Genomic DNA, 54,416 nt, shown 5'->3' on the forward strand with positions numbered 1-54,416 from the left:
CAGCGCCAAGCCCGCCGGACGCGGCCTCAGCCCCAGCGCCTCCGACAGCGGCCAGCCGTCGATGCGCTTTGCATCCGGCTTCGCGTAGGTCGAGACCTTGCTAGTCTTGAGCCCGAGGCCGACGACCGCCTCGGCGAGCCGCACCGCGGCGGCCACGCCGTCGATGACGGGCACGCCAAGCTCGGATGTGATCGCTTCCTCCAGGCCGGCCATGCCGGCGCAGCCGAGACAGATCACTTCGGCATGATCCTGCTCGACCGCCTTGCGCGCTTCCTCGACGATGGAGCGCATGGCGCCGGCGGGATCCTGATCGACCTCCAGCGTGGTCATGCCGTTGGCGCGCACCGAGGCGCAGCGGTCGGCAAGGCCGGAGAGCCGCAGCCGGTCCTCGATCGGCGGCACCGAGCGCTGCAAGGTGGTGACGACCGAATAGCTGCGGCCGATCATCATCGCCATATGGGCGGAGGCCTCGCAGATCTCGATGACCGGCTGCTCGATCAGTTCCTGCAGCCCGTCGCGGCCATGCTCGCCGAAGCCGGCCATGACCACGGCATCGAAGGGTTCGTCATAGGCCAGCACGCGGTCCATGACGGCGACGGCCGAAATGTAGCTCTCGAAATTGCAGTCCACCGCTTCGGGTCCGAAGAAGGGCGTCAGCGTGACGATGTCGGTACCGGGGGATGCGGCGGTCTTGGCGGCCGCGTCGATGACATCGGACATCGACTGGCTGGTGTTGACGTTGACGACCAGGATCTTCATCTCAGGCACTCCTTTTCAATTCTTGCGTCCGGCTTGTTTCTCCGGCCTGCGCTTTTCCGGCGATCAGTTCGCCCATCGGGCGGCCGAAGAGGTCGATGCGCTGGCCGCGCAGGAAGGTTTCCTGCACCACGCCGCTCAGCGTCCTGCCGGCATAGGGGGTGATCGGATGGCGGTGGTGGAGGCTGGCCGCGTCGACGACGAATTCGGCATCGGGTGAAAACAGTGTGAAATCGGCGTCGCAACCGATCGCGATGCGGCCCTTGTGCGCAAGGCCGGCGAGCGCGGCGGGACGCTCGGCCATCCAGCGAACGACGTCGGCCAGCGAATGGCCGCGCTTGCGCGCCTCGCTCCAGGTCACCGGCAGGCCGAGCTGCAGCGAGGAGATGCCGCCCCAGGCGGCGCCGAAATCGCCGGAGGCCAGCTCCTTCATCTCAGGCCTGCAGGGCGAATGGTCCGAGACGATCATGCCGATCGTGCCCTCCCCGACGCCGTCCCAGAGCCGTTCACGGTTGACGGCTTCGCGCACCGGCGGGCCGACCTTGGCGGCGGTCTCGCCCTCGCCGATCTCCTCCGCGCAAAGCGCAAGATAGTGCGGGCAGGTCTCGACGCTGAGCCGCACGCCGTCGGCGATTGCCGAAGCGATCATCGGCAGCGCGTCGGCGCTGGAGAGATGAAGGATATGCGCGCGGGCGCCGCTGGCGCGGGCCGCCTCGATCACCTCGGCGATCGCCAGGTTCTCGATGCCTTTGGGGCGCGAGGCGAGGTAGTCGGCATAATGGCGGGTGTGGACCTCCGGCATCGCGGCCATCGCGTCGGCGCTCTCGGCGTGGACGATGAAGAGCGAGCCGAGGCCGGCGACGACATCCATCACCTTGCGCATATGCCCGGGCGCGATGCCCGGAAAATCGTCCGTGCCGGTATCGCAGAGGAAGGACTTGAAGCCGAGCACGCCGGCGGCATGCAGCTTCGGCAGGTCGTCGAGGTTCGACGGGATGGCGCCGCCCCAGAAGCCCACATCGACATGGCACTGGCCGTCGGCGGCTTCGCGCTTGGCGGCAAATGCCTCGAGCGTCACGGTGGTCGGCACGCTGTCCAGCGGCATGTCGACCAGCGTGGTGATGCCGCCGGCCGCGGCCGCGCGGGTCGCGGTCAGAAAGCCTTCCCATCCGGTGTTGCCGGGTTCGCAAATATGGACGTGGCTGTCGACCAGGCCGGGCAGCAGCACCGTGTCGGCATCGAGCGTGACGGTTTCACGGGCGTTGGCGGGAGCGTCGAGCGCGGCGACACGGACGATCTTGCCGCCGACGACGCCAACCGACACGGCGCGCTCGCCTTCCGGCAGGATGGCGCGCGGAGCGCGGATGAGGAGATCGAGGGATGTCATGGCAATTCCTCCCCGTGCGGCCTGCCGCGACGGAACTGGAGCTGGGATCCTGTCCGGAGGCTGGCTGCAGCCTCCGGACAGATTGCGCGTCAGATACGGGCGAAGCCGAGCAGAGCCTTCACGTCGGCCCGCTTGTGGACCAGCGTCACGCCGATCAGGTAGACGACCGCGCCGGTCAGCCAGGCCTGGAGAGCCGGGAAGCCGATATAGTCGCTGTTGACCGCCGGGATGAGGCCCGCGGTGTAGACGCCGACCACCGTGCCGGCGGCCAGAGCTATGACGCCCGGCCAGTTGGCGATGCCGAGCTCGCTCCAGTTGGCGACGCGGTACATCGGCCGCTTGATGCCGAACAGCCAGGGCAGCAGGAAAAGGTCGATCGCCATGATCGTGCTGGCGACCGGCACCGTGGTCGAGCCGATGCTGGTGACAAGGTTGAACGTATCCTGCAGGTTGGGCAGGTAGAAGGTGAGCACGGCCGCGATGAGGCCGAGGCCGACGACGGTATACTGGCGCTTCCAGCCGCGAATGCCGGAGAGAACGTTCTGCGCGCCGTTGACGGCGATATAGAGGTTGCCGTCCTGCACCGCCCACTGGTTGATGACGATGACGGCGATGCCGAGCAACGCGCTGCCGAACATGGTGAAGTTGACGAAGTAGCTGATGCTCGGGCCGAAATCGGGCTGGTTGGAGAGCGCCGCGATCATGTAGCCCATGACCGGGAAGAGCAGCGCGCCGACCAGATAGGAAATGACGATGGTCGGGATGTTCCACCAGGAGGCGCGGCCGGCCTTGGCGTAGCGGAAGAAGTCCGGCTCGTTACCCCAGGTGGACAGGCCGACCATCGAGCCGATGACCATGATCATGGCGGTCTTGCTGTCGACATGCGGCACTGCCGCCAGCACATCATGCGAGACGGTGGTGAAGGCGAGGATGGTGGCGAAGATGCCCCAGACCAGGATGACCGGCACTGCGACGAACTGGGCGAAGCGCTGCACGCCCTCGAAGCCGAAATAGGTGTTGACGATCATCACGATCGCCAGCAGCGCGGTGATGGCGCCGACCGCCGGCACCGTCATCAGCCCGCCGGCGATGTCGATGATGAACTTCACCGTGAACAGGTAGAAGGCCATGCCGTTGACCACCAGGAGCAGCGAGACGAGGCCGCTGCCGATGGTGCCGAAGATGCTGCGCGCCATCACCGAATGGGTCTGGCCGGTGGCGGCGCCAGCATTGGCCGAGCCGATGCAATAAAGGCTCATGACGGCCGCGGCGATCAGCATCGCCACAGTCAGTTCGGAAAGCGTCAGCCCCTGGAAGCGCGCGCCATAGCCGACCAGCACGGTGCCGAACACCGCCTGCATCGACAGGAACTGCGCCAGCATGCGGAAGTTGGAACGCCGCTTTGCCTGCGGCACGACGGATTCGGTATAGTCGGCAATGTCCGCCTCGGTGACGGACAGGATGGTCTCGACGCTGTCGGCAATCGCCGGCTGCGCCTCGCCCGGCAACGGCTGCCTGGACGAAGTCGGTGTTTGCAAGGTCATCTCAGTATCCCCTTTGCGAGGTGTTCCCCTGGTCGACATGCCGGCCCGTCTTCGCCTTACGGCAGCATCAACGGAACCGATGCAATGTCGCCATGCTTGACCATGAAACCCAGACTTCCTCCCTTCAACGCCCAAAGATCGAACGTTAAGCATTAATCAGATCAATGCACTTCCTCCGTCCGCCTGCGTCTGCTCGACAATTTCCGCAATGAAAAGGTCACGCGCGATGTGGGCCGGGCTTTGCGGATCGGTGACGATGAAGATGTCGTTGCGAGGCACGTCGGCGCCGGCGATCAGCGGCCACAGCCGCCCGGCCTCGACATCGGTTTGCGCATAGCCTTCCGGCAGGAAGCAGAGGCCGACGCCGAGGATCGCCAGCCGCTTGGCCTCCTCGAGATGATCGGACATGCCGGCGATGTTGCGGCCGAAGCCATGCTCGAGCCGGAACTGGGTGAGCTCGTCGCCCTCGTCGGCGCCGGTCAGCACGAAGGCTTCCCTCGCCAGATCGCCGGGATCGGCAACGCTCCCGCCAAAGAGCCTGTGCGGCCTCCCGCAATAGGGCCGGTGGATCTCGGTGAAGAGGTGGAGGTAGGCGAGCTCGGCGCGCTTCACCCGCGAAGGCGAGATGCCGACGTCGATCCGGTGCTGGATGAGCGAGTTGACCACTTCGGTCCAGGCCGCGACTTCAACGATCAGCTCGACGGCCGGGTATTTGGCATGGAAGGCGGCGATCGCCTCATCGAGCGCCGGCGCGACGAGGTTGGAGACCAGCATCACCCGCAAATGTCCACGTATCTCGGACTTGACGTCCGAGAGCTTCGCCGGGATTTCACGGATCGCGCCGGCGAATTCCCGGCAGCGCTCGGCAAGGATGCGGCCCTCCTCCGTCAGCTCGAAGCCGGTCGGGCCGCGATGGCAGAGCGTGACGCCAAGCCTTTCCTCGAGGCGCCGCAACGCGAGGCTCAGCGCCGGCTGCTTGCGGTTCAGCTCCTGCGCCGCCTTGGTCACCGAGCGGGCGTCGGCGATCTCATGGAAGAATTTCAGCAGGTTCCAGTCGAGATTCCTGGCGAATTGCGGTCCGCGAACCGCCTGATCCGACTGTTTGCGCCCCAAAGCATGCTCCCGAAGCCACTTCGCCTGCCGCCCGTTGCGGCAAGGTACGGCAAGTTAAGCCGATATTTTCGGAGCCGGCAAAGCCCTTTGCCTCAGGCGGTAGCGTCGGCCTGCTGCGCCACCTTGCCCGCAAGCACCGCTTGCTCGACCAGCGCGGCCACCTCATCGGCAACGGTCGAGACCGGGGTACGGTCGCGGGTGGCGCGGGCGATCACCATCAGGCCTTCCAGCGAAGATTCGACCAGCAGCGCCAGCGCCTGCGCGCGCCGCTCCGGCACCCCTGCCCTGACGAATGCCTGACGCAGCAGTCCGATCCACTGCTCGAAGGCCGAGCGGCAGATTTCAACAAGGTCCGGCACATCGTTCGGCGCGTCGAGCACGACCGGCGCCACCGGGCAGCCGAGCGAGAACTCGTTCTCCTCCAGCATGCGGGCCACCGACTGGTAGATGTGGTGGACGGCAACGGCGGGATCGCTTTCCTCCGACAGCGCGGCGCCCAGCCGCTCGGTCACGTCGGCGACGCTGGCGCGCGTCACCTCGATGACAAGCTGGTCCTTGCCGCCCGGAAAATGGAAATAGAGCGAGCCGCGCGGCGCGCCGCTGGCGCTCAAGATGTCGTTCAGCGACGTGCCGTGATAGCCGCGCTGCCGGATTAGCAGCGCCGTCGCCTCGATCATGCGGGTGCGTGTGTCCGTCGCCACGTCGACCTCTCGAATGTCAACCTTTGTCAGCAGTACGCATTATAGGGCTTGCCCATAATATGACAATCGGTCTACATAATATGTAAATCGGTCTACATATTTTGGAGGCAACGATGCAGAGCTATCGGCTTGAGGAATTCGGCGACATTGGGAAGCTGGTGGCCCGCGAGGTGCCAATGCCCGAGCCGGGAGCAAACCAGATCCTGGTGCGGGTGCGCGCCACCTCGCTCAATCGCCGCGACACGATGATCCTCAACGGCACTTATCCGCTGGCACCCCGCACGGGCACCGTGCCGCTGAGCGACGGCGCCGGCGAAGTGGTGGCGGTTGGCGACGACGTGACCCGCTTTGCCGTCGGCGACCGCGTGACCGGCAGCTATTTCGCGCGCTGGATCGACGGCCGCATGCATCCAGGCATCATCGACCAGCTCGGCTGCACGCTGGACGGCATGCTGTCGGAATACGCGCTGCTCGACGAGCAATGGGCGGTACGGCTGCCCGACCATCTTTCCTGGCAGGAGGCCGCGACCTTCACCTGCGCCGGGCTGACCGCCTGGAGCGCGCTGACTGGCGCCGAGATTCCAAAGCCCGGACAATGGGTTCTGGTGATCGGCTCAGGCGGTGTCGCGCTGTTTGCCCTGCAGTTCGCCAAGCTCATGGGCTGCCGCGTGGCCGCCGTCACCTCGCGCGCCGAAAAGGCCGACAGGTTGCGGGCGCTCGGCGCCGACCTCGTCGTCGCTTCGGCCGAAACGCCGGAATGGGGCATGAACCTCCGCGAAGCGACAGGCGGGATCGATCTGGTCGTCGAGACCGGCGGTCCGGCGACCTTCCCGCAATCGCTGATCGCCAGCGCGCTTTACGGGCGCATCGTGCTGCTCACTGTTCAGGACAAGAACGGCAAGTCGATCGAGATCCAGGGCGCCGTCTACCAGTGCAGCCTGGTCACCATCGGCCGCCTGTTCGTCGGCAGCCGCGGCGGGCTTGAGGCAATGCTTGCCGCCGTTGCCACGCACAGGCTGAAACCGGTCATCGACAAGGTCTTCCCCTTCGCCAAGACGCGCGAGGCGTACCGCTATTTCGAGCAGGGCGACGTCTTCGGCAAGGTCGTCATCGACGGCGCGTGACCACCGTACTTTCCGCAAACAGAGAGGAGATAAGCCATGACAATCCGTGAAGCCTCGGCCCAATGGCAAGGCACGCTCAAGGAAGGTTCCGGCCGGCTGCGACTGGGCAGCGGCGTGTTCGAAGGCGCCTATTCCTTCCCGTCCCGCTTCGAGAACGGCCCGGGCACCAATCCGGAAGAACTGATCGCGGCCGCGCATGCCGGCTGCTTCTCGATGGCGCTCACCGCCATATTCGGTGCCGAAGGCCATATGGCCGAGAGCATCCATACGATCGCCAAGGTGCATCTCGGCGCCACCACGGCGGGACCGACGCTCACCCGCATCGAGCTCGAAACGCAGGCCCGCGTCGTCGGCATCTCGGCAGAGGATTTCGAGCGGCTGGCGCAAAAGGCCAAGGCGACCTGCCTCGTCTCGCGGGCGCTGGCCGGTGTCGCAACCATCACGCTCAAGGCGAGCCTCGCAGCTCAGTGAAACGACAGGAGAAAACCCAATGAGCCAGGAATTGATCATCGACATCGCGATGGCCAATCGCTCCGCCGGGACAGCGGAAATCATGCGGCGCTACAACGACGTCTTCCAGCGTCACGACCCTTCCGCACTGGACGAACTGGTGGCGCAGGACTGCGTGATCGAGAACACCACGCCGGCGCCGGACGGCGCCCGCCGTACCGGCAAGGCGGCTTGCGTCGAATTGTGGTCGGCGATCGCCACCGCACCCGGCACGCGCTTCGACCTCGAAGAGACATATGTGGCCGGCGACCGGGCGACGATCCGCTGGCGCTTCTGGAAGTCCGACGGCAGCTCGCTGCGTGGCGTCAACCTGATGCGCGTGGCGGACGGCAAAATCGTCGAGGCGATGGGCTATGTGAAAGGATAGGCCTGGCGCGAAAAACCGCGCTCAGGCCCAGCCCGGAATCCGCCCCCGCCAGGATTGGATTCCGGGCAAAGTCCAGGCCTACGAGACCACCCTGTTGAGTTTCACGAAGATCTTCGGGCTGCGCTGGATGGTCTGGAAGATCACGCAGTACCGGTCCGTGAGCTCGAGCAGCTGTGTCAGCCGGCTCTGCTCGACATCCGACTCGATGTCGAAGCGCAGGCGGATTTCCTTGAAGCCGACCGGCACGCCTTCGGTGACCCCAAGCGTGCCGCGAAGATCGACATCGCCCTCGGCGGAGATTTCCGCCGACTTGATGGGAATCTCGAGCACGGCCGCGGCCGCCCGCATCGAGACGCCGGCGCAGGCAATCAGCGCCTCCAGCAGCATGTCGCCGGAACAGAGCTCCTGGCCGCTGCCGCCGGCCTTCGGATGGATGCCGGCAAGCGCAAGCCCGCGTCCGGTCTCGACCTTGCAGGTCACCCTGGTATCGTCGGCGCTGCCCTTAGCCTTCAAGGTAAGAAGCGCGGCCCGCGCGTCCTTGCGATAAAGATCCTTGATCGGCTCCTGCGTGGCGCGAAACGTCGCGATATCCATTGCTGTTCTCCCGTCCTGAATTGCGGTTGCTTGAAATCGTCGGCCATGGTCCGGGCCTATTCCGGGACGGCGATGCCGGAGCCGCCAAGCTCGGCCGGAAAATCCTTCAGCTTCGGCAGCCCATCCTTCATCGGCAGGACCGTCTCGGCGTAGTTGACGTGGACCCCCGGCGTGAATTCCACCGTCGGTATGGTGGCCGCATAGACGTCGACCAGCCCGAGCGGCGGATGATCGGTCATCAGATGCCCGCCGCACTTGGTGCAGAACTGGCGGTCGCTCATCTCGGACTTCTTGAAGCCGGATAGAAACTCCGCGCCCTTGGTGACCTTGACGTTCCCGGGCTTCCACAGCGTGAAGGCGTTCACGGGAGACGCCGACCACGAACGGCAGGAACTGCAATGGCAGTAGCCCATCGCCTCCGCGTTTCCGTGGACTTCGATTTCCACGGCGCCGCAAAAACACCCGCCCTTATGTACCGTCATGACTGTTGATCCTTATATCCAGGTTTGGTTCGACCGTGCTCGGCGCCCGTCTTAGACGGCACCGCACAGTGCCGGCGGGTTTAAAGCTTCCGGCAATGAACGGAATGACGGGGCGTCCGCCTTACTTGACAGCGCGTCCGGAACTGGAAAGGGATATCGCGCCGGATTGCCGCGCAGCTAGAGCGTTTCACCGATACGGCGAACCGCTCTATCTTCTTGTTTTGACGCAATTCCGGACGGGAGGTTACGGCGAAGGCGCCGAACTCAACCGCTCACACTTTTCCTGGAATTGCTCTAGCGGGATAGGGGTGGAATGGCCGGGGATGCTCTGTCTGACCTTTTGAAAACGGTGCGCCTCACCGGCGCGACCTTTTTCGACATCGAGGCCCAGGACCCGTGGGCCATCCGCTCGCCGGCGCCTTCATCGATATTACCGAGGATACTGCCGGGCGCGGATCACCTTATTTCCTACCACGTGCTGACGGCGGGCCGCTGCTTTGCCCGCATTGTCGGCCAGGAAGCGATCCCGATGGAGGCCGGCGAGGTCGTGGTCTTCACCCATAGCGATCCGCATATCATGTCGAGCACGCCCGACCTCAGGGCCGAACCGCCGACGGCGGATGTGCTGGAGATCGCGGCCGCAAGCCAACAGCCATTCCCCATTAACTACGTCAAGGACGGATCGCTGTCGGCCCGGCTGGTCTGCGGCTATCTCGCCTGCCATGCCCTGCCCTTCAATCCGCTGCTCGAAACGCTGCCGCCGGTCATCAAGGCCGGCGACGTCAAAGGCAATGGCGGCTGGCTCGGCCAGTTCATCAGGCTTGCGGTCTCGGAAGTGGCCGAGAAGCGGGCCGGCAGCGAGACGGTGCTGACCAAGCTCAGCGAATTGATGTTCGTCGACGTGCTGCGCCGCTATGTGGAATCGCTGCCGCCGCAGCAGACCGGCTGGCTCGCTGGCCTGCGCGATCCGCATCTGAGCAAGGCGCTGGCGCTGGTCCACGACCGGCCGGCGCATAATTGGACAGTGGAGGCGCTGGCTAAGGAGTCGGCATTGTCGCGCACGGTGCTTGCGGAGCGCTTCACCAGAATCGTCGGAATGCCGCCGATGCACTATCTCGCCAAATGGCGCATGCAGATCGCTTCGGAGCTGCTCAGCGCCGGCAACAGCAACGTCGCCAGCATCGCGGCGGACATCGGCTATGAATCCGAGGCGGCGTTCAGCCGCGCCTTCAAGAAGATGATCGGCGTACCGCCTTCGGCCTGGCGGCTCGGGGTTCGGGCTGCGGCCGGCTCCGGAAGCGACGAGGCTTCCGAAACCGGATCGGAGAGCTAGCGATCCGCCAACGCCAACTTCGCACCAAGCATGACGAAGGCGGCGGCGAAGCTGCGGCGCATCCAGGTCAGCACTTTCGGCCGCGACACGATATGGCTGCGCACCGATGCCGCGAACACGCCGTAGATGGCGAAGACGACGAAGGTCATCAGCATGAAGACACCGGAGAGCTCCAGCATCCTGGCAAAGGCGTGCGGCTCGGTGGTGCTGACGAATTGCGGCAGGAAGGCGAAGAAGAAGATCGACAGCTTCGGGTTCAGCACGTTGACCAGAATGCCGGTGGTGATGGTCCTGGCGGTAGAGCGCGGTGCGGCGTTCTCGTCGATGCTGAGACCGCCTTTTTCCTTCAACGTGTTCCAGGCCATGTAGAGCAGATAGGCGACGCCGAGATATTTCAGCGTCTCGAAGGCGACGGCGCTGGTGTGCAGCACCGCGGCGAGGCCGGTGATGGCGGCCGCCATGTGCGGGATGATGCCCAGCGTGCAGGCGAAAGCCGCGACGATCGAGGCGCGCGCGCCACGCGAAAGGCCGGCGCTCAGCGTGTAGAGGACGCCGGTGCCGGGCGAAGCGACGATAATCAGCGACGTCAGTAGAAATTCGATGCTCATGGATTTCCTCCGCAGCCCTGCCCGGCGGGAAGGTACCGGGAGGCTGGGGCGGCGGCAAGCCGGCGCTTTCCTCGCCCCATAAAATGGGGCGAGGTGGCTCGGCGAAGCCGAGACGGAGAGGGGAACGGCGCCGCCTCTGGAAAGCAATCAGAGGAAACCCGCTAGCGTCGCGGCCCCCTCTCCGATCGCTGCGCGGCCACCTCTCCCCCGCCTTGCGGAGGCGAGGAAAACTAGCGCACCGCCAGCCCGTGCGCCGCCCTTGCCATCAGGCACTCGGGGTCGCCCGGCATGCAGGCGTGGCAGACATGCGGGCGCGCGTCGTAGATGCCGCAAGCAGTCGCTTTGCCGACTTCGCCGCGAAGCGCGGCGCAGCGGCCGTTTTCGAAGCGGATGCCGGACAGGTCGGCGGCGACCAGCGCTTCGGGGATACGCTCGAGCTCGGCGTCGTCCTCGGTCGAAAAGCGCGGCCAATCCGCCGCATAAGCACAACAAGCGCCGCAGCTCTGGCAATCGAAGACGGCAGGGTCAACATCCGGAGACGAACCGGCTTGAGCGGCCGGGTCAAGCAGCGCAGGGCCGGAGGTGGTGCGACCGAGGTCTTGCGGCAAGGCTACTACTTCTTCTTGGTCTTGCGCGTCGGTGCTTCGGCCGGCGTCTTGAACAGATCGGTCGCAACCTCGACAGGCGCCTTCTGCGGAGGCTTGGCTGGTTTGGCGGCAGCGGGCGACCCTGCGGGCTGGTCCTTGGGGGCGAATTTTATGGCCATGTATCAGTCCTCGTCGGAAAAGCGCGATGATGGCGCATTCGGGTTACGCAAGCGGCCGATCAGCGCCGAGACCGCCGTGATGTTCATTTCTTCCGGCGACCACATCCCGGCTGCGTCTATGTGATGCGTTCCGAGCTCACGATGGGTGCTGCCGCTATATGCCGCGTCCTGATGGGTTGTCCGCTGAAGCGTCTTGGGGTCCTCCCGGACGTATTCGATCAGATAGTTCGGACATTCGGAGCGACTGAGCACGGCGATCCGCACCTGCGCATTGCCAAAGGCGCGCTTGCATCGCTCAAGCCTTTCAAGCACGCGCCTGACATATTCGACCGGCTTGTCCAGGCCACCGACAAGATCGGCGATGGTGGCATTGCTGGCTATCTGGATTGAAGGCACGCGTTTGGTGGCCATCGTCATTCTCCCGCTCGCGCCGGTCTTCAGCCATGAGCGAGCACAAAGCAATATGGCAATTCATCGAACTGCCGATCCTACCAACATAATTGACGGCACGATTTTTTTGCGCCTTGCCGGGAACTCTTTCGCCGGCTGCCGGTTTTATCCCTGTCGTCGGCAGTTCATGAGCAATCGAGAACGGTTGACGGCAAAGACGCCTCCCGCGCCATAAAAAGCGCGAGAGGCGTTTTCTATTGTTCAGCGTTCCTGATCAGTCGGACGGATAAGTATCTCGTTGACGTTGACCCTTGGCGGCTGGCTGACGGCATAGAAGATGGCGTTCGCGATATCCTCGGCGGTCAATGCTTCCATCGTGGCAAGACGGTGTTCGAGCCCGGCCTTGGATTGCGCGTTGGTGATGTGATCGCCGAGTTCGGTACGCACAAGGCCCGGCTCGATGACGGTGACGCGCACCTTGTCGGCATAGACCTCGCGGCGTAGCGATTCCGAAAAAGCCACCACGCCGAACTTGGTCGCCGCGTAACCTGTCGCGCCGGGGTTGGCGACGCGGCCGGCCACCGAGGAGACGTTGACGATATGACCCTTCGAAGTCTTCAAGTGCGGCAGCGCCGCCTTGGTCGTCGCCATCAGCCCGATCAGGTTGAGCTCGATCATCTGCCGCCAGTCGTCGAGATCGGCTTCGGCCGCGGGGGCGAGCAGCATGACGCCGGCATTGTTGACAAGGATGTCGAGACGTCCCCATTCGGATACGACCTTGTCGACCATCGCGGTGATGTCGCTGGCCTTGGCGATGTCGGCCTCGATGGCGAGTGCCTTACCGCCCGCCTTTCCGATGCGCGCAACCAGCGCTTCAAGGCGATCGGCACGACGGGCGGCGACCCCGACTTTCGCGCCGGCCGCGGCAAGGGCCACGGCGGTGGCCTCGCCGATGCCGGATGAAGCGCCGGTGACAAGCGCGACCTTGCCCGTGAGTGGTGAATTTGCAGTTGTCATGAGGAATCTCCAGGAACCCGCCCCGCTCCTTCACATAGGCCGCGCCGCCAGGGCTTGAAGTCCCCCATCAGAGCAGTTGACGCAATTTGCGGACGGCCCGGGTTCAATCCTGCTCGTGCGGCCCGGGTTCCGGCCAGGGCTCCCTGGCGGCTTCCGCATACCAGTGCCGCATCGCGGGCGTCGCCAGCACCGCGTCGACATAGGCGCGGGTGACCGGCGCCAGCTCACCGCCATAGGTATCGAAGCGCGTCACCACAGGCGCATACATGGCATCGGCCGCGGTGAAATGGCCGAACAGGAACGGGCCGCCCTGGCCATATTGTTCGCGGCACTGACGCCAGATTGCTTCGATCCGGGCCCGCTGCGCCTCGCCCTCGGCATCGAGCGGCTTGTGGGATTTCGGCCGGCGCAGGTTCATCGGCCAACCGTAGCGCAGCTCGCGGAAGCCGGAGTGCATCTCGGTCGCCACCGAACGCGCCAGTTGACGGGCGCCGAGGTCTTGCGGCCAGAGCTTCTTCTCAGGGTAGAGGTCGGCAAGATATTCAAGGATGGCCAGCGTTTCCCAGACGATCCTGCCCTTATGGGTCAACACCGGGACCAGGCCGGTCGGCGACACCTTGGCAAGGTTGGCCGCCGTCTCCGGCGTGCGCAGCCGCACGAAGCCTTCCTCGAAAGGGATCTCCAGGTGCTTCATCGCCACCCATGGCCGGAGCGACCAGGAAGAAAAGCACTTGTTGCCGATACAAAGGGTGAATTCCGCCAAGACCGTCTCCTGATGATGTCAATCCGCTTCGGCCGTCGTGATCGCCGCCGGCCTGACGCCGGCGCGGGCCTGGATCGCGGCGACCGCCGCCTTTATGTCGGGGTTGACCTCGATCGCCTTGCGGCCTGCCTCGATCGCGAGGTCGACCTGGTCGACCGGCAGCCGCAGCCTGGTCGGGATATCGTTCAGCTTCGCCTGCATCGCCGGATCGACATCGGCGAAGGAAAGGTGCTGGACGACCAGGCGGACGTTGCGGCAGTTCCAGCCGGCAGCCGAGCCGCGATAGGCGGAAACGGTTGAGGCCGGCAGGCCGCAGCGAAAGCGCACCAACTCGCCCTTCCATTGCGAGACGGCGAGCGTCAGCGCGTCGAACTCGTCGCGCACCGAGGCAGCGAGCGTGGTGCTGGTGACGACGTTGAACAGCTCGCTGGCCTTCGGCCCGTGCAGCGACTTCGTCCAGGCCTTGTTCGAGCCGCTGCCGGCGTCGACGACGATGAAGATCAGCGTGTTCAGGCGCACCGCCGCAGAGGGCGACAGCGGTCCATAGGGCGTGCCGGCGGCCGAGCGTTCGAGCGTGAAACCGGTGACGCCGATATTGTCGGTCAGCCCGCCGTCCAGCAGCTTCACATAGGTCTGCGGACCGGCGTTCTGGTAGGAATCGAGCGCGCCGGCATAGGCCCTGAGGCGCAGCGACGCATTGTGGTCGGCCAAGGCCTGGCTCAGCCAGTCAGGCCTGCGGTAGCCGCACTCCGGGCTGGTCGCCGCGACCACGATCGGCGCGAAGACGACCGGCACGGCGGCGGACGCGGCCACGCCATCGGCAAGCCGCACCTTGTCGAGATCGCTGCATAGGGCGGCGAAGGTGTCGTAGGTGAAGAGGAACGGCGTACGATTGTAGATGTCGGAGGCGTTGATCCAGACGATCGGCCCGTTCGGCCTGTGCAACGCTTTGAATGTAGCGCCGTCGAAGAGATGGTCGTTCAGCCATCTGGCGAAGCCGCTGCGGTCGTTGACCCCGCCATAGTAGGCGCGGACGAAGTTGACCGGCGAGAACGATGTCCTGAGGTCGGCCTCGGCATTCTGGGTCAGGAAGCGCTCGCGGAAGTCCCGGTAGCCATCGCTGCCCTTGTAGCCGAAATAGGCGGCGGCGACGGCGCCTCCCGAGGCGCCCGAAATCATCCTGATGTCGTCGACCAGCGTGCGGCGCTTCGGTTGTTCGTCGATGACGATATCGTCGAGCGCCCGCAACACGCCATAGGAGAAAGCGGCGGCCCGCGTGCCGCCGCCCGAGAACGCCAGCCCGACGACGGTCGAACCGTCATCGGCGGCATCGGGGATGTAGGTGGGCGACGGGTGGCCGGCTTGCGGGGTCAGATGGTTGATCGGCCCGACATCGTCGGCGACGCAGCCGGCCACGGCCATCAGAACTGCGACAAAGACCACACGAAGACGCAAACCCGCTTCCCCCAAGGCTACCCTCTCGCGCAGCCGCGGCGAACCCTAACCGGATTGCCTTGTCCGATGCAACCGCACCGCGAAGGAGATCACCTTGGCCTGGAACCCAAACCGCTCCAGCACGTTGTCAGACCCGGATGCGGTTCCCGTATCCAGCTTCCTATCCAGGCCCAGGAGATGCGCGCATGGTGAACAGGGATCAGGTCGCCGGTATTGCCAAACAAATGAAGGGTTCGGTCAAACAGGCGGCCGGCAAGGCCACCGGCAACCGGCGGACCCAGGTCGAAGGCACCGCCGACAAGCTCGCCGGCAAGGTGCAGAAGGCCTATGGCGACGTGAAGGACAAGGTCAAGAAGGCGTTCTGACCTCGACGACCGGACTGCGGAGGCCGCCGCAAGGCGGCCTTTTCATGTCTGGAATTGCTTGGCCAAGGCGTTGGTGAAGACGATCTCGCCGTGATCGCCGACCGCTTCGCCCAGCACCACATCCATGTTGTCGGCCGTCACCCGCGCCAGCGCGAAGCCGCCCATATAGGCCGCCTTCGGCTTGACGATATCGAGCCCGTCGCGCTGGTAGATCATCGGCACTTCGTGCTGGTGGCCATGGAAAACGGCGATCACATTGTAGCCCTTGATCGCGGCCAGGAGCGCCTGGCGGTCGGCTTCACTCCACCAATGCGGGCGGCCGGCGCCATCGTCGTCATAGGTGCGCTTCGCCGGATCCCAGCGCTCGGTCGAGAAAGTGTCCCAGCCATAATGCTGGAACAGGATCACTGGCCGGCCGTCGCCGGCATAGGTGGCGAGATCCTGCTTCAGCCAGGGCAGGCTGCTCGGCGCGCCATGGCCGGTGTCGCCGGCGAAGCGGTGCGTCTGGATAAGATGCAGGCCGCCCCAATCCCAGGAATAGCAGTCGGTGTCGACGTCGTATTCGGTCGCCGGCACCGGCGGCTTGAAGAACACGCCGGGGCGGTGGTTGACCTCGACATAGTCGCGCAATTCGCGGCGATACCAGTCGACATGCGGCGGCGAGCCGTTCTGGTCGAGATCGTGATTGCCGAGCCCGACATAGACCGGGATGTGGACGCGGTCGGGCCCGACGCCTTGCTGATAGCGCTGCGAGAACTGCAGAAGCTGCGTGCCTTCGCTGGGCTCGGTGACCTGGCCACCGCCGTCGTCGGTGATGTCACCGCCGGTGACCAGGCCGAGCGGCGCGCCGATGCGGATACCGGCCGAATGCAGGCCGGTGGCAACGCCGTTGATCTCGGCCGGCCACTGCTTGTCGGCAATCGCGTTCAAGGCCGCGACATTGCGCAGAAGTGCTGCATCGGTCTTGCCTTCTTGCAAGCAGCTGGGACTGAGCCCGCTCGCCATGCGGCAGGCATGGATATCGGCGATGAAGAGGAAGGTGGCGTCGATCGGCTGGATGCGCTTCCCGGTCTGGCCGAAGGCCATGCGCGGAAAGGCGCCGGCGGCAGCGAGGCCACCCATCCGGGCGATGAAGGTGCGGCGCGAAACGGTTGCTGGCAAAGAGCGATTCATCGTCACCCGATTAAACATCCTCGAACCGCCTCGTCCAGTTCAATGCCGCGAAGGCGTTTCACGCGCGGTGCAATCGTGAATAGCGCTTGGTCGACAGCAAGGCGGAGGTCTGTCATTGCTTTGGCACATGCATCCAGGGGAGGAAGGCATGAAAACCCTCACAACCGGCATGACGTTCGCCATGCTCGCCGGAGCCGCGCAGGCCGCGGATTGCGTGGACGCCGAAACCGCCAAGGCCGGCTTCGTGCTGGAAAAGGCCGGCATAAGCAGCGAGTTCCGGCCGGGGCCCGGCGGCATGGTCGCGGTCGCCAACAAATACGAGTCGGACTCGCCGCAGACGCAGTATTTCTATGCCGGGCTGATCGAGGTGTTCCGCGACAGCGACACCGGACGGCTATCGATGATCCCGCTCGGCGATCTGAAGAAGCTGTTCCCGCTGAAAGCAGGCGCCAAGAGCAAGACCGAATTCGTTCGGCTATCTTCGAAAAAGGCGCCAAAGGGCACCGAGACACTGGCTTTGGTCGTCAAGGGCAAGGACAGCTACAAGCTCGGCGACTGCAAATACAACGTGCTCGTGGTCAGCGAAACGATCACTGGCGATACGGGCAATGTCATCGACACCTTCACCGCGCTCTATTCGCCGGACCTGCAGGCGGTGCTGGCGCGGCGGTACGACGAAGGGACGAGCGCGCAAAGCGAAGTTGGGTTCGAGACGATCAAGCCGCTGAAGGAGTGAGGCGTAATTGTCGCCCGCCGGCACTATCCGATCTTCGCCCGTGACAACACGCGGCGACGCCGCTTTGCGGTCAACCTGCCCTGCGATGGCGACGGTTCGAAACTTTCCAACTCCCTCAGGCACGCCCGCAAAACCCCGGCGTCCTGCGCAGTCTTGGCCATCGACATGGCGCCGGAATAGGCCGCCACGACCAGCGCTGCAAAACGCTCCGGATCGGCCCCGCCGTCCGGTTGGTCGGCCCGCATCTTGTCGGCGATCGCCTGCCGCCAATTGGCAAAGATCCTGGCCAGTGCCGAGCGAAATTCATCGTCGGCCAGCGACAATTCATGCGCGAGGTTGTTGAGCGGGCAGCCGCGCACATAGCCTTGGCGCTCAAGCTCCGCCGCCACCGCCTCGAACACGACCCGCACGCCTTCGCGAGCCGAGGGCGCCGCCAGCACGGGGTCGATCCAGGTTTCCCGAACCGCGGCCGCGACCCGCTCCTCGATCACGGCCAGCGCCAACGCCTTCTTGGTTGGGAAATGGTGGTGCAGCGCGCCGCCGGTGACGCCGGCCGCCGCCATCAGATCACCCAGGCTCGAAGCGTGATAGCCGCGCGCCTGGAAGGAGTCTTCCGCCACATCGAGCACGCGCCGGCGCATGCCTTCCGGGTCATTGGTGCGCTTCTTGCGCATCGCCATCTCCCCTTCTCCCCTTGCCCGAACGAAGTGAAGGCGGATGAAGGGTGCTCGAGGGAACGCCAGCGTCTCACTCCGCTGGAATACCCTCATCCGTCTCGACGCTGCGCGCCGAGCCACCTTCTCCCACAAGAAGGTGAAAAGCACGATAGCAGATTGACAAAACAGGACAACCGGTCTGTTTATAAAACAGGACAATCACCCTGTTTCGAGATTCCAACCATGAACCGACCCTCTCGCCTTGCCTCGCCTGTCGTGGAGCTGCGGCAATACACGCTGAAGCCCGGACAACGCGAAACGCTGATTGCCCTCTTCGACCGCGAGTTCGTCGAAACGCAGGAGGCGACCGGCATGACGGTCATCGGCCAGTTCCGCGACCTCGACCGCCCCGACATGTTCGTTTGGCTGCGCGGCTTCGAGGACATGGAGGCGCGGAGAAATGCACTGACCGCCTTCTATGGCGGGCCGGTCTGGGCCGAACATCGCGACGCCGCTAATGCGACGATGATCGATTCCGACAATGTGTTGCTTCTGAAACCGGCATGGCCGGGCGCGGGTTTCGACTTGCCGAGACGGCAAAGGCCAGCCTGCGCCGAAGCCGGAAAACAAAATTCTGAAAGTGCTTTAGGCGGCATTGTTGAGATTTCGATTCATCATTTGCAGCCAGGCAAGGAAGCAGGCTTCACCGAGCGCTTTCGAACAGAAGCGGCTCCGCAGCTTGCAGCGAACGGAGCTAGCCTGCTGGGAGCATTCGTGACGGAGAGCGCCGAAAACACCTTCCCGCGCCTGCCGGTGCGGACAGGCGAGAACGTCTTCCTGTCCGCCATCGGCTTCGACAACGAGGATGGCCATGCCTTCAGCCGAGCACCGCTTGCAACCTCGCCTCACCTGCAGGCTTTCCAGCGATCTGCGGAACTGGCGCGACCGACAGAAGTGCTGCAGCTCTCGCCGACCGCGCGTTCGCTGCTCGGCACATCAGCGATTGCTTAATCGACAGGGCCTATGGTGCCGCCATCCAACTGGATGTCGCTCATGCCGCAATGGTTCACCGCAACGATCTTCGGCCTTCTGGCACTGGCAGCGGTCTGGGGCATATACAGGTCGCTGTCCTCGGGCGTGGCCTATGACGACATCTATCGTTTCGAGATCGGCAGCAACCCGCTGGGCTTTGCCTTCGCCATCGCCAGCCGGGTCCTGATCGTCGCCTTCGCGATAGCGATGATCCTGCATGCGTTGGGCTTCATCGGCGACCCGATGTCGATGCTGCGCTCTACGTTCGGCTGAGTTCAGCCTTCACCGAAAGTCCGGCCGATGGCCTCGGCGACAAAGGCCGGGTCTTCCCAATGCGGGTTGTGGCCGCAATCCCGCGCCCATACCAGACGCGATCCAGCCAGCGCCCCTGCCATCGTCTGCTGGTGCGCCTCGCCGAAAAGCGGATCGCGCCCGCCGGCGATGATCAGCGTCGGGACCTGCACGGACCGCGCCGCGGCGGTCAGATCCGTGCGGCGGACTTCTTCGAGAATAGCGCGCCAGCGTGCCGCCGGAATTGCGGACGCATCCTTCGCGAGGCCGGCGAGAAAGGCCCGCGGCACGCTTGGCTGACAGGCATGCCACCAGTCATAGAACGGATCGGACGGCGAGATCGGATCACAAAGCGCCGCCACGCCGTCGATCAACTGGTGATCCAATCCGAAATCGGACTTCAGCGTGCTGGCCACGATCACCAGCCCGCGGATCAGTTCCGGATATTGTGCGGCCAGCGCGATCGACGCCATGCCGCCCAGCGAATGCCCGATGACGACCGGCCGGTTTAGGCGCAGGCGTCGGATCAGCCGGGCAATGTCGTCGGCGAAGTCGGCGACGCCGCAGCCCTCGCCCGCCTGCGAGCCGCCATGGCCGCGCAGGTCAGGCATGATCAGCCGGCGCCCGGAAAGATGCGGCGCCAGCAAGGAGAAGCTGCGGCTGGTGTCGGTGAAGCCATGCACGAGAACAAGCGGCGGCTCCGAGCCGGCGATCTCGACATAGGCAAGGTCGAGACCGCCGACATCGACGGTCTGCTTGCGCCCCGCCCAAGCGGCCTGCTCGGCCTCCTGCTCTCTGGGCTCCGATAGCGCCGGCCTCACAGTCCGAGCTTTTCCTTGACCGCGGCAAGGCCGGGCTTGCCGTCGAAGGTGGTGACGCCGGCGAGCCAGGCATCGAGCCGATCCTTGTGCAGGGTGATCGACTTCAGCGCCCCATCCTCCGGCTTCATGCCGTCATTGATGAGGTAGCCCATGCCGACATTTTCCATGTCGATGTCGAAGGCGAGGTTCTTCAGGAACTGCGCGACGTTCGGGCATTCCTGCAGATAGCCCTTGCGCACCTGCGTCGTCACGGTGGCGGCGCCGAAATTCGGACCGAAGAACTTGTCGCCGCCGGTCAGGTACTTGAAGTCGTACATCGTGTTCATCGGATGCGGCGCCCAGCCCTGGAAGACGATGAACTGCTTCTCCTTGATCTCGTAGCCGACCTCCGAAAGCATGCCGGCCTCGCTCGACTCGACCACCTGCCAGCCGTCCAGGCCGTATTGCGGATCGGCAATGGCGTCCATCATCAGCTGGTTGGATCCAGGCTCGATGCCGTACATCTTCTTGCCGAACTTGTCGGCGAACTTATGCAGGTCCGACAGGTCCTTGACGCCCGCGTCCCAGACATAGGTCGGCACGGCGAAAGTGTATTTGGCGCCTACCAGATTGACGCGCACATTCTCGATGGAGCCGTCCTTCTTGTAGGGCTCGTAGTAGGTGACCATGGCCGGGTCCCAGTAACCGAGGAACAGGTCGAGGTCTTTGTTCTTCAAGCCTTCATAGATGACGTTGATGCCCAGCACCTCGCTCTGCGGCTCGTAGCCGAGCGCCTGGAGCAGCACCTTGGCCACGCCGGTGGTGAAAGCGAGATCGTTCCAGCCGGGCTCGGCCATGCGAACCGCTTTACAGCTCTCGGCCTCGGCGGCCCAGGCCGCCTGGGAAGCCAGCATCAGGGCCGCGACACAGACGCCATTCGCAAGCATGCGCAACATTCCGGTTCTCCTCATCGTCAAATTGACCTTTAGGTCGACTTATTGTCCCATTGGTCAATTGTTGATCTGGGCGGACGAAAATGTCAACATGGATTCGCCATGCATGGATCAATCCAGTGAAACTCACGCGCCTCAGCGACATACGCCGCAAGGAGTTGCGGCAGGCGGCCTTCGCCGTTCTGGAGCGCGAAGGCATCGCCGGCGCGACGCTGGAAAAGGTCGCGGCCCAGGCCGGCGCCTCGAAGGGCATCGTGCTGCATTATTTCCGCAACAAGCAGGAGCTGTTCGAGCACGCCATGCGCGAGGCCAACGCCGTGCTCTGCCACGCCGTGGTCGCGCGGCTGCAGCGGGCGCGGACGCCGATGGAACGCCTGGACGCGGTGATCGAGGGCAATTTCGAGGAGCACCTGTTCCTGCCGCCGCTCTGCCATGCCTGGCTGTCGCTCTGCGCCGAGGTGCCGCGCGACGAGAAGCTCGCGCGCATCCAGAGGGTGATCCACGCGCGCATGCGCTCGAACCTTTTGTCCGGCCTGCGCGGCCTTGCTTCGCCGGAACTGGCTGAGGAGATCGTGCTCGGCGTCACCGCGCTGATCGACGGTCTGTGGCTCAGGCTCGGCCTGCAGCCGGGCAGCGTCACGCGCGACCAGGCGGTGCGCCAGGTCAAGGACTTCGTCGCGGGCCGGCTGGCCCTGCGCCAGCCGTCGCCCGTCGGGCTGGCCTCCGCCGGATAAAGTTCATACCGAGCGATAGGCCCCCGGCTTGACCGCCTGAGCCGTGCGGCGCTGCATTGCCGCTCCAATTGCAGGAGCATGGCGATGCGACTTCAAGGCAAGCGGGCGCTGGTCACCGGCGGTTCGGACGGCATCGGCCTGGCGATTGCCGAAGCCTTTGCCCGCGAAGGCGCCGACCTTTTGATCGTCGGACGCGACGCCGCCAAGCTGCAAGCCGCGCGCGAAACGATAGCGGGGCATGCGAAAGGCAGCGCCTCGCTCGAAACGCTCTCGGCCGATCTCGCCACCAGCGCCGGCGTCGATGCGGTTGCCTCCCATGTCGGGCAATCCGGCCGGCCGCTCGACATCCTCGTCAACAACGCGGGCGTCGCCTATCTGGTGCCGTTCGAGACGGTGAGCGCGGAGCAGTTCCAGAATTCCTTCGCGCTCAACGTGACAGCGGCGTTCTTCCTCACCCAGCGGCTGCTGCCGCATCTGAGCGCCGGCGCTTCGGTCATCAACATCTCGTCCTACTTCGCCAACAAGATGATCCCCAAGCGGCCGTCGAGCCTCTATTCGCTGTCGAAAGGCGCGCTGAACTCGCTGACCAAGTCGCTCGCCTTCGAGCTTGGCCCGCGCGGCATCCGCGTCAACGCCATCGCGCCCGGCACCATCGACACCGCCATGCGGCGCAAATCGATCGTCAACCTGCCGGCCGAAGCGCAAGCCGAGCTCAAGGCCTATGTCGAGCACAGCTACCCGCTCGGCCGCATCGGCCGCCCCTCGGATGTTGCGGGCATGGCGGTCCATCTCGCCAGCGACGAGGCCGCCTGGACCAGCGGCGGCATATTCGCGGTGGATGGCGGCTATACCGCCGGGTGAGCGCTCGAGGGGTCGTCCCAGTCCTTGAACCCGAGTTTTCCGACCTCATCGAGTATCTGCTCGCGGATCCAGCAATGCGGTGGCTCATCGTCGCGGCGCGCGTGCCAGTACATCCTCACGGCCGGCGATGGGATCGAGATCGGCGCTCTATAGATACCGAGCGGCAAGGATTTTGCCGCCGCAACCGCGAACTGTGTCGGGACGGCGGCCAGATACGGTCCGCCCGCCACGGCCAGAGCGACGGCCTGGAAATGCGGCAAGGCGAGCGTGACGCGGCGCGTCCGGCCCATTCTGCCCAGCGCATCGTCGGTGAATCCCGACATCGAGCCGTCGATGGAGCGCAATGCGTGCGGCAGCGCGCAGAAGAGTTCGAGCGGCACCTCTTCGCCTTCGACGATGCCCGCCTGGCCGAGCGCGCCATTGTCCTTCGCCGCGATGATGGCGAAAGGTGAGCCGAACAGCGCCACGCTCGAGACCCACTCCGCGACCTCCAGCGGGCGCTCCAGCGCCAGGTCAATGCGATCTTCCTGCAGCAGTTTCGAGACGTCGCCGATGGCGCTGTCGAGGAAGCGGAACGATATACCGGGCGCCACCGCCGCAATGCGGGCAGCAAAGGGCGGCATCAGGAGCATGGAGAAGAAATCGGCGCCCATGAGGGTGAAGGTCCGTTCCAGCCTTGCCGGATCGAAATCGGTCGCCGGCTGAAAAGCACGCTCGATCTCGCGCAGCGCCGCGCGCACCGGCTCGGCCAGGCTTTCGGCCCGGGGGGTCGGCACCATGTCGTTGCCGCGCCGCACGAAGAGCTGGTCGTTCAACGCATGGCGCAGGCGGTTGAGCGCCGCACTCACCGCCGGCTGGCTGAGGCCGATCTGCTCGCCGGCGCGCGTCACGCTCTTCTCGCGCAGAAGCGCGTCGAGCACTCGCACCAGATTGAGGTCGAGCGCGTTCAAATTCATCGCATCAATCCGCCCTATACGATCATTCGATTTCCATCACCGGCTCGTCCTTGCTTAGGTCACCGTCGAAACCGTTTCGTCGGCGCTCAACAAAGGAGAGCAGTGATGACAATGATCAATACGACCGTCGCAGGCAAGGAGCTCCTCTGGTTCAACAACACGCTCGTCGCCATCCAGGTTTCGTCGGCCGACGGCGAGGATGGCATCTGTGTCATCGAACATCGCCAGCCCTACGGCGATTCTGCGCCGCTGCACGTGCACCGCAATGAGGACGAGGTGTTTCATATCCTCGAAGGACGGATACGTTTCGTCGTCGACGGGCGTGAGCGGATTGCCGGCGCCGGCGAAACGGTGCTCGCGCCGAAAGGCCTGCCGCACGCTTACAGGGTCGAGTCTGCCGAAGGCGCGCGCACGCTCACAGTGACGCGCGGTTCGGATTTCGAGACGATGGTGCGCAAGGCCAGCCGCCCGGCGGAGCGAGCCGAGTTGCCGCCGGCGGCGGTGCCGACACCGGAGATGATCGAGATGCTGACGAGGCTGTGCGCCGAGAACGGCATCGACATTGTCGGGCCGCCTATGATTGGCTGATCTCCCCTTGTGGGGGAGATGGCCTTGCCTTCAACCGATTTGCATCTTTCCCGCCCGCAATCTCCGCTTGATGCCGTTTGTGCAACGCGATACGCCCTTGCCCAAATCGACAGACCGGAGATTTCCCGTGAGCGCTGAAAAGACCAGAACCGAAACCGATACGTTCGGCCCCATCGAGGTGGCGGCCGACCGCTATTGGGGCGCGCAGGCGCAGCGTTCGCTGGGCAATTTCAAGATCGGCTGGGAAAAGCAGCCGGCTTCGATCGTGCGCGCGCTGGGGGTCGTCAAGCGGGCGGCGGCCGAGGTCAACATGGAGATGAAGCGGCTCGATCCCGCCGTCGGCAAGGCGATCGTCGACGCCGCGCAGGAAGTCATCGACGGCAAGCTCAACGATCATTTCCCGCTGGTCGTCTGGCAGACGGGCTCCGGCACGCAGTCCAACATGAACGCCAATGAGGTGATCTCCAACCGGGCGATCGAGATGCTCGGCGGCGTGATGGGCTCGAAGAAGCCGGTGCACCCCAACGACCACGTCAATATGAGCCAGTCGTCCAACGACACTTATCCGACGGCCATGCATGTCGCCTGCGCCGAGCGGGTCGTGCACCATCTGATCCCTGCCCTGCATCATCTGCACAAGGCGCTCGACGCCAAGGCGCGTGCCTTCAACCACATCATCAAGATCGGCCGCACCCACACGCAGGACGCCACGCCGCTGACCCTTGGCCAGGAATTTTCCGGCTATGCCGCGCAGGTCGCCTCGTCGATCAAGCGCATCGAGCTCACGCTGCCGGGCCTGCAGGAACTGGCGCAAGGCGGCACCGCCGTCGGCACCGGCCTCAACGCGCCGGTCGGCTTCGCGGAAAAGGTGGCGGACCGCATCGCCTCGATCACCGGCATCGCCTTCGTCACCGCGCCGAACAAGTTCGAGGCGCTCGCCGCGCACGATTCCATGGTCTTTTCGCACGGCGCGATCAACGCGGCGGCTGGGGCCCTCTTCAAGATCGCCAACGACATCCGCCTGCTCGGCTCCGGCCCGCGCTCTGGTCTCGGCGAGCTGTCGCTGCCGGAGAACGAGCCGGGCTCATCGATCATGCCGGGCAAGGTCAACCCGACCCAGTGCGAGGCGCTGACGCAGGTTTGCGTGCAGGTGTTCGGCAACAATGCAGCGCTCACCTTCGCCGGCAGCCAGGGCCATTTCGAGCTCAACGTCTACAACCCGCTGATGGCCTACAACTTCCTGCAGTCGGTACAGCTGCTGGCCGATGCCTCCGTCTCCTTCACCGACAATTGCGTGGTCGGCATCGAGGCGCGTGAGGATAATATCAAGGCGGCGCTCGAGCGCTCGCTGATGCTGGTGACGGCGCTTGCGCCCACCATCGGCTACGACAACGCCGCCAAGATCGCCAAGACCGCGCACAAGAACGGCACCACCTTGCGCGAGGAGGCTCTTGCCACCGGGCTGGTCAGCGAAGCCGATTACGATCAGCTGGTGCGGCCGGCGGACATGACGCATCCGGGGTAGGTCTCGACGCCGGAAGGCCTGCGAGGTCGTCATTCCAGGGCGAAGCTCCGTCGCGGAGACCCTAGAATGCATGCCGTTACTTCGGGCATGAGCACAGCAGGGCAGAATCTGCACCGCGGCAGCTGCTTTGAAGTCACGGAATGGATCCTCGGGTCTGCGCCGCGTCGCTTCGCTCCTTGCTTCGCCCGTGGATGACGAAGCCCCAGGGATTTTGCGGCAGCACAATTTGCTCCTCGTGCCCAGTTCGCCGACATGAATTTCGCGCCGCTCCCAGAACAGTAGGACATAGGTTCTGTGAACAATGTGTCGCCTCATAGGTGGCTTTTGGTGAACAGTCCTCATCGTCTATCTGACGGACCATTCAACCCGTTCGGAGAACCGCCATGTCCATCAACTCTTCCGTCGCCGGCAACGGCGCGGCGTCCAACAGCTCCACCACGATCCTGCTCGGCCGCATCCTGCTTTCCGTCATCTTCCTGCTTTCCGGCTTCGGCAAGCTCACCGCCATTTCCGGCACTGCCGGCTATTTTGGCGCTCTCGGCCTCCCGGCGCCGACCGTCACCGCTATCGTCGTCGGCCTGATCGAGCTGCTTGGCGGCCTTGCCATCCTCGTAGGCTTCCAGACCCGCATCGCCGCCTGGGTGCTCGCGATCTTCACGATCGCCACCGGGCTGGTCGCGCACACCGGCTGGGCCGACCAGATGCAGATGATCCAGTTCCTCAAGAACCTGGCCATCACCGGCGGCTTCATCCTGCTCGCCTCTTCCGGCGCCGGCGCCTATTCGATCGACGCCAAGCGCGCCTGATCTTTGCCCCCCAAGATCCCAACTTATGGGGCGGGTATTTTTCCGCGCCGCTTTTTCGTTTTCCAATGCAGGCGTAAACTGCATCGGCTGACGGCAAGGGAGGTGGCCATGTTTCGCAACGCGTTGCTTCTGGTCTCGCGGCTCCTTCTTGCCGCGCTCTTCGTGCCGTCGGGCTTCCAGGCGCTCACCAACATCGGCGGCACGATCAACTATTTCACCGGTCTCGGCGTGCCGCTGCCGACTTTGGCGGCCTGGGGCACCGGCCTGTTCGAGCTGATTGCCGGGCTTCTGATCCTTGTCGGTTTCCAGACGCGGGTCGTGGCGCTTCTGCTTGCGGCTTTCTGTGTGGTTGCAGGTTTCATCGGCCATTACGGCCAGGGCGGCGAGGATGCGAGCCTCGCCTTCCTGCACCAGCAGATGCTGATGAAGGATATCGCCATTGCCGGCGGTTTCCTTGCGCTCGCCATGGCCGGCGCCGGCGCATGGTCAGCCGACGGGCGCGGCTTCGGCATCGGTGCCGAAGTGACTTAAGCCCGACCCTATTTCACCGAAACGCTCGGGCCCCCTTCGACCGCCAGCACGAGGCGGCGGTTGGTGATGCGCGCGAGCTGTGCCAGGCGGCCAGCCGGGCGCTCTCCGTAAAGATCGGCGAGCGAGGCCGGCAGCACCAGCGCCAGCGCGCCGTTGCCGCGGCTTTCCCATTTGAGCCCAGGCATCACGCCGGGCATTGCCGCGGTCAGCAGGTAGACCACGCGCATCATCGCCGCCAGCGTGCGGGCCCGCTCGAGCAGCCTGGGCGGTGCCAGCGCCTTGATCTCGGGCGCGATGCCGTCGTTGAAGATGCCGTCATGGCGATAGGCGTTGGCCAAGGCCAGATAGGCGCGGCCAGGATGGTCGACGCCGATGAAGGAGGCATGCGCGATGATGTTGAGCGACTGCCTGCCGCGATATTCGGGATGCGCGCGCCAACCGATATCGGCGAGCAGGCAGGCGGCATGGCGGTAGCGCGCCTCGTCTTCCGTCTCGTCGATGCCAAAGGCCTTGAACGCCTTGCCGGTCCATTCGACCAGGTCATGCGCGTGGTGCACCGAGCGCGAACGCAAGAGCGCCAGTTCCTCGGCCGCCGAGATCAGCGGATCGGATTTCTGCTCGTCGGCGTCGAGCAGCGAATAGAGGAAGCCTTCGCGCACGCCCTGCGCCGAGACGACGATCTTCGAGGGCTGCATTGCCGTCATGATCTCCTGCAGCACGACGGCGCCGTAGGGCAGCAGCGAGCGGCGGTTCTTGGAGACGCCCTCGATGCCCCTCACCTTCTCGACCTCGCCCTTGGCCACCTGCTTCAGGAAAGCCTGCGCGCTGTCGGCTGAAATCTCATAGTGATGCATGACGCCGAGCGGGTAGTTGGTCATCTCCATATGCAGCCTGGCGAGGTTTCGCCAGGTGCCGCCGACAGCATAGAAGACCCTGCCCTGTCCGCTTTTGAGCAGCTTTGCCCGCGCCAGCTCCTGGCGCGCGATCTTCTGCGCCTGGACAAGCGAGTTCCTGGCCATGTCCTGCAGGCGCAAGCCGCCGAGCGGCAGCGTGATGCCATCGCCGATCGCTTCGCGATTGATGTCGATCAGCTCCAGGCTGCCGCCGCCTAGGTCGCCTGCGATGCCGTTGGCCGGATGGAAGCCGGATATGACGCCGAGCGCCGAATAATAGGCTTCCTGACGACCGGTGAGCACGCGGATCTCGGTCTTCAGAACGTCCTCGGCGCGATGGATGAAATCAGGACCGTTGCCTGCCTCGCGCGCGGCGGCGGTGGCCAGCACATACATGTGCTCGGCGCCCGCCTGGTCGGACAGCGCGCGGAACCGGCGGAATTCCTCCATCGAGCGCGTCACCGCCTCGGGGTCGAGCCTGCCCGTCGAAACGATGCCGCGGCCGAGGCCAGCCAGCATCTTTTCGTTGAACAGCAGCGTGGGCGAGCGCGCCAGCCCCTCATAGACGACAAGGCGGATCGAGTTCGATCCGATGTCGATGATCGACAGCGGCCGCCGGTCCTGAAGCCGGCCCTGGGAAACTGCGATCACGCGGCGCCGTTCTTCTTGCGGCGCTTGAACTGGGCGATGCGCTTGGGCGCATGCGACTTCAGCGCGTCACCCCGTCCGGAGAGGCTCGGATTGGTCATGAAATATTCCTGCGCGTTGAACGGCTCTTCGCCCTCCTCCAGCACAACGCGCCGGGAGGTCCCGTCAGCCAATACGTCGAAACTTTGCTGGTTGTCCATGATGTTGCCCAGCATGATCTGGCCAAGCACCTGTTCATGCACAGTTGGATTGGTGATGGGCACCAGGGTCTCGACGCGGCGGTCGAGATTGCGCGGCATCATGTCGGCCGACGAGATGTAGACGATCGCCTCGTCCGACGGCAGGCCGTGGCCGTTGCCGAAGCAGAAGATGCGGCTGTGCTCGAGGAAACGGCCGACGATCGATTTCACCCTTATGTTCTCGGAGAGGCCCGGCACCTGCGGCCTGAGGCAGCAGATGCCGCGCACGACGAGGTCGATCTCGACGCCGGCGCGGCTGGCGTCATAAAGCGCGTCGATGATGGTCGGATCGACCAGCGCGTTCATCTTCATCCAGATGCGGGCCGGCCGGCCCTCGCGGGCATGGACGATCTCCTCCGAGATATGCTTCAGGATGCGATTGCGCAGCGTGAAGGGCGACACCGCAAGGCGCATTTCCTCGGCCGGCTCGGCATAGCCGGTGATGAAGTTGAAGACCTGCGCGACATCGCGCGCGATGGTCGGATCGGTGGTGAAGAAGGACAGGTCGGTGTAGATGCGCGCGGTGACCGGATGGTAATTGCCGGTGCCGAGATGCACGTAATTGCGCAGCTTGCCGTCCTCGCGGCGCACCACCAGCGACATCTTGGCGTGGGTCTTGAGCTCCAGGAAGCCGAACACGACCTGGACGCCGGCGCGTTCGAGGTCGCGCGCCCAGCGGATGTTGGCCTCCTCGTCGAACCGCGCCTTGAGCTCGACAAGCGCCGTCACCGACTTGCCGGCCTCGGCGGCATCGATCAGCGCGCGCACGATCGGGCTGTCGTTGGAGGTGCGGTAGAGCGTCTGCTTGATCGCCACCACTTCGGAATCGGCCGCGGCCTGGCGCAGGAACTGCACCACCACGTCGAAGGATTCGTAAGGGTGGTGGACGACGATGTCCTTCTCGCGGATGGCGGCCAGGCAATCGCCGCCATGCTCGCGGATGCGCTCGGGGAAGCGCGGATTGTAGGGCGTGAATTTCAGGTCGTCGCGCGGAATGGCGACGATCTCGGAGATCTGGTTGAGCGCCAGCGGGCCGGTGAGCACGCTGATGCGGCTCGACGAGACGCCGAGCTCGCCGGCGACGAAATCGCGCAATTCGGCAGGCATCAGCGTGTCGAATTCGATGCGGATCACCGAACCGCGGCGCCGCCGCTTCAGCGCCGTCTCGAACAGGCGCACCAGGTCTTCGGACTCTTCCTCGACCTCGATATCGCTGTCGCGGATGATGCGGAACGTGCCCGAGCCCTTGACCTCGTAGCCGGGGAAGAGCTTGCCGATATAGATGCCGACTGCTTCCTCCAGCGGGATGAAGCGGACATGGTGCTTGCGGTCGGGCAAGCGGATGAAACGCTTGAGCGCCACCGGCAGGCGCAAGAGCGCGCTCATCGCCTCGCCATTCTTGCGATGGCGCAGCTGCAGCGCGATCGAGAAGCCGAGATTGGGGATGAACGGGAACGGATGCGCCGGGTCGATCGACAGCGGCGTCAGCACCGGGAAGACCTGCTCCTGGAAATGGTCTTCAAGCCAGGCCTTCTCGTCCTTGGTGAGCGCATCGCGGGTGATGCTTTCGATGCCCTCCTTGTTGAGCAGGGTCATCAGCGTCGACAGGCTCTTCTGCTGGTCCTCCTGCAGGCGTTCGACCTCGCGCAGCAGCTGCTCGAGCTGCTGCTCGGGGGTGCGGCCGTCCGGGCTTTTCAGGGCGATGCCCTCGCGCACCTGGCCGGCGAGGCCGGCGACGCGGACCATGAAGAATTCATCGAGATTGGCGGCCGAGATCGACAGGAAGCGGACGCGTTCGAGCAGCGGATGATGCTCGTTCAGCGATTCCTCCAGCACGCGGCGGTTGAATTGCAGCCAGGAGAACTCGCGATTGACGAAACGGTCGGGATTGCCGCCGTCCGGGCTGGCCGCCTCGACGGTGATGAACTCGCTCAGTACAGGCTTCAGTTCGTTCATGGTTTCCCGCTCTGCCCGCAACTTTCTGGGAGCGCCGCATATTGCCGTTCAGCGACGCTCTAACATTTGTTTGTGACGCATGATCGTCACGGAATCGCTCCGCGCCCAGCCGCATGCGCTTAACCGGCTCAACTTATCCTCTGCCAGGCTTTTGCGACAGTTTGATTTCATCGATCTTGCAAACTGGCCTGTTATGCTCCAGATGCAGGCTAGTCACACCACTGGCCAAACCCAATTGGAGACGACGATGGCAGGCGGCAGCATCCCCCATTTCCAGAACGACGCGGGCCATCCGGTCATCGAGATCGGCGTCAAGGAATTCATGTGCACCGGCGCCAACCCGCCTTTCGACCACCCGCATGTGTTCCTCGATATGGGCGACGACAATGAAAAGGTCTGTCCCTACTGCTCGACGCTCTACCGCTATTCGCCGTCGCTGAAGGCGACGGAAACGCAGCCGGCCGGCTGCCTCTATGTCGATCAGGCCGCCTGACCCTTTTTTCCCAACCATGGCTGAAACACGGTCCCGGCAAATCGTTATCGCCGGGGCTGGCATCGCCGGACTGACGGCGGCGATCGCTTTCTCGACGCGTGGCTTCCCGGTAACGCTGTTGGAGCAGGCCAAGCAGCTCGAAGCGGCCGGCGCCGGGCTCCAGCTTTCCCCCAATGCGACCCGTATCCTGCGCCGGCTCGGCGTGCTCGATCGCCTGCTGGCCGACGCGATCCGGCCGGAAGCGGTGGTGCTGAAGGACGCAAGAAGCCTGCGTGAGCTGGCGCGCGTGCCGCTTGGGGAGGCTGGTGAAAGCCGTTGGGGCGCGCCCTATCTGGTGGCGCACCGCGCCGACCTGCAGGCGGCCCTGATGGCCGCGGCGGCAAACCGGCCAGATGTGGAGCTCGTTACCGGGGCGCGGGTGACCGGCATCGCCGCCGACCCGCAAAGCGTAACCGCGACTGTCGAGATCGAGGGCGAAACGACGCATGTCACGGGCGGCCTGGTGGTCGGAGCGGACGGCGTGTGGTCCTCGGTCCGCGCCGAGCTTGCCCGGACGGCCGGCTTTGCGGCAAGCCGCTTTTCGGGCGAACTCGCCTGGCGCGCGACGATCCCGGCGGAAAGCGCCGCCGGCCAGGTCTTTATGCAAATCGGCGCTGCCGACTGCGTCACCACCTTCCTGCATCCCGGCTTCCATATGGTCGCCTATCCGGTGAGCAAGGGCAGCGCCTTCAACCTTGCCGCCTTCACCAAGGGCGAGCGCATCGCCGAAGACTGGTCCGGCCATGCCGACCCCGCCATCCTCTCAGGGGCCGTGCGCGGCACGGCGGCAACATTGTCGAGGCTGGTGGCGCTCGCCGGCCCCTGGACGGCTTTCCCCATCCACACGGTCGAGCAGCGCCGCTGGACGATGCCGGAAGGCATCGCGCTGATCGGCGACGCCGCGCATGCCATGACACCCTTCGCCGCGCAGGGCGCGGCCATGGGGATCGAGGACGCCGCGATGCTTGCCGATCTGGTCGCCGATTTTCCTGGCGATCCCAGGCAGAGCCTGACCATCTGGGAGAATCTCAGGCGGCCGCGCGTCGAACGAGTGCTGAAACGCGGTGCGCTGAACCGTTTGGCCTGGCACGCCTGGGGACCGGTGGCGATCGCCCGCAACCTGGTGCTCGCAGCTCGGCCGGCGGAGAAGCTCGCGGCGGATCTGGACTGGCTCTACGGGTGGGAGGAGCAGAAGGTCGTGCGGCGGTAGCGCGTCTGGTGGCCGGATAGGCCGGCGGGACAGCACCCCCCTCTTTCCTGCAGGCCAGAGAGGGGTGTGACGGAACTCGGCGCTCGCCTAGACGAGCGCTAATCATACAACCCCATCGACCACCACAGCGAAACCGGCAGCGGGTTCCACCATCCCGTGCGAAGGCCGGCAACGCGCAGCCCAGCTGCCGTCCAGGTGTTGCAGCCGACCAGCGCGTTGAAATGGCCGTTGGCTTCGTAGAAACGGTCATAGGTTGAATAGCCCGCATCCTCGATGACCACAGGCCCGGCGGGCCCCTGCTGGAAGCTCTCCGCGATATAGTCGAGCAGCGCTGCAAAATGCGCCTCGTCGATGTCGAAATCGGCGACATCGGGATGTGGCTCCTTGATCGCTCCCGCGATATCGACATGCATCACAGAGGCATCGAGCGTCAGCGCTTTCACCACCGGCGCGGCCTTCAGTTGCGACCAGGTCGGCGTCTCCAGATAGAAGGCGCGGCCACCCCAGCCGAAAACGATATAGCGCGCCTCCGGCGCTTCGATCGGCAGATCGGCATCCGCGAGGAAGGCAAATCGCCGGCGCACGCCGTCGTCGAGGGGCACGGCGATGTCGGTGTGGATCGGGTTCCTCAGCACCAATATGTGCCGCGTCCCCTCGCCTTCGGCCATGGTCGCAGGCCAGAGAGGGCGCGGCACCAGCGTGCCGAGCGCGACGGCGAGCAGCACCGCTCCTACGAGCATTGCCAGATATCGCAGGAATTTTCGCATCAGGCGCGATAAGTCGGCCGCATTTGCCGCAGCTTTCGAGATTGGCTGAAGCCGTTCGTGACTTCGTCATCCTCGGCTTCAGCCGAGGATCCACGCCCCCACCCCTGCCGCAAGCGCAACGGTGTGGAATTCTGAACCGCGGCAACGCCTCGATGTCACGGCATGGATTCCAGGGTCTGCGCCGCGGCGCTTCGCTCCTTGCTCCGCCCTAGAACGACGAAGCGGAGGCGCGCCGCCTCAGTGCAGGATCTGGCTGAGGAACAGCTTCGTGCGCTCATGGCGCGGATGGTCGAAGAACTCGGCCGGCGTGTTCTGCTCGACGATCTGGCCCTGATCCATGAAGATCACGCGGTTGGCGACCTTGCGGGCAAAGCCCATCTCGTGGGTGACGCACAGCATGGTCATGCCCTCTTCCGCCAGCCCCACCATCGTCTCCAGCACCTCCTTGATCATCTCCGGATCGAGCGCCGAGGTCGGCTCGTCGAACAGCATAATGCGCGGGTTCATGCAGAGCGAGCGGGCGATCGCCACGCGCTGCTGCTGGCCGCCGGAGAGCTGTCCAGGATATTTGTTGGCCTGTTCCGGGATCTTGACGCGCTTGAGGAAATGCATGGCGATTTCCTCGGCCTGCTTCTTCGGCATCTTGCGCACCCAGATCGGCGCCAGCGTGCAGTTCTCCAGGATGGTGAGATGCGGGAACAGGTTGAAGTGCTGGAACACCATGCCGACCTCGCGGCGCACCTCGTCGATCTTCTTCAGATCGTTGGTGAGCTCCTTTCCATCGACGATGATCTTGCCCTTCTGGTGTTCCTCCAGCCGGTTGATGCAGCGGATCATGGTCGACTTGCCGGAGCCGGACGGACCGCAAATGACGATGCGCTCGCCGCGCATCACCTTGAGGTTGATGTCCTTCAGCACGTGAAACTCGCCATACCATTTGTGCATGCCGACGATGTCGATGGCGACATCGGTGGTCGAGACATGCATCTTTCCGGCATTGACCTTGAGGTCTTCCGCGCTGACGGCGTTTTCTGATGACATGACCAATTTCCCCTTTTTTATCTTTTGACTAGATGCGCACCGTCACGCGACATGCATCAGCGTTTGTAACCGGTGTCGAGCCGGCGTTCAGTATACATCGAATAGCGCGACATGCCGAAGCAGAACAGCCAGAACACGAAAGCGGCAAAGATCAGGCCCGACTTGGGGGTCTGCGGCGTCGCCCAGTTCGGATCAGCGAAATTCTGCTTCACCACGCCGAGCAGGTCGAACATCGAGATGATCAGCACCAGACTGGTGTCCTTGAACATGCCGATGAAGGTGTTGACGATGCCGGGGATGACCAGCTTCAACGCCTGCGGCAGCACGATCAGGCTCATCTTCTGCCAATAGCCGAGGCCGAGCGAATCGGCGCCCTCATACTGGCCCTTCGGGATCGCCTGCAGGCCGCCGCGGATCACCTCGGCCATATAGGCGGCGGCAAACAGCGAGACGCCGATCAGCGCCCGCAGATACTTGTCGAACGTGACACCCTCGGGAAGGAACAACGGCAGCATGACGCTGGCGAAGAACAGCACCGTGATCAACGGAATGCCGCGCACCATCTCGATGAAGACGATGCACAGCCACTTGACGATCGGCATCTTCGAACGGCGCCCGAGCGCCAGCACGATGCCCATCGGCAGAGACACCGCGATGCCGACGAAGGAGAGGCTGAGCGTGATGAGAAGTCCGCCCCAACGCGCGGTCTCGACATGCTCCAGGCCGAAGGCACCGCCGACCAGCAGGAAGAAGGCGACGATCGGCAGCGCCACGAACAGCAGGATGGCGTTCAACCCCTTGCGCGGCACGCGCGGGATCAGCATCGGCACCAGCAGCGCCACGAACAGGATGGCGACCAGAATCGGCCGCCAGCGCTCCTCGATCGGATAGGTGCCGAACATGAACTGGCCGAACTTGGCGTTGACGAAGGCCCAGCAGGCGCCGGTCCAGCCGTCGGGCTGGATGCCGCCCTGCGCGGCCGTGGCGCAGACCGAGCGGTCCGGCCCGGTCCACTGCGCGTTGATGAAGGCCCAGTTGACGACCTGCGGCACGATCCACAGCACAATGGCGATACCGAGGACGGTGAGGACGGCGTCGCCAACCGAACCGATCAGGTTCTTGCGCACCCATGCGATGGCGCCGCGCTCACCGGCAGGCGCCGGCTGCGCCAGCGTCATCTCGGTGCGCACCCAGGACATATCGTGTTCCTGCATGGCCCTACCTCTCCACCAGCGCCATTCTGGCGTTGACGATGTTCATGACAAAGGACGTCACCAGGCTCAGCACCAGATAGGCGATCATCATGATGAACACGCCTTCCACCGCCTGTCCGGTCTGGTTCAGCACCGTGCCGGCCGTGGCCGTCAGATCGGGATAGCCGATGGCGATCGCCAGCGAGGAGTTCTTGGTCAGATTGAGATACTGGCTGGTCAGCGGCGGGATGACGATGCGCATCGCCTGCGGGACAACCACCAGGCGCAGGATCGGGCCTGAGCGCAGGCCGAGCGCGCCGGCTGCTTCACTCTGGCCCTTGCTTACGCCCCTGATGCCGGCGCGCACGATCTCGGCGATGAACGCGGCGGTGTAGAAGGAAAGCGCCAGGAGCAGCGACAGGAACTCCGGCTTGATCCAGAAACCGCCGGTCAGGTTGAAGGTCGACTGTTTCGGGAAATCGAAGGTAAGCGGCATGCCGCTGAGCAGGAAAGCGAGCACCGGCAGTCCCACGATGAGAGCGACAGACGTCCAGAAGACCGGGAATTGCTGGCCGGTCGCCCTCTGCCGCTGTCGCGCCCTGTGGGCGACGAACCAGGCCATTGCGATGGCGAGCAGCAATGCGACGCCGATCAGCCAGGAACCGTCCCCCCAGACAGCGCGCGGCAAATAGAAACCACGCTGGTTGAGGAAGGAACCGAAAGGCAGATGGATGCTCTCGCGCGGCGCCGGAAGCACGGCCAGCACCCCGGAGTACCAGAAGAAAATGACCAGCAGCGGCGGGATGTTGCGGAATATCTCGACATAGACCGTGCAGATCTTGCGGATCAGCCAGTTTTGCGACAAGCGGCCGATGCCGACCGCGAAGCCGACGACGGTGGCAAGGACGATGCCGGCGACCGCGACGATGATCGTGTTGAGCAGGCCGACGACGAGCGCCCGGAAATAGGTCGAGTCCGACGTGTAGGCGATCGGCGTGTCGGAGATGTCGAAGCCGGCCCTGCTCTTGAGGAAGCCGAAGCCCGAGGCGATGTGCAGGCGCCGTAGATTGTCGATGACGTTGTCGACGATCCACCAGATCGAGCCGAACACCAGGATGATGACCAGCGTCTGAAAGAACAGGCTGCGTATTCTCGGGTCATTGATGAAGGAGCCGCGACTCGGCTCCTCGCGAAGGATTTCCTGCGAAGCCATGGACCGTCCCCTGAAAAGAGAAACCAGGAGGCAGACGACCTGCCTCCCGGATCACGTTTCAATCAGCGGATCGGCGGGCCGTATTGCAGGCCGCCCTTGGTCCACAGCGCGTTGATGCCGCGCGCGATCTTGAGCGGGCTGCCCGAGCCGACATTGCGTTCGAACATTTCGCCGTAGTTGCCGACAGCCTTGACGATGTTGACAACCCAGTCGTTGGAAAGGCCGAGATCGGCGCCGTACTTGCCGTCGGGCTCAGTGCCGAGAATACGCTGGATGTTGGGATCGGTCGACGTCTTCATCTCGTCGACATTGGCCTGCGTGATACCGGCTTCCTCGGCGTTGAGCAGCGCGAAATAGGTCCAGCGCGCGATATGCGCCCACTGGTCGTCGCCCTGGCGCACGGCCGGGCCGAGCGGCTCCTTGGAGATGATCTCGGGCAGCACGACATGGTCGGCTGGCGAAGAGAGCGTCAGACGGATGCCGTAAAGGCCGGACTGGTCGGTGGTGTAAGCGTCGCAGCGGCCCGCGTCATAGGCGGCGTTGACCTCTTCCAGCTTCTCGAACACGACGGGGTTGTACTCCATCTTGTTCTTCTTGAAGTAATCGGCGAGGTTGAGCTCGGTCGTGGTGCCGCTTTGCACGCAGACGGCGGCGCCCGAAAGCTGCAGCGCGGAGTTCACCCCCGGCAGCTTCTTGGCGTTGATCATGAAGCCCTGGCCGTCATAGTAGGTGACGCCGACGAAATCGAGGCCGAGCGCGCTGTCGCGGTTGCTGGTCCAGGTGGTGTTGCGCGACAGGATGTCGATCTCGCCCGACTGCAGCGCGGTGAAGCGCTCCTTGGCGCTGAGCGGCGTGAACTTGACCTTGGATGCGTCACCGAAGACAGCGGCCGCAACGGCGCGACAGAAGTCCGCGTCGATGCCTTTCCAGTCACCCTTGTCGTCCGGCGCCGAGAAGCCGGCGAGGCCGGTCGAGACGCCGCACTGGATGAAGCCCTTCTGCTTCACGGTGTCGAGCGTGCCGGCCGAAGCGGCGGACGCCATGAACCCGAGCGCGGCGGCGCCAAGGATGCCGATTGCAATGTGTTTCATGACCCACAGACCCTTTTCTGTTACAGGCGCCCCTGCTGCCAGGCGACACTTGATCTTTTTTCGTTTGTGAATGCAGCTCCCACTTCAAGGCCCACTCCCGGACCCGCATCGGTTGCCGATGCGCTGCCTCCCATTCACGAAACGCATCGAAGGCGATTATTCCTGTGAGGTCAAGGGAAATGACCGAATCCCGGGAGGTTTGAAAAGCAATTGCCGCAAATGCCTGAACTGCGCACAAGAGCGCCATGAAACCGGCAGGCCATGCAAACAAATCAGTCAAGTTGCGTCGTCGCGAATCCATGGCCAGGCAGCAAAATCCGCTTCGGCAATAGCGATGCTTTATTGGGCGCGCATGCCGTTGGATTGGCCCAGCGGAAGACCGGCTTTTGGCGGGCCCGGCGCGGTTGCGCGGGCTTGGCCGCCGCTTTATGGCTGCTCCCCAGACATCATTCGACCCCTTACATCAATTGGCTGGCGACGAACCATGGCTAGAGACGGCATCGAGATGGGCATCAACACGCGGCTTGCCCATTCCGGCAACAACCCGCGCGACTATTTCGGCTTCGTCAATCCGCCGGTCGTGCACGCCTCGACGGTGCTCTACCCGGACGCGGCATCCATGGCCGGGCGCAGCCAGAAATACACTTACGGCACGCGCGGCACGCCGACGATGGACGCGCTGACGCTCGCCGTCGATGCGCTGGAAGGCTCGACCGGAACCATCGCCGTTCCTTCGGGGCTCGCCGCCGTGACGGTGCCGCTGCTCGCCTTCCTCGCCGCGGGTGATCATCTTTTGATCGTCGACAGCGTGTATCATCCGACACGCCATTTCGCCGACACGATGCTGAAGCGGCTCGGCGTCGAGGTCGAATATTACGCGCCGCATATCGGCGCCGGCATTGCATCGCTGATCAAGCCGAACACGAAGGTGGTGTTCACCGAATCGCCGGGATCGAACACCTATGAGGTGCAGGACATCCCGGCGATCGCCAAGGCGGCGCACGCGGCGAACGCCATCGTGATGATGGACAACACCTGGGCGACGCCGCTCTATTTCAAGCCGCTCGACCATGGCGTCGACATCTCGATCCACGCGGCGACGAAATATCCGGCCGGCCATTCCGACGTGCTGCTCGGCACTGTGTCGGCCAACGAGACCTATTGGAAGCAACTCTATGAGGGCTTCTGCATGCTCGGCTGCTGTTCTGGACCCGACGACATCTACCAGGTGCTGCGCGGGTTGCGCACGATGGGGGTGCGGCTCGAGCATCACCGCAAGAGCGCGCTCGACATCGCGGGCTGGCTGGAGACGCAGCCGGGTGTCGCGCAGGTGCTGCATCCTGCGCTCGAAAGCCATCCAGACCATGCGTTATGGAAGCGCGATTTCTGCGGCTCGAGCGGCATCTTCTCGATCGTGCTCGACGGTGGCGGGCAAAAGGCGCAGCACGCCTTCCTCGACGCGCTGAAGATCTTCGGCCTCGGCTATTCCTGGGGCGGCTATGAGAGCCTCGCCGTTCCAGTCTTCCTCGGCGACCGCACCGTTGCCAAGGGCTCCTATGCCGGCCCGCTGATCCGCCTGCAGATCGGGCTGGAGGATGTCGAAGACCTCAAGGCCGACATTCTGCGCGGGCTCGCCGCGGCCGCGGCCGCGGGGTGACCGGCTGATCGGCGCAGGATACCACAACAGCGGCAGACAAGCCCCGGCCAAAGCAGTAGCATGGCCCGTGCAACCAACTCGGGAACCTTTTGCCGGCAGGCGCATCCAATCGCGGATGTAACAATTGCCGGGAGATCGGGGCGAGATGAGAAAGCCTGCTATTGAAGCCGCAGAGGTCAGCGCGGCCGAGGCCGGCGACTTGGCGTTGGTGTGCCGGGCTCTTGCGTGCGATCCGGATGCGTTCCGCGCCATCATCAAGACGCACAACCAGCGGCTCTACCGCATCGCGCGCGGCGTGGTGCGCAACGACGCCGAGGCCGAAGACGTCGTGCAGGAGGCCTATATGCGCGCCTTCGCCAATCTCGGCGCCTTTCGCGGCGAGGCGTCGCTTTCCACCTGGCTGTCCCGCATCGTCATCAACGAGGCGCTCGGCCGGCTGCGCAAGCGCAAGCGCATCGTGGCGATGCCCGAAAACCCGGAGGCGCAGATCATCCGGTTTCCCCTAAACCCAAGTGACGATCCGGAGCGGACGATGGCGCAGCGGCAGATCCTCGGGCTCGTCGAACGGGCGACCGACAGCCTTCCCGATGTCTATCGCACCGTCTTCGTCGCACGTGTCATCGAGGGGCTGAGCATCGAGGAAACCGCCGACCTTCTGGGCGTGCGGCCCGAGACGGTGAAGACCAGGCTGCACCGGGCGCGGACGCTGGTGCGAAAGGCGCTGGACGACGAGATCGGCCCGGTGTTGCTCGACGCCTTCCCCTTTGCCGGCCGGCGCTGCGAGCGGCTGACGCAGGCAGTGATGAGAAGGCTCGGATTCGAGCCCTGATTTCGGTCTTCTCCCGGGAACGTTTCGTTCTCGCCTGCATCCAATGGCAGTCAACACCAGATGAAGCCCGGGGCCAGCGCCGCCGGGCGAAGGAGATGTCATGTTTATGCGATCGACCGCCGCCCTCGCCGCCCTTTTCTTCGTGAGCACGGCGCCGCTGGCGCTAGCCGCCGAAAAGCCCACCGATCCGCAGATCGCCCACATCGCCTATACGGCCGGCGCGATCGACGTCGAAGCGGCCAAGCTGGCGATCAAGAAGTCCAAGAACAAGGAAGTCGTCGACTTCGCCAAGGACATGGAGCGCGACCATGAGGCGGTGAACAAGCAGGCGCTCGACCTGGTGAAGAAGCTGAAGGTCACGCCCGAGGACAACGACACCAGCAAGGCACTGGCCAAGGCCGCCAAGGAAGAGCGCGCCAAGCTGGCGAAGCTGAAGGGGGCTGCCTTCGACAAGGCCTATATCGACAACGAAGTGGCCTATCACAAGCAGGTCGACAGCGCTCTCGAAACCCTGCTCATCCCCTCGGCCAGCAATGCCGAACTGAAGAGCCTGCTGGAGACCGGCCTCAAGATCTTCCAAGGGCATGAGCAGCATGCCGAACATGTCGCCGGCATGCTGAAATGAGGCCGCTGCTTCTTGCGCCGGCGCTGGCTTTGGCGCTCGGCTCATCCCCCGCGTTCGCGGCGACGATCGAGGTGACGATCGACAAGCTGGTCTTCTCGCCCACAAACATTCAGGCCAAGGTCGGCGACACGATCGAATGGACGAACAAGGACATTCTCGCCCATACCGCCACCGTCAAAGGCGGCTGGGATGTGATGATCCCGGCAAGGTCGAAGGGCAAGGTAACGCTCAAGGCGGCCGGGGCGGTCGAGTATTTCTGCCGCTTCCATCCCAACATGAAGGGCCATGTCGGGGTGGCCCCTTAAACCGATCCAGCTGTCGAGCGAGGTGCGCCGCGCCTCGCTCGACTTAGCGATGGTCGTGATCCTTGTGCCGATGCCGATGCGCGGCCTGTTTTGCCCGATTGCCGCAGGCCGCCATGCTGCACCAGCGGCGCCGGTGCCCGCGCGTATGATCGGCAAAAAGCAGCGTGCAGGCCGGACCTTCGCAAGCCTTCACATGTGAAAAATCCTCGGTGCAGACGAGTGAGGCCAGCGCCTCGCCGATCGGCAACAGGAGCGCCTCGGGCGTGCGCCATTTGCGGGCCGTCTGAAGGGCCAACGCCGCGCCGCTGTCGGCCGGCGCGATCCGGCTGAAGGTCTCGTCGCGTTCCAGCAGGCGGTTGAGCGGGTCGAGTTCCGCCAGATCTGCAGCCACCAGCGCCCGCCCCTTGTGCCCATACACAAAGCCCCTGAACCATTCGCGCAAATGCCGCGCCTGATCGGCGACCTTGTCGAGCTCGCCGGGCAGCGCCTGCCTGCGAATGGCTACCAGCGCCGCTTCCGGCGCCAGCCGCGCCTGCTCCAGCCAGTCCAGCAAGCCCTCGCCGTCGTCGATCCAATCGACAGGCGTGTCGAGCGGGGTCGCGATCGAGTTGAGGAAATCGAGGCCGGGCGCGTCGCCGACAAAAAGCGCGGGTGAACGAACCATCGAGAACTCCAATTCAGCGCCAGGCAGCTTTCGCCGAGGGCATCCATCGTGAACACGACTCCGTGATAACCGGTTCGCAGCTTCTTGACAAGTTATCCGTCCAAGTCGTAACCGTTCTAAATCATTCAATATGGTTATCAATTCAGCAAGAGGAAGCGACATGTCCGCGAAGCAAATGAATGTCGTGCTGGTCCATGGCGCCTGGGCCGACGGATCGAGCTGGGCCAAGGTCATCGCGGCGCTTGCCCTGCAAGGCTCCAATGTCGTGGCGGCGCCGCTGCCGCTGATGTCCTTCCAGGATGACGTTGCGGCGCTCGACCGTACGCTGGAGCGCATCGAGGGGCCGATCACCCTGGTTGGCCACGCCTATGCGGGCGCGGTGGTCGGCGCCTCGCGAAGCGACAGGGTCGAGGCGCTGGTCTATGTCGCCGCGCTCGCGCCGGGCGAAGGCGAGACGGTGGCGGACGTGTTCACCCGTGCCGAACCGCACCCAAAAGCGCCGAGACTCACACCGGACGCACACGGGCTGATCTATCTGCCCGACGACGCCTTTGCGGATGCCTTCGCCCAGAAAGCCTCGGCGCAGGAGCTGTCTGTGCTGCGCGCGGTCCAGCGGCCGATCTCGCCGGCCTGCATCACGGTTCCCGTAGGGAGGCCGCTGTGGCGCGATCGGCCAGCCTGGTTCCTGATCGCAGAGGAAGACCGCATGATCGCCGCCGAAACCCAACGTTTCATGGCGGCGCGCATGAAGGCAAGGACGCGCTCACTGCCGCTGGATCATACGCCGATGGTCACCGCGCCCGACGCTGTCGTCGAGATCATCCTGGAGGCTACGCGGCGCTGACGCTTAGGCTTTCGAATAACCCCCAAATGCAAATCGACACAGTTATGAAAACGGAGAAAAAGATGACCGCTTACAGGACGATGAATGTCGACGGCTTCCATATTTTCTACCGCGAGGCTGGCCGGCATGGCGCGCCGAAACTGCTCCTGCTGCACGGCTTTCCGAGCTCGAGCCATATGTTCCGCGACCTCATTCCGCTGCTCGCCGACCGCTTCCATATCGTCGCGCCCGACCTGCCCGGCTTCGGCCGTTCCGACATGCCGCAGGCCGGCGAATTCACCTACACGTTCGACCGCATCGCCGAGATCATCGACCGCTTCACCGAGGTGGTCGGCTTCGATCGCTACGCCGTCTATGTCTTCGACTATGGCGCGCCGACGGGCTTCCGGCTGGCAGTGAAGCATCCCGAGCGCATCGCCGCGATCATTTCGCAGAACGGCAACGCCTATGAGGAAGGCCTGGGTGAGGGCTGGAACCCGATCCGCGCCTATTGGCGGGACCCCTCGCTCGCCAACCGCGAAGCGCTGCGCCCCGCCTTCAAGCCGGAGGCGGTCGCCTGGCAGTACACGCATGGCGCGCCCGCCGAGCTCGTTTCTCCCGACGGCCATTCGCTGGACAGTTTCTATCTCAGCCGTCCGGGCGCGGAAGAGATACAGCTCGACCTCTTCGGCGACTACAAGAACAACGTCGCGCTCTACCCGGCCTTCCAGGCCTATTTCCGCACCCATAAGCCGCGCTTTCTCGCCGTGTGGGGCAAGAACGATCCGTTCTTCCTGCCGCCGGGCGCAGAAGCGTTCAAGCGCGACATGCCGGACGCGCTGGTGCGCTTTCTCGACACCGGCCACTTCGCGCTCGAAACCCATGCCGGGGACATCGCCGCCGCCATCCGCGACTTCCTCGGCTGACCAGGCAAAAGGAGATTCGCCATGTCGAAATCCGTCGCCGTCATCACCGGCGCCAGCCAGGGCATCGGCCAGGCCACCGCCATCCGGCTGGCGCGGGACTTTTCCGCGCTGGTGCTGGTTGCTCGCAACCGGGCGAAGCTGGAAGAGACAGCTGAGGCTGCGAAAGCGGCCGGTGCCGAGGTGTTGGTCATCGATGCCGACCTTGCCCGGCCAGATGCCGCGCAAGCGGTGGTCGACCAGGCGCTCGCGAGGTTCGGGCGCGTCGACGCGCTGCTCAACATCGCCGGTGCCGTCCCGCAGATCGATCTGTTCGAGATGAACGACGAGCAATGGGACGCCGGCCTTGCGCTGAAGCTGCACGGCGCCCGGCGGCTGACCGTCGCTGCATGGCCGGCGCTGAAGGCGGCCGGCGGCTCGGTGGTTCTGATGTCCGGCAATTCGGCGCTGTTTCCCAAAGCGCCTTATGCGGCGGTCGGAACGATCAACGCGGCAATCGTGGCGCTCGCCAAAGCCTTTTCCGACCGCGGCATCGCCGAGGGCGTGCAGGTCAACAGCGTGCTGCCGGGGCCGGTGATGACCGGCCGGCGACGCTCCTACCTCGAGCACTGGGCGCCGCTGCACAAGATGAGCGTCGAGGATGCGACGGCGAACTTTCCGAAGGAAGCCGGTATCGCCCGCTACGGCGAGCCGGAAGAGATCGCCGACTTGATGGCTTTCCTCGTCTCGCCGGCGGCGCGCTGGATGACCGGCTCGACGCTGCGCATCGACGGCGGCGAAGTGAAGTCTGTCTGAAGGAGGACAATGAAATGATTGCCTGGGACCGCATGACGCGCGCGCATGTCTTGCGCGCGATAGAGGATTACGACCGGCTGGGGCCCGACCGGTTTTTCGCCGAGCACGGCTTTGCGCCGACGACGACCTATGAATTGGCCTGGGGAGACCGCCTCTACCCGCCAGAAGCCATCCTCGGCACCGCCTATGAGCTCGCCACGGGCGCGCGGCTCGCCTCCGGCGATTTCGAGGGCGGCAAGAGCGGCGCAGTGAAGGTGCTGGGCGCGCTGGGATTCATCGTCCGGCTGAAGCAAAGGTGACGTAGCCCGCGCTTGCCAGGTCGATTCCGCAAATGGTCGTAAGGCCTTGACGCAATTGAGAAAGCCGAGGCCGCTAGCGGTACCTCGTACACAATCGGCAGCGCAATAATATTCTCCTCGACCGTGGATATACGGATTGGTTTGGCTTCCAAATCCGGGTTTTCAGCGGCATTGCGTGCAGCGCAATTCCACCCATTCGATCCAGGACCCGCCATGGCATTCCGCCTCTTTGTTCCGATCCTTGCCGGCGCCACGCTGCGTGAGCGGATGATCGCCTGCCTCGGCGCCGTGGTCGCCATCGCGCTGACCGGTGTGGTTAGCGGGCTGGCGATGGGCAAGGGTGAATATGTGGCGATGCTGGTGGCGCCGGTGGGTGCCTCCGCGGTGCTGCTCTTTGCCGTACCATCGAGCCCGTTGGCGCAGCCCTGGTCGATCATCGGCGGCAACACGATCTCGGCGCTTGTCGGCGTCACGGTGGCGCGTTTCGTTCATGACCCGGTGATCGCCTCGGGTCTCGCCGTGGCGCTGGCCATCGCCGCCATGTCGTTCACACGCTCGCTGCATCCGCCGGGAGGCGCAGCAGCTCTCACTGGCGTGATCGGCGGCCCGGCCGTGGCGGCCGCCGGCTTTCTATTTCCTTTTGTGCCGGTGGCGTTGAACTCGATCCTCCTGGTGGCGCTGGGCTTCCTCTTCCACAAGCTGTCGCGGCGCAACTATCCCCATGTGCATGTGCCCGCCGCCAGCGGTCACGGCACCGCGGATCGGCCACCGGCCGAGCGTGTCGGCTTCCGGCCCGAGGATGTCGATGCGGCGCTTTCCGCGCTCGACGAGACCTTCGACATCGACCGCGAAGACCTGGAGCGCCTACTGCGCCAGGTCGAGCTGCAGGCGATGGTGCGTTCGCAGCGCACCCTGCTTTGCCGGGACATCATGTCCCGCGACGTGATCTCGGTGCCGGAGACGGCCTCGGTCGACGAGGCGCGCAAACAGCTGATCGATCACAACATCCGCACCTTGCCGGTGGTCGACGCGGACGGCCAACTCACCGGCGCAGTCGGCCTGCGCGAGCTCACAAGAGCCACCGATACGGTGAAAGGGGTGATGTCGAGGGCTGGCACTGCCTCACCCGACACGCCGGCGATGAGCTTGCTGCCAGTGTTGACCGACGGGCGCAGCCATGCCGTGGTGATCGTCGATAGCGAGCGGCATATACTCGGCCTGATCACCCAGACCGACATGCTTGCGGCGGCCGCGCGCGTGCGACCGGTGGGAACCCCTTTCGCCGAGGCGGCGGAATAGCCTGCCAAGCGCCTGGCTTGGTGGCTAAGTTACCCAGCTTTTCGAGGCAGGAGGGGCGACGCCGGGCCTGTCTCAAGGCGGCGAGACCACGAGGCGGCAAACGCGATTTGCGTCAGTTGCCGTCTCAGTCCCGCGCGGCGAGCAGCCAATCCATGACTTCAACGGCCTGCGCCGGCGGACGGTCGGGCGCCAGGATCGTCAGGGCAAGGCCGGTCGGGACGCGCAAAGCGGGGAACGGCGCCACCAGCGAGCCTGCGGCCAAGGCGCGTGATACCAGCGTCTCATGCCCCATCAGCACGCCGGCCCCGTCGACCGCTGCCTGCAGCGCCATGCTGTAGAGCGAGAATTCAGAACCCGCCTCGATCGATGGACCTTTCATGCCGGCCGCCCTGAACCACAGGCCCCAGTCGCCGGTCCAGGTCGTGTCCCAAAGCAGAAGCTGCGCCGCGAGATCGGCCGGTGCCTGCAACTGTTTCGCCAGCGAAGGCGCGCAGACCGGGAAGATCACATCGTCGCAAAGTCTTGACGAGCGCCCTACACCCGGCCTGGTGAGAAAGATGGCAAGGTCGAAAGGCTCGCGGCGGAAGTCGGGCGGCTCCTCCAACGCATGGATCGAGGGGCGCAACGCCGGATGCGCCGCCCGCAACGCCGGCAAGCGCGGCGCCAGCCATAGCTGCGCGATCGAAGGCAGCGCCGCGATGCTGACCTGCGGCTTCGGCGCCGAGGCGCGCAGCTCCTGCACGGCCAGCCCCATGGCGTCAAAGGCGGTTGAGAAGGAGGGGAGCGCCGAACGGCCGGCCTCGGTGAGGTGCAGCCCTTGCGCATGGCGCACGAAGAGCGCCGAGCCCAGCCATGCTTCGAGCGCCTTGACCTGATGCGACACGGCGGCCGGCGTTACGCCTAGCTCATCCGCCGCCTTGGCGAAGCTTTCATGCCGCGCCGCCGCCTCGAACGCCCTGAGCGCGTTGAGCGGCGGCATGCGAGGTCGCGGCGGATTGACGGCCATTGTCCGGCTTTCCCCCAAAAAGGGCAGCCGCGGCCAGCGGCTGGCCGCGGTAATCTGTCTGTCGAAAAGCAGCCAGCGCCGGCGCCCCGCAGGCCTATTTGAGGGGCACCGGGGCCAGCTTGCCATCGACCTTCCGCCATTCAAATACGACGAAGCCCGGCTGCTTGATATCCCCCTTCTCGTCATAGGAGATGGCGCCAAGCACGGTCGGGATCGTGGCGCCCGAATGGAGATAGTCGGACGCCGCCTTCGGGTCGTCTGCCTTGGCCCTGGTGATCGCCTCGGCGAGGATCTGGGTCGCGGCATAGGCATAGAGCGTGACGGCTTCCGTCGGGACGTTCTTCGCCTTCAGGTCGGCAACGGCGTCCTTCGCTTCGGGAAAGGTCGCCGGATCGGGGAAGGACGTCATCAGCGTGCCGGCCGCGCCATCACCGCCGATGGCGCCGAACTCGCTGTTGGATATGCCGTCGCCGCCCATCAGGACGGTTTTCACGCCCTGGTCGTGCATCTGGCGCACGATCAAGCCCGCCTCGGTATGCTGGCCGCCATAATAGACAAGCTCGGCGCCGGATTCCTTGATCTTGGCGACAAGCGCGCTGTAGTCCTTCTCGCCGGGATTGATCTCCTCGTGCAGCACTTCCTTGCCACCGCCCGAATTATAGGCCTTGGCCATTTCGTCGGCGAGGCCCTTGCCCGCCGTCGACTTGTCGTCGACGATCGCGACCTTCCTGTCCTTGAATTGCTCGAGCACGAATTTTGCGGCGATGATGCCTTGCTGGTCGTCGCGGCCGCAAGCGCGGAAGGCGTCCCACAGGCCGCGCTCGGTGACCGTGGGGTTGGTGGCGGTGGGCGTGACGAACAGGATTCCGTTTTCGGCATAGACTTCCGATGCCGGTATGGTGACGCCGGAATTGTAATGGCCGACGACATAACGCACGCCGTCAGCAACAAACTTGTTGGCGACCGAGACGCCCTGCTTCGGATCGGAGACATCGTCGCCGACCGAGACGGAAAGTTTCTGGCCGAGAACGCCGCCATTGGCATTGATGCGCGCCACCGCCGTCTCGACGCCGACGCGGTACTGCTCACCATAGGCGGCGTTCGGCCCCGACATCGGGCCGGCGACGCCGAGCACGATATCGGCTCGGGCGGCACCGGCCGCGGCGGCCGTCATCAGTGCAGCAGTCATCAATCGCAGAATCATGCGCATGGTCATTCCCCTTTTTTGAAGATGCGGGCTCCCTGCCCGCTGGTTCAGGCGATCAGCTTACGAAGTGCAGCTTCGTGAACCGGCGCCGGAATTCACTGACGTCATTCGCGAGTTGCTCCGGGGCATCGTTGCCGCGAAGCCCCCTGGCAATGAGGGCGGCAAGCTCCGGCATGACCTTCTCGGTCATACCCCAGCGCACTATCTCCGGCGTGCCGATGCGCAGGCCGTTCATGTCGCCCTCCACCGCTTCGAGTGGCAGGCCGATGCCGCAGGTAAGGATGTTGGCGCGCCTGAGCCGCTTTGCGGCCACCTGGCCGCCGCCAAATTCGGCGGCTTCAATCGCGAACTGATGCGAAGTGGTGTGGCCCTTCGCAGTCGAGAACACTGGCAGGCCGCGATCCGCGAGTTCCCTGGCCAACGCCTTGGCGGTAGCAGCCATGGCAGCGGCATAGGCGCGGCCGTGTTCCTTCCAGTCGAGCATGGTGATGGCCAAGGCCGCCGACTTCGCTGCATCGAAATTGGCAGTCATGCCGGGAAAGGCGATACGGTCGAGCTTTTCGGCGATGCCGGCATCGTTGGTGACGATCAGGCCGGATGGCGGGCCACCGAGGCTTTTGTACGTGCTCATCGTCATCAGATGGGCACCTTCCTCCAGCGGTTGCTGCCAAGCATGGCCGGCGATCATGCCGCAGAGATGGGCGGCGTCGAACAGCACCAGCGCGCCAACCTCGTCCGCAACCGCTCTGATCTCACGGATCGGATGGGGCAGAAGATTGAGGCTGCTGCCGATGGTGATCATCTTCGGCTGTACTTGCCGGGCAAGCGCGCGCAGCTTGCCGACATCGACGGTATAGCCGTCGGCATCGACAGGTGCCGGGTGGATCGACAGCCCATAGAGCCCGGCGCAGCCCGCCATATGATGCGTGACATGACCGCCGATCGCAGGCGGTGGCGCAATGATCGCATCGCCCGGACGCGCCGCGACCATGAAGGCGTAGAGGTTGGCGATCGCTCCCGAAGGCACGCGTATTTCGGCATAGCGCGCGCCGAACACTTCTGCCGCCAGTTCCGCGGCGATGACCTCGATCCGCTCCACCCCCTCGAGGCCCATCTCGTATTTGTCGCCGGGATAACCGAGCGACGGGCGCGAGCCGAGACCGGAAGCAAGGGCCGCTTCCGCCTTCGGGTTCATGACATTGGTCGCCGGATTGAGATTGACGGCGTCATCCTCGTGGATCGACCGGTTGAGAGCGATGCCGCCCTCGATCGCGGCCAGGACGACCGCACTGTCCTGCCCGCCGGTGGCTCTGGCAAGGTCCTGGACGAAATCCTCGCAATGGGCGGGAACCCAGGGCCTGCGGGCAAGAGCGGTCATCGGTGCCTCCATGCTGGATCGGATGGAGCATCGTGGCGCGACCAAGGCTCGGCGCGCAAACGAGGAGTTCTAGCCGTTAGGCTTAGATTTTTGAGGGGTAAGAGAATCCTGTTCCCTGCCACTCCGCCTTGTCTCGTCCGGCCGTGTGATGTGAGTCCATGACCCGTCCCAAGCCGGCCTGCGTCTGCCCAGCCACGCTGCCAGCCCTTCACCGAGATCGGCTGTCGGCGCCATGCGGGCGAATTGCTCGGCTTCGACGAGCAGGCCTTCGGCGATGCTCTGGTTGAGGCCGCGTGCCACTGCGGTGAGGATGCTCGCCACCGCCGGCTGCGAGTGGCTGACGATACGGCGCGCGAGGTCGAACGCGGCCGGCATCAGCTGACCGTGCGACACGACGTGGTTGACGAGACCGAGCTCCAGTGCCCGGGCGGGTGAAAACGCATCCCCGGTGAGGAGCAGTTCCAGCGCGCGCTTGCGACCGGCCAGTCTCGGCAGGCGCTGCGTGCCGCCGAATGTCGGCGGCATGGCGAGTTTTATCTCGGGCTTTGCAAACAAAGCGCGATCGCTGGCGATCGCCAGCGGCACCGCTTCGGTGATTTCGCAACCGCCGCCGAAAGCGAGACCGTTGACGGCGGCGATCACCGGCTTGCGGAAGGCTTCCAGCCGCGCCGTCAGATGTTGGCCGCGCGTCACGAAATCGCGCAGCGCGGCATCGGTGCCTTCGGCCACGCTCACTGCGAATTCACGGATATCGGCGCCGGCGGAGAAGGCGCGATCGCCTGACCCAGTGAGGATCACGGCGCGCACGCCATCGTCCGTCTCGACCTGGTCGAGAAGCGAAAGCAGCCGGTCGATCAGCGCGTAATTCAGCGCGTTCAGCTTGTCGGGGCGGTTGAGGGTAAGGATGACGACGCGGTCGCGCGTTTCGCTCAGCACAAGGTCAGTCATGACTTTTCCTTTCCGGCAGTTCGGCGGGATAAGGAGCAGGCTTTCGATTGCTTGTATATTCACTAGTCGGTATACTTTGAGCATGAGCGAAAAGACCAATCCCACCCGAAAGCGCCTCGTCGATGCGGCGACCAAGCTCTTTTATGCCGAAGGCATCGGCCGCGTCAGCGTCGATGCGGTGGCCGAGAAAGCGGGGCTCACCAAGCGAACGCTCTACTACCATTTCAAGAGCAAGGACGATCTGATCGCGGCCTATCTCGAGGGCCGGGACCAGCCCAATCTCGAGCAGATGGCCGGCTGGTTCGATGCGGCGGAGGGCGGCGCGGACAGAAAAGTGGAAGCAATCTTCACCAACCTCGCGCGGGTGGCGCGCCACCCCAAATGGAAGGGCTGCGGCTTCCTGCGCACGGCGGCCGAGTTGGCCGCGACGCCCGGGCATCCGGCGGTGAAGGCCGGGGCGCGCCACAAGACCAATTTCGAAAAATGGCTGGCCGGCGCGCTTTCGAGCCACCATGTCGGCGCGGCGAAGATGCTGGCGCGTGAGATCGTGCTTCTGATGGACGGCGCCTTTTCCAGCATGCTGATCCATCACGATCCCGACTACGTCGCCGCCGCCGGCCACGCCGCCGCGACGCTGGTGCGGGCGCGGATGGCAGGCAAGGACGGCGCTTAGGCCTGGACGCTCCTGATTGACGCGATCCGGCCGGGACGCGCCTTCAGGACCATGCCAGCCAGGCCGTACCGGCGAGAAGCGTCACCAGCGTCAGCGGCAGGCCAACCTTGAAGAAGGCGGAGAAGGAAAGCTCCTTGCCCGCCGCCTTCGCCTGCTCGGCGACGATCAGGTTGGCGACCGAGCCGAGCAACGTGAAATTGCCGGCAAGCGTCGAGCTCATCGCCACGACCAGCCAGGCGCGCTCCGGGTTTTCCAGCCCGGGAATGAAAGGCCGCAGCGCCAGCACCGCCGGCACGTTGCTCATGATGTTGGAAAGCACCGCGGTGAAACCGGAGAGCCGCCAGACATCGTCGAGGCCGATGTTCTTCGCCCAGGCGATCATATCGGGTGTGAGCAGCGTGCGTTCCGCGCCCGCCACCACCACGAACAGGCCGGCGAACATGAAGAGCAGCGGCCCGTCGATCTCGCGGTAGATGCGCCGCGGCTTGATCGCCCGCGTGACCAGCAGGAAGGCGCCGGCAATCAGCGCCGCCTTGGCGACGGGTACGCCGGCAAAGAAGGCGAGCGCCAGCAAGACACAGACGATGGTGGCCTTCAGCACCTGCCCGGGCAGCATGCGGCCGCGATAGACCTCCGGGCTGAGTTCGGCGGGGCGGGAAAACTCGGCGCGGTAGACGATGCGCACGATAAGGATGACGCAGAGCAGGCCGAACAGCGCCACCGGCGCAAGCGCCAGCGTGAAAGCCGGATAGGAAATGCCGGACAGCGCGCCGATCACCATATTCTGCGGATTGCCGGTGATGGTGGCGACGCTGCCGCAGTTCGAGGCCGTGCAGGTCGCGATGAGGTAGGGCACCGGATTGCGGTTGATGACCCTGGTGACGTGGACGACGATCGGCGCCATCACCAGGCAGATCGCGTCGTTGACCAGGAACGCAGAGAGCACGCCGGTCAACAGCGTCACCATCACCAAAAGCATGAAGGGAGCATGGGCGTGCTCGATGGCAAAGCCGCCGAGCGCCCGAAACGCGCCCGAAACCTTCAGATGCGCCACGACGATCATCATGCCGAGCAGCAGCGTTATGGTGTCGAAATTGATGGCTTTGTAGGCATCCTCGATGCGGATCGCGCCGATGGCGATCATGGCGGCGCCACCCAGCAACGCGATGCCGGCGCGGTCGAGGCGCAGGCCAGGAATGCGGCCAACGGCTACGCCGGCATAAGTGGCCACCAGGATGAAAAGCGCGCCCGCGCCGGTCCATGTCATTGCAAGAAGCTTCCCGTTGCCTGCCCTGCCCGTCAGAATCGGCCGGAGCACGGCGCGGCAACACATTTAGCAAGGGCTGCGCAAAGGGAAAGCACCCAAAGATGTGAAGCGCGCCGACGCTTTCGTGGCTTTCACATTCATAAACCCTAATGTAAAGAACAGTGAATTAACATATCTGACCGATAATCCAGGTGTTGGGGACTAAACGGATGAACACGGTCGTTGAGGCGGAACATCGCATCCCGTCACGGGAGGAATTGATGCGTCCGCAGGAATGCTCCCGCTGTCACGGGGCCAAGAAGGTTTTCGTTTGCGCGCGCTGGCTGAGCTCGAACGGCCATTGCTGCCCGGAAGGCACGCACAGGCTGAGTTGCCCTGGGCACAGCATCGTCTGTCTCGAGTGTAGCGGGCGCCAGAGCTAGAGCAATTCCAGGAAAGGTGTGAGCGGTTTTTCGTCCGGAATTGCGTAAAAAACAAAGAGATAGGGCGTTTAGCCGTTTTCCGTGAACGGCGAAACGCCCTAGCGAGACCCGTGGAGTGCCGGTCGGCCGCCAAACGCCGTCACAACGGAATCTTCCTTTCCCCATAGGCCGAGCCCGCTGTCATTAAAGTTTGACGCAGCCAGACCTGGCTAACTTGCTGCATTCATTGCCCGATGGACTCGACTATTGCCTTGCGCTTTGCCGCCGCCTACCACTTACTAAACTCCACGGTTTCCTCAGGCCCGACAAAGCAATGATCGTCCGACTGCGACGCGCCCTGCGATGGCAAGCGCTTCCGCTCCTTGCTGGCTTTGCCATTGTCGCGCTGATCATCGGCGCGCGCGCAATCCTCGCCGAAACGCAGATTGCCGACCGCAATGCCAGCCGCGAAGCAATCGAAGGCCAGCAATTGCTTGCGAGCCTGCTTTCGCTCGCCCAGGACGCCGAGACCGGCCAGCGCGGCTATCTGCTGACGGGCGAAAAGAGTACCTGCTGCCATACCAGCAAGCGGTCGATGGGCTGCCGGCGCTGCTCAAGCGCATCGACGAGATGTTTCCGGCCGGCAGCGACAGGGCGCAGCAGGTCGTCGGCATCAAGGACGCGCTTACCCGCAAGCAGGCCGAGCTCAAGGAGACGATCGGGCTCTACGACACGGGCAACACGGCGAAGGCTCTGGACATCGTGCGCGGCGGCCGGGGCAAGCTGGATATGGACCAGATCCGAGCCAATATCGACGCGATCCGGCGCATCGATGGCGCGAGCCTCGCTTCCCGCGCGGAGCGCATGGAGCAGATCGAAGGCTGGTTGCGCGCCGGCTCGTTCGCCGCGCTGCTGGGCATCTTCCTGCTCGGCATCTACACGATCCGCCAATCCAGCCGCAGCTTCCAGGAGGTGGCTACGGCGCAGAACGCTTTGAGCGCCAAGAACGCGGCGCTGCTCAACGATATCGAGACGCGTGAAAAGGCGGAGTCGCAACTTCGCCAGGTGCAGAAGATAGAGGCGGTTGGCCAGCTCACGGGCGGCATCGCCCATGATTTCAACAATATGCTGGCCGTCATCACGAGCGCCATGAACCTCGCGCAGCGCAAGCTCGCCCGCGGCGAGCATGACGTGCAGAGCTTCGTCGAGGCGGCAGCCGATGCCGCGGCCCGCGCCGCCAACCTCACGGCCAGGCTGCTTGCCTTTTCCAGGCAGCAGCCACTGGCGCCGCAGATCGTCGACGCCAATCGCCTTGTCACCGGCATGTCGGACCTTCTGCGCCGCACGCTGGCCCACGCGGTCGAGATCGAAACGGTGCTGGCGGGCGGTCTCTGGAAAACGCATGCCGACCCGAGCCAGGTCGAGAATGCCATCATCAACCTGGCCGTCAACGCGCGCGATGCCATGGACGAAAAGGGCAAGCTCACCATCGAGACGGCCAACAGCTATCTCGACGAGGCCTATGCGGCGGCGCATCCGGAGGTGAAGGCCGGCCAGTATGCCATGATCGCGGTGACCGATACCGGCGCGGGCATGTCGCCCGACATCATGGCCCAG

The 54,416-nt window shown here is 64.6% G+C and carries 59 protein-coding genes and 1 pseudogene (2 of these 60 cut by a window edge); 28 read left to right on the forward strand and 32 right to left on the reverse strand.

Annotation, left to right across the window (positions count from 1 at the left end; translation table 11 throughout):
• The 5 genes from LB572_RS04615 to LB572_RS04635 all read right to left on the reverse strand — a co-directional run.
• Positions 1–759: the 5' portion of an aspartate/glutamate racemase family protein gene (locus tag LB572_RS04615; protein ID WP_224666891.1), read on the reverse strand. It extends 21 nt beyond the left edge of the window; the window shows 759 of its 780 coding nt (coding positions 1–759); its start codon is at positions 757–759; the stop codon falls past the left edge of the window.
• Position 760: 1 nt separating this feature from the next.
• A complete protein-coding gene (gene allB, locus LB572_RS04620) occupies positions 761–2,143 on the reverse strand; it encodes an allantoinase AllB (RefSeq protein WP_224666892.1) in 1,383 nt (460 codons plus the stop codon).
• Between the two features lie 89 nt (positions 2,144–2,232).
• Complete coding sequence (locus tag LB572_RS04625) at positions 2,233–3,687, reverse strand: hypothetical protein (RefSeq protein ID WP_140801162.1); 1,455 nt, start codon at positions 3,685–3,687, stop codon at positions 2,233–2,235.
• Positions 3,688–3,843: 156 nt separating this feature from the next.
• Positions 3,844–4,800: a LysR family transcriptional regulator gene (locus LB572_RS04630; RefSeq protein ID WP_224666893.1), complete on the reverse strand. Its 957-nt coding sequence runs from the start codon at positions 4,798–4,800 to the stop codon at positions 3,844–3,846.
• A gap of 92 nt (positions 4,801–4,892) precedes the next feature.
• A complete protein-coding gene (locus LB572_RS04635; protein ID WP_140801160.1) occupies positions 4,893–5,501 on the reverse strand; it encodes a TetR/AcrR family transcriptional regulator in 609 nt (202 codons plus the stop codon).
• Positions 5,502–5,614: 113 nt separating this feature from the next.
• On the opposite strand from LB572_RS04635, the gene LB572_RS04640 reads away from it, so the two are divergent.
• From LB572_RS04640 to LB572_RS04650, 3 genes are read left to right on the forward strand one after another with little or no spacing between them, the layout of a single operon-like run.
• On the forward strand, positions 5,615–6,625 hold the full coding sequence (locus tag LB572_RS04640; RefSeq protein WP_224666894.1) for a zinc-dependent alcohol dehydrogenase family protein: 1,011 nt from the start codon (positions 5,615–5,617) through the stop codon (positions 6,623–6,625).
• Positions 6,626–6,661: 36 nt separating this feature from the next.
• On the forward strand, positions 6,662–7,096 hold the full coding sequence (locus LB572_RS04645) for an OsmC family protein (protein WP_224666895.1): 435 nt from the start codon (positions 6,662–6,664) through the stop codon (positions 7,094–7,096).
• A gap of 19 nt (positions 7,097–7,115) precedes the next feature.
• A complete protein-coding gene (locus LB572_RS04650) occupies positions 7,116–7,502 on the forward strand; it encodes a nuclear transport factor 2 family protein (RefSeq protein ID WP_224666896.1) in 387 nt (128 codons plus the stop codon).
• Between the two features lie 78 nt (positions 7,503–7,580).
• Here the strand turns inward: LB572_RS04650 and LB572_RS04655 are convergent, their stop codons facing one another.
• A complete protein-coding gene (locus LB572_RS04655; RefSeq protein ID WP_224666897.1) occupies positions 7,581–8,096 on the reverse strand; it encodes an OsmC family protein in 516 nt (171 codons plus the stop codon).
• Positions 8,097–8,152: 56 nt separating this feature from the next.
• Positions 8,153–8,578, reverse strand: coding sequence for a GFA family protein (locus LB572_RS04660; RefSeq protein ID WP_224666898.1), 426 nt, complete (start codon positions 8,576–8,578; stop codon positions 8,153–8,155).
• A 313-nt stretch (positions 8,579–8,891) separates the two neighbouring features.
• On the opposite strand from LB572_RS04660, the gene LB572_RS04665 reads away from it, so the two are divergent.
• Entirely contained in the window at positions 8,892–9,911 is a 1,020-nt protein-coding gene (locus LB572_RS04665; protein WP_224666899.1) for an AraC family transcriptional regulator, read from the forward strand.
• On the opposite strand, the gene LB572_RS04670 is transcribed toward LB572_RS04665, so the two are convergent.
• The 7 genes from LB572_RS04670 to LB572_RS04700 form a co-directional block, all read right to left on the reverse strand.
• Positions 9,908–10,519, reverse strand: coding sequence for a LysE family translocator (locus LB572_RS04670; RefSeq protein WP_140801153.1), 612 nt, complete (start codon positions 10,517–10,519; stop codon positions 9,908–9,910). The genes LB572_RS04665 and LB572_RS04670 overlap by 4 nt on opposite strands.
• A gap of 230 nt (positions 10,520–10,749) precedes the next feature.
• Entirely contained in the window at positions 10,750–11,088 is a 339-nt protein-coding gene (locus tag LB572_RS04675; RefSeq protein ID WP_140801322.1) for a YkgJ family cysteine cluster protein, read from the reverse strand.
• A 44-nt stretch (positions 11,089–11,132) separates the two neighbouring features.
• Positions 11,133–11,285, reverse strand: coding sequence for a hypothetical protein (locus LB572_RS04680; RefSeq protein ID WP_181179021.1), 153 nt, complete (start codon positions 11,283–11,285; stop codon positions 11,133–11,135).
• Between the two features lie 3 nt (positions 11,286–11,288).
• A complete protein-coding gene (locus tag LB572_RS04685) occupies positions 11,289–11,696 on the reverse strand; it encodes a hypothetical protein (RefSeq protein WP_140801152.1) in 408 nt (135 codons plus the stop codon).
• 240 nt (positions 11,697–11,936) lie between these two features.
• On the reverse strand, positions 11,937–12,692 hold the full coding sequence (locus LB572_RS04690; RefSeq protein WP_224666900.1) for an SDR family NAD(P)-dependent oxidoreductase: 756 nt from the start codon (positions 12,690–12,692) through the stop codon (positions 11,937–11,939).
• Between the two features lie 103 nt (positions 12,693–12,795).
• The gene (locus tag LB572_RS04695) at positions 12,796–13,455 is read right to left on the reverse strand and encodes a glutathione S-transferase family protein (RefSeq protein WP_224666901.1); all 660 of its coding nucleotides are present in this window, start codon (positions 13,453–13,455) and stop codon (positions 12,796–12,798) included.
• A gap of 18 nt (positions 13,456–13,473) precedes the next feature.
• The gene (locus LB572_RS04700; RefSeq protein WP_224667116.1) at positions 13,474–14,877 is read right to left on the reverse strand and encodes a patatin-like phospholipase family protein; all 1,404 of its coding nucleotides are present in this window, start codon (positions 14,875–14,877) and stop codon (positions 13,474–13,476) included.
• A gap of 218 nt (positions 14,878–15,095) precedes the next feature.
• Here LB572_RS04700 and LB572_RS04705 point away from each other — a divergent pair, with 218 nt between their 5' ends.
• On the forward strand, positions 15,096–15,275 hold the full coding sequence (locus LB572_RS04705; RefSeq protein ID WP_140801149.1) for a CsbD family protein: 180 nt from the start codon (positions 15,096–15,098) through the stop codon (positions 15,273–15,275).
• Between the two features lie 42 nt (positions 15,276–15,317).
• Here the strand turns inward: LB572_RS04705 and LB572_RS04710 are convergent, their stop codons facing one another.
• Positions 15,318–16,448, reverse strand: a complete 1,131-nt coding sequence (locus LB572_RS04710) for a metallophosphoesterase (protein ID WP_412033534.1) — start codon at positions 16,446–16,448, stop codon at positions 15,318–15,320.
• Positions 16,449–16,596: 148 nt separating this feature from the next.
• On the opposite strand from LB572_RS04710, the gene LB572_RS04715 reads away from it, so the two are divergent.
• The gene (locus LB572_RS04715; protein WP_224666903.1) at positions 16,597–17,184 is read left to right on the forward strand and encodes a hypothetical protein; all 588 of its coding nucleotides are present in this window, start codon (positions 16,597–16,599) and stop codon (positions 17,182–17,184) included.
• 23 nt (positions 17,185–17,207) lie between these two features.
• On the opposite strand, the gene LB572_RS04720 is transcribed toward LB572_RS04715, so the two are convergent.
• On the reverse strand, positions 17,208–17,864 hold the full coding sequence (locus LB572_RS04720) for a TetR/AcrR family transcriptional regulator (protein WP_224666904.1): 657 nt from the start codon (positions 17,862–17,864) through the stop codon (positions 17,208–17,210).
• Positions 17,865–18,083: 219 nt separating this feature from the next.
• On the opposite strand from LB572_RS04720, the gene LB572_RS04725 reads away from it, so the two are divergent.
• Positions 18,084–18,851 (forward strand): NIPSNAP family protein, encoded by a 768-nt coding sequence (locus tag LB572_RS04725; RefSeq protein WP_224667117.1) that lies wholly within the window; start codon positions 18,084–18,086, stop codon positions 18,849–18,851.
• Between the two features lie 12 nt (positions 18,852–18,863).
• A complete protein-coding gene (locus LB572_RS04730; protein WP_224666905.1) occupies positions 18,864–19,145 on the forward strand; it encodes a hypothetical protein in 282 nt (93 codons plus the stop codon).
• 2 nt (positions 19,146–19,147) lie between these two features.
• Here LB572_RS04730 and LB572_RS04735 read toward each other — a convergent pair whose 3' ends face one another.
• Positions 19,148–19,984 carry an alpha/beta fold hydrolase gene (locus LB572_RS04735; RefSeq protein WP_224666906.1) on the reverse strand — a complete coding sequence of 279 codons (837 nt, stop codon included), beginning with the start codon at positions 19,982–19,984 and terminating at the stop codon, positions 19,148–19,150.
• The gene (choX, locus tag LB572_RS04740; RefSeq protein ID WP_224666907.1) at positions 19,981–20,919 is read right to left on the reverse strand and encodes a choline ABC transporter substrate-binding protein; all 939 of its coding nucleotides are present in this window, start codon (positions 20,917–20,919) and stop codon (positions 19,981–19,983) included. Before choX ends, LB572_RS04735 begins: the two co-directional genes overlap by 4 nt.
• Positions 20,920–20,999: 80 nt before the next feature.
• On the opposite strand from choX, the gene betI reads away from it, so the two are divergent.
• Positions 21,000–21,650 carry a choline-responsive transcriptional repressor BetI gene (gene betI, locus LB572_RS04745; protein ID WP_224666908.1) on the forward strand — a complete coding sequence of 217 codons (651 nt, stop codon included), beginning with the start codon at positions 21,000–21,002 and terminating at the stop codon, positions 21,648–21,650.
• Positions 21,651–21,734: 84 nt separating this feature from the next.
• Positions 21,735–22,511, forward strand: coding sequence for an SDR family NAD(P)-dependent oxidoreductase (locus LB572_RS04750; protein ID WP_140801141.1), 777 nt, complete (start codon positions 21,735–21,737; stop codon positions 22,509–22,511).
• Here the strand turns inward: LB572_RS04750 and LB572_RS04755 are convergent.
• Positions 22,496–23,467 carry a LysR family transcriptional regulator gene (locus tag LB572_RS04755; RefSeq protein ID WP_140801140.1) on the reverse strand — a complete coding sequence of 324 codons (972 nt, stop codon included), beginning with the start codon at positions 23,465–23,467 and terminating at the stop codon, positions 22,496–22,498. The genes LB572_RS04750 and LB572_RS04755 overlap by 16 nt on opposite strands.
• Positions 23,468–23,572: 105 nt before the next feature.
• Between LB572_RS04755 and LB572_RS04760 the strand changes: the two genes are divergently transcribed.
• From LB572_RS04760 to LB572_RS04775, 4 genes are all read left to right on the forward strand, one after another.
• A complete protein-coding gene (locus tag LB572_RS04760) occupies positions 23,573–24,055 on the forward strand; it encodes a cupin domain-containing protein (protein ID WP_224666909.1) in 483 nt (160 codons plus the stop codon).
• A gap of 127 nt (positions 24,056–24,182) precedes the next feature.
• Positions 24,183–25,580 carry a class II fumarate hydratase gene (gene fumC / locus LB572_RS04765; protein WP_224666910.1) on the forward strand — a complete coding sequence of 466 codons (1,398 nt, stop codon included), beginning with the start codon at positions 24,183–24,185 and terminating at the stop codon, positions 25,578–25,580.
• Positions 25,581–25,963: 383 nt separating this feature from the next.
• Positions 25,964–26,386: a DoxX family protein gene (locus tag LB572_RS04770; protein ID WP_140801137.1), complete on the forward strand. Its 423-nt coding sequence runs from the start codon at positions 25,964–25,966 to the stop codon at positions 26,384–26,386.
• 108 nt (positions 26,387–26,494) lie between these two features.
• Positions 26,495–26,917: a DoxX family protein gene (locus LB572_RS04775; protein WP_140801136.1), complete on the forward strand. Its 423-nt coding sequence runs from the start codon at positions 26,495–26,497 to the stop codon at positions 26,915–26,917.
• 8 nt (positions 26,918–26,925) lie between these two features.
• On the opposite strand, the gene ppx is transcribed toward LB572_RS04775, so the two are convergent.
• Together ppx and LB572_RS04785 are read right to left on the reverse strand one after the other, a co-directional pair.
• The gene (gene ppx, locus LB572_RS04780; RefSeq protein ID WP_224666911.1) at positions 26,926–28,461 is read right to left on the reverse strand and encodes an exopolyphosphatase; all 1,536 of its coding nucleotides are present in this window, start codon (positions 28,459–28,461) and stop codon (positions 26,926–26,928) included.
• Positions 28,458–30,653, reverse strand: coding sequence for an RNA degradosome polyphosphate kinase (locus LB572_RS04785; protein WP_224666912.1), 2,196 nt, complete (start codon positions 30,651–30,653; stop codon positions 28,458–28,460). Before LB572_RS04785 ends, ppx begins: the two co-directional genes overlap by 4 nt.
• Before the next feature lie 247 nt (positions 30,654–30,900).
• Here LB572_RS04785 and LB572_RS04790 point away from each other — a divergent pair, with 247 nt between their 5' ends.
• Both LB572_RS04790 and LB572_RS04795 read left to right on the forward strand, forming a co-directional pair.
• A complete protein-coding gene (locus LB572_RS04790; RefSeq protein WP_027169907.1) occupies positions 30,901–31,146 on the forward strand; it encodes a zinc-finger domain-containing protein in 246 nt (81 codons plus the stop codon).
• A 16-nt stretch (positions 31,147–31,162) separates the two neighbouring features.
• Positions 31,163–32,395, forward strand: a complete 1,233-nt coding sequence (locus LB572_RS04795; RefSeq protein ID WP_224666913.1) for an FAD-dependent monooxygenase — start codon at positions 31,163–31,165, stop codon at positions 32,393–32,395.
• 98 nt (positions 32,396–32,493) lie between these two features.
• On the opposite strand, the gene LB572_RS04800 is transcribed toward LB572_RS04795, so the two are convergent.
• The 5 genes from LB572_RS04800 to LB572_RS04820 form a co-directional block, all read right to left on the reverse strand.
• Positions 32,494–33,162, reverse strand: coding sequence for a TIGR02117 family protein (locus tag LB572_RS04800; RefSeq protein ID WP_224666914.1), 669 nt, complete (start codon positions 33,160–33,162; stop codon positions 32,494–32,496).
• A gap of 237 nt (positions 33,163–33,399) precedes the next feature.
• Positions 33,400–34,203, reverse strand: a complete 804-nt coding sequence (locus LB572_RS04805; protein WP_318013992.1) for an amino acid ABC transporter ATP-binding protein — start codon at positions 34,201–34,203, stop codon at positions 33,400–33,402.
• A gap of 56 nt (positions 34,204–34,259) precedes the next feature.
• Complete coding sequence (locus LB572_RS04810; protein WP_224666915.1) at positions 34,260–35,417, reverse strand: amino acid ABC transporter permease; 1,158 nt, start codon at positions 35,415–35,417, stop codon at positions 34,260–34,262.
• 4 nt (positions 35,418–35,421) lie between these two features.
• On the reverse strand, positions 35,422–36,609 hold the full coding sequence (locus LB572_RS04815) for an amino acid ABC transporter permease (protein WP_224666916.1): 1,188 nt from the start codon (positions 36,607–36,609) through the stop codon (positions 35,422–35,424).
• Positions 36,610–36,671: 62 nt separating this feature from the next.
• Positions 36,672–37,700: an amino acid ABC transporter substrate-binding protein gene (locus LB572_RS04820; RefSeq protein ID WP_140801128.1), complete on the reverse strand. Its 1,029-nt coding sequence runs from the start codon at positions 37,698–37,700 to the stop codon at positions 36,672–36,674.
• Between the two features lie 484 nt (positions 37,701–38,184).
• Between LB572_RS04820 and LB572_RS04825 the strand changes: the two genes are divergently transcribed.
• The 4 genes from LB572_RS04825 to LB572_RS04840 all read left to right on the forward strand — a co-directional run bounded on the left by LB572_RS04825 (position 38,185) and on the right by LB572_RS04840 (position 41,116).
• On the forward strand, positions 38,185–39,357 hold the full coding sequence (locus tag LB572_RS04825; protein WP_224666917.1) for a cystathionine beta-lyase: 1,173 nt from the start codon (positions 38,185–38,187) through the stop codon (positions 39,355–39,357).
• Between the two features lie 145 nt (positions 39,358–39,502).
• On the forward strand, positions 39,503–40,186 hold the full coding sequence (locus LB572_RS04830; protein WP_224666918.1) for an RNA polymerase sigma factor: 684 nt from the start codon (positions 39,503–39,505) through the stop codon (positions 40,184–40,186).
• A 100-nt stretch (positions 40,187–40,286) separates the two neighbouring features.
• On the forward strand, positions 40,287–40,811 hold the full coding sequence (locus LB572_RS04835) for a DUF4142 domain-containing protein (protein WP_224666919.1): 525 nt from the start codon (positions 40,287–40,289) through the stop codon (positions 40,809–40,811).
• Positions 40,808–41,116 carry a cupredoxin family copper-binding protein gene (locus LB572_RS04840; protein WP_224666920.1) on the forward strand — a complete coding sequence of 103 codons (309 nt, stop codon included), beginning with the start codon at positions 40,808–40,810 and terminating at the stop codon, positions 41,114–41,116. The genes LB572_RS04835 and LB572_RS04840 overlap by 4 nt, the downstream gene beginning before the upstream one ends.
• Before the next feature lie 43 nt (positions 41,117–41,159).
• On the opposite strand, the gene LB572_RS04845 is transcribed toward LB572_RS04840, so the two are convergent.
• Positions 41,160–41,780, reverse strand: a complete 621-nt coding sequence (locus LB572_RS04845) for a CGNR zinc finger domain-containing protein (RefSeq protein ID WP_224666921.1) — start codon at positions 41,778–41,780, stop codon at positions 41,160–41,162.
• 160 nt (positions 41,781–41,940) lie between these two features.
• Between LB572_RS04845 and LB572_RS04850 the strand changes: the two genes are divergently transcribed.
• From LB572_RS04850 to LB572_RS04870, 5 genes are all read left to right on the forward strand, one after another.
• A complete protein-coding gene (locus LB572_RS04850) occupies positions 41,941–42,624 on the forward strand; it encodes an alpha/beta fold hydrolase (protein ID WP_224666922.1) in 684 nt (227 codons plus the stop codon).
• Between the two features lie 62 nt (positions 42,625–42,686).
• The gene (locus tag LB572_RS04855) at positions 42,687–43,529 is read left to right on the forward strand and encodes an alpha/beta fold hydrolase (protein ID WP_140807859.1); all 843 of its coding nucleotides are present in this window, start codon (positions 42,687–42,689) and stop codon (positions 43,527–43,529) included.
• A gap of 21 nt (positions 43,530–43,550) precedes the next feature.
• The gene (locus LB572_RS04860) at positions 43,551–44,321 is read left to right on the forward strand and encodes an SDR family oxidoreductase (RefSeq protein ID WP_224666923.1); all 771 of its coding nucleotides are present in this window, start codon (positions 43,551–43,553) and stop codon (positions 44,319–44,321) included.
• 14 nt (positions 44,322–44,335) lie between these two features.
• Positions 44,336–44,620, forward strand: a complete 285-nt coding sequence (locus LB572_RS04865) for a hypothetical protein (RefSeq protein WP_224666924.1) — start codon at positions 44,336–44,338, stop codon at positions 44,618–44,620.
• Positions 44,621–44,833: 213 nt separating this feature from the next.
• On the forward strand, positions 44,834–45,919 hold the full coding sequence (locus tag LB572_RS04870) for an HPP family protein (RefSeq protein WP_224666925.1): 1,086 nt from the start codon (positions 44,834–44,836) through the stop codon (positions 45,917–45,919).
• Between the two features lie 124 nt (positions 45,920–46,043).
• Here LB572_RS04870 and LB572_RS04875 read toward each other — a convergent pair whose 3' ends face one another.
• The 4 genes from LB572_RS04875 to LB572_RS04890 all read right to left on the reverse strand — a co-directional run bounded on the left by LB572_RS04875 (position 46,044) and on the right by LB572_RS04890 (position 50,458).
• Entirely contained in the window at positions 46,044–46,925 is an 882-nt protein-coding gene (locus tag LB572_RS04875) for a LysR substrate-binding domain-containing protein (RefSeq protein WP_224666926.1), read from the reverse strand.
• Between the two features lie 94 nt (positions 46,926–47,019).
• Complete coding sequence (locus LB572_RS04880; protein ID WP_412033535.1) at positions 47,020–48,141, reverse strand: branched-chain amino acid ABC transporter substrate-binding protein; 1,122 nt, start codon at positions 48,139–48,141, stop codon at positions 47,020–47,022.
• A gap of 46 nt (positions 48,142–48,187) precedes the next feature.
• Positions 48,188–49,510 carry a serine hydroxymethyltransferase gene (gene glyA, locus LB572_RS04885; RefSeq protein ID WP_224666927.1) on the reverse strand — a complete coding sequence of 441 codons (1,323 nt, stop codon included), beginning with the start codon at positions 49,508–49,510 and terminating at the stop codon, positions 48,188–48,190.
• 69 nt (positions 49,511–49,579) lie between these two features.
• Complete coding sequence (locus tag LB572_RS04890; RefSeq protein ID WP_140807854.1) at positions 49,580–50,458, reverse strand: crotonase/enoyl-CoA hydratase family protein; 879 nt, start codon at positions 50,456–50,458, stop codon at positions 49,580–49,582.
• Positions 50,459–50,540: 82 nt separating this feature from the next.
• On the opposite strand from LB572_RS04890, the gene LB572_RS04895 reads away from it, so the two are divergent.
• The gene (locus LB572_RS04895; RefSeq protein WP_140807853.1) at positions 50,541–51,131 is read left to right on the forward strand and encodes a TetR/AcrR family transcriptional regulator; all 591 of its coding nucleotides are present in this window, start codon (positions 50,541–50,543) and stop codon (positions 51,129–51,131) included.
• Positions 51,132–51,174: 43 nt separating this feature from the next.
• On the opposite strand, the gene LB572_RS04900 is transcribed toward LB572_RS04895, so the two are convergent.
• Positions 51,175–52,398, reverse strand: a complete 1,224-nt coding sequence (locus LB572_RS04900; protein WP_224666928.1) for an anion transporter — start codon at positions 52,396–52,398, stop codon at positions 51,175–51,177.
• A gap of 735 nt (positions 52,399–53,133) precedes the next feature.
• Between LB572_RS04900 and LB572_RS04905 the strand changes: the two are divergent.
• Together LB572_RS04905 and LB572_RS04910 are read left to right on the forward strand one after the other, a co-directional pair.
• A pseudogene (locus tag LB572_RS04905) lies at positions 53,134–53,600 on the forward strand (CHASE3 domain-containing protein); the annotation flags it as partial.
• A 663-nt stretch (positions 53,601–54,263) separates the two neighbouring features.
• On the forward strand, positions 54,264–54,416 hold the beginning of the coding sequence (locus LB572_RS04910) for a hypothetical protein (RefSeq protein ID WP_263497868.1). Its footprint extends 318 nt past the window's final position; 153 of the gene's 471 nt are visible here — the first part of the coding sequence; its start codon is at positions 54,264–54,266; its stop codon lies beyond the right edge, outside the window.

This window comes from Mesorhizobium sp. BH1-1-5 (assembly GCF_020165615.1).
GTDB lineage: Bacteria > Pseudomonadota > Alphaproteobacteria > Rhizobiales > Rhizobiaceae > Mesorhizobium.

What these genes read in the sequence shown, in the direction of transcription:
- betI (WP_224666908.1), top strand. Translation starts at nt 21,000, where the DNA reads ATGTCAACATGGATTCGCCATGCATGGATCAATCCAGTGAAACTCACG.
- allB (WP_224666892.1), bottom strand. Translation starts at nt 2,143, where the DNA reads ATGACATCCCTCGATCTCCTCATCCGCGCTCCGCGCGCCATCCTGCCG.
- LB572_RS04830 (WP_224666918.1), top strand. Translation starts at nt 39,503, where the DNA reads ATGAGAAAGCCTGCTATTGAAGCCGCAGAGGTCAGCGCGGCCGAGGCC.
- LB572_RS04835 (WP_224666919.1), top strand. Translation starts at nt 40,287, where the DNA reads ATGTTTATGCGATCGACCGCCGCCCTCGCCGCCCTTTTCTTCGTGAGC.
- LB572_RS04815 (WP_224666916.1), bottom strand. Translation starts at nt 36,609, where the DNA reads ATGGCTTCGCAGGAAATCCTTCGCGAGGAGCCGAGTCGCGGCTCCTTC.
- LB572_RS04790 (WP_027169907.1), top strand. Translation starts at nt 30,901, where the DNA reads ATGGCAGGCGGCAGCATCCCCCATTTCCAGAACGACGCGGGCCATCCG.
- LB572_RS04870 (WP_224666925.1), top strand. Translation starts at nt 44,834, where the DNA reads ATGGCATTCCGCCTCTTTGTTCCGATCCTTGCCGGCGCCACGCTGCGT.
- LB572_RS04875 (WP_224666926.1), bottom strand. Translation starts at nt 46,925, where the DNA reads ATGGCCGTCAATCCGCCGCGACCTCGCATGCCGCCGCTCAACGCGCTC.
- LB572_RS04685 (WP_140801152.1), bottom strand. Translation starts at nt 11,696, where the DNA reads ATGGCCACCAAACGCGTGCCTTCAATCCAGATAGCCAGCAATGCCACC.
- LB572_RS04775 (WP_140801136.1), top strand. Translation starts at nt 26,495, where the DNA reads ATGTTTCGCAACGCGTTGCTTCTGGTCTCGCGGCTCCTTCTTGCCGCG.
- LB572_RS04785 (WP_224666912.1), bottom strand. Translation starts at nt 30,653, where the DNA reads ATGAACGAACTGAAGCCTGTACTGAGCGAGTTCATCACCGTCGAGGCG.
- LB572_RS04650 (WP_224666896.1), top strand. Translation starts at nt 7,116, where the DNA reads ATGAGCCAGGAATTGATCATCGACATCGCGATGGCCAATCGCTCCGCC.
- LB572_RS04730 (WP_224666905.1), top strand. Translation starts at nt 18,864, where the DNA reads ATGGTGCCGCCATCCAACTGGATGTCGCTCATGCCGCAATGGTTCACC.
- LB572_RS04725 (WP_224667117.1), top strand. Translation starts at nt 18,084, where the DNA reads ATGAACCGACCCTCTCGCCTTGCCTCGCCTGTCGTGGAGCTGCGGCAA.
- LB572_RS04890 (WP_140807854.1), bottom strand. Translation starts at nt 50,458, where the DNA reads ATGACTGACCTTGTGCTGAGCGAAACGCGCGACCGCGTCGTCATCCTT.
- LB572_RS04720 (WP_224666904.1), bottom strand. Translation starts at nt 17,864, where the DNA reads ATGGCGATGCGCAAGAAGCGCACCAATGACCCGGAAGGCATGCGCCGG.
- choX (WP_224666907.1), bottom strand. Translation starts at nt 20,919, where the DNA reads ATGTTGCGCATGCTTGCGAATGGCGTCTGTGTCGCGGCCCTGATGCTG.
- LB572_RS04855 (WP_140807859.1), top strand. Translation starts at nt 42,687, where the DNA reads ATGACCGCTTACAGGACGATGAATGTCGACGGCTTCCATATTTTCTAC.
- LB572_RS04655 (WP_224666897.1), bottom strand. Translation starts at nt 8,096, where the DNA reads ATGGATATCGCGACGTTTCGCGCCACGCAGGAGCCGATCAAGGATCTT.
- LB572_RS04760 (WP_224666909.1), top strand. Translation starts at nt 23,573, where the DNA reads ATGACAATGATCAATACGACCGTCGCAGGCAAGGAGCTCCTCTGGTTC.
- LB572_RS04665 (WP_224666899.1), top strand. Translation starts at nt 8,892, where the DNA reads ATGGCCGGGGATGCTCTGTCTGACCTTTTGAAAACGGTGCGCCTCACC.
- LB572_RS04705 (WP_140801149.1), top strand. Translation starts at nt 15,096, where the DNA reads ATGGTGAACAGGGATCAGGTCGCCGGTATTGCCAAACAAATGAAGGGT.
- LB572_RS04640 (WP_224666894.1), top strand. Translation starts at nt 5,615, where the DNA reads ATGCAGAGCTATCGGCTTGAGGAATTCGGCGACATTGGGAAGCTGGTG.
- LB572_RS04625 (WP_140801162.1), bottom strand. Translation starts at nt 3,687, where the DNA reads ATGACCTTGCAAACACCGACTTCGTCCAGGCAGCCGTTGCCGGGCGAG.
- LB572_RS04710 (WP_412033534.1), bottom strand. Translation starts at nt 16,448, where the DNA reads ATGAATCGCTCTTTGCCAGCAACCGTTTCGCGCCGCACCTTCATCGCC.
- LB572_RS04660 (WP_224666898.1), bottom strand. Translation starts at nt 8,578, where the DNA reads ATGACGGTACATAAGGGCGGGTGTTTTTGCGGCGCCGTGGAAATCGAA.
- LB572_RS04825 (WP_224666917.1), top strand. Translation starts at nt 38,185, where the DNA reads ATGGCTAGAGACGGCATCGAGATGGGCATCAACACGCGGCTTGCCCAT.
- LB572_RS04810 (WP_224666915.1), bottom strand. Translation starts at nt 35,417, where the DNA reads ATGCAGGAACACGATATGTCCTGGGTGCGCACCGAGATGACGCTGGCG.
- LB572_RS04670 (WP_140801153.1), bottom strand. Translation starts at nt 10,519, where the DNA reads ATGAGCATCGAATTTCTACTGACGTCGCTGATTATCGTCGCTTCGCCC.
- LB572_RS04750 (WP_140801141.1), top strand. Translation starts at nt 21,735, where the DNA reads ATGCGACTTCAAGGCAAGCGGGCGCTGGTCACCGGCGGTTCGGACGGC.
- LB572_RS04845 (WP_224666921.1), bottom strand. Translation starts at nt 41,780, where the DNA reads ATGGTTCGTTCACCCGCGCTTTTTGTCGGCGACGCGCCCGGCCTCGAT.
- LB572_RS04850 (WP_224666922.1), top strand. Translation starts at nt 41,941, where the DNA reads ATGTCCGCGAAGCAAATGAATGTCGTGCTGGTCCATGGCGCCTGGGCC.
- LB572_RS04795 (WP_224666913.1), top strand. Translation starts at nt 31,163, where the DNA reads ATGGCTGAAACACGGTCCCGGCAAATCGTTATCGCCGGGGCTGGCATC.
- LB572_RS04895 (WP_140807853.1), top strand. Translation starts at nt 50,541, where the DNA reads ATGAGCGAAAAGACCAATCCCACCCGAAAGCGCCTCGTCGATGCGGCG.
- LB572_RS04645 (WP_224666895.1), top strand. Translation starts at nt 6,662, where the DNA reads ATGACAATCCGTGAAGCCTCGGCCCAATGGCAAGGCACGCTCAAGGAA.
- glyA (WP_224666927.1), bottom strand. Translation starts at nt 49,510, where the DNA reads ATGACCGCTCTTGCCCGCAGGCCCTGGGTTCCCGCCCATTGCGAGGAT.
- LB572_RS04800 (WP_224666914.1), bottom strand. Translation starts at nt 33,162, where the DNA reads ATGCGAAAATTCCTGCGATATCTGGCAATGCTCGTAGGAGCGGTGCTG.
- LB572_RS04900 (WP_224666928.1), bottom strand. Translation starts at nt 52,398, where the DNA reads ATGACATGGACCGGCGCGGGCGCGCTTTTCATCCTGGTGGCCACTTAT.
- LB572_RS04805 (WP_318013992.1), bottom strand. Translation starts at nt 34,203, where the DNA reads ATGTCATCAGAAAACGCCGTCAGCGCGGAAGACCTCAAGGTCAATGCC.
- LB572_RS04860 (WP_224666923.1), top strand. Translation starts at nt 43,551, where the DNA reads ATGTCGAAATCCGTCGCCGTCATCACCGGCGCCAGCCAGGGCATCGGC.
- LB572_RS04820 (WP_140801128.1), bottom strand. Translation starts at nt 37,700, where the DNA reads ATGAAACACATTGCAATCGGCATCCTTGGCGCCGCCGCGCTCGGGTTC.
- LB572_RS04880 (WP_412033535.1), bottom strand. Translation starts at nt 48,141, where the DNA reads ATGACCATGCGCATGATTCTGCGATTGATGACTGCTGCACTGATGACG.
- LB572_RS04840 (WP_224666920.1), top strand. Translation starts at nt 40,808, where the DNA reads ATGAGGCCGCTGCTTCTTGCGCCGGCGCTGGCTTTGGCGCTCGGCTCA.
- LB572_RS04715 (WP_224666903.1), top strand. Translation starts at nt 16,597, where the DNA reads ATGAAAACCCTCACAACCGGCATGACGTTCGCCATGCTCGCCGGAGCC.
- LB572_RS04680 (WP_181179021.1), bottom strand. Translation starts at nt 11,285, where the DNA reads ATGGCCATAAAATTCGCCCCCAAGGACCAGCCCGCAGGGTCGCCCGCT.
- LB572_RS04700 (WP_224667116.1), bottom strand. Translation starts at nt 14,877, where the DNA reads ATGGCCGTGGCCGGCTGCGTCGCCGACGATGTCGGGCCGATCAACCAT.
- LB572_RS04865 (WP_224666924.1), top strand. Translation starts at nt 44,336, where the DNA reads ATGATTGCCTGGGACCGCATGACGCGCGCGCATGTCTTGCGCGCGATA.
- LB572_RS04770 (WP_140801137.1), top strand. Translation starts at nt 25,964, where the DNA reads ATGTCCATCAACTCTTCCGTCGCCGGCAACGGCGCGGCGTCCAACAGC.
- LB572_RS04755 (WP_140801140.1), bottom strand. Translation starts at nt 23,467, where the DNA reads ATGAATTTGAACGCGCTCGACCTCAATCTGGTGCGAGTGCTCGACGCG.
- LB572_RS04690 (WP_224666900.1), bottom strand. Translation starts at nt 12,692, where the DNA reads ATGACAACTGCAAATTCACCACTCACGGGCAAGGTCGCGCTTGTCACC.